57 protein-coding genes and 1 pseudogene (2 of these 58 cut by a window edge) are annotated in these 54,860 nt (G+C 65.7%); 29 read left to right on the top strand and 29 right to left on the bottom strand.

Annotated elements, in window-relative coordinates; translation table 11 throughout:
* From MLGJGCBP_RS35705 to MLGJGCBP_RS35715, 3 genes are all read left to right on the top strand, one after another.
* Positions 1-56, top strand: the 3' end of a protein-coding gene (locus MLGJGCBP_RS35705) for an Ig-like domain-containing protein (protein ID WP_160101726.1). Its footprint begins 3,730 nt before the window's first position; 56 of the gene's 3,786 nt are visible here — the last part of the coding sequence; its start codon lies beyond the left edge, outside the window; its stop codon occupies positions 54-56.
* 99 nt (positions 57-155) lie between these two features.
* Positions 156-359 (top strand): hypothetical protein, encoded by a 204-nt coding sequence (locus tag MLGJGCBP_RS35710; RefSeq protein WP_160101728.1) that lies wholly within the window; start codon positions 156-158, stop codon positions 357-359.
* A 349-nt stretch (positions 360-708) separates the two neighbouring features.
* Positions 709-1,119 carry a secondary thiamine-phosphate synthase enzyme YjbQ gene (locus MLGJGCBP_RS35715; RefSeq protein WP_160101730.1) on the top strand — a complete coding sequence of 137 codons (411 nt, stop codon included), beginning with the start codon at positions 709-711 and terminating at the stop codon, positions 1,117-1,119.
* A gap of 35 nt (positions 1,120-1,154) precedes the next feature.
* On the opposite strand, the gene MLGJGCBP_RS35720 is transcribed toward MLGJGCBP_RS35715, so the two are convergent.
* Positions 1,155-1,790, bottom strand: coding sequence for a TetR family transcriptional regulator (locus MLGJGCBP_RS35720; RefSeq protein ID WP_160101732.1), 636 nt, complete (start codon positions 1,788-1,790; stop codon positions 1,155-1,157).
* 159 nt (positions 1,791-1,949) lie between these two features.
* Between MLGJGCBP_RS35720 and MLGJGCBP_RS35725 the strand changes: the two genes are divergently transcribed.
* Positions 1,950-2,414: a CarD family transcriptional regulator gene (locus MLGJGCBP_RS35725; RefSeq protein WP_236581555.1), complete on the top strand. Its 465-nt coding sequence runs from the start codon at positions 1,950-1,952 to the stop codon at positions 2,412-2,414.
* Positions 2,415-2,514: 100 nt separating this feature from the next.
* Here the strand turns inward: MLGJGCBP_RS35725 and MLGJGCBP_RS35730 are convergent, their stop codons facing one another.
* Complete coding sequence (locus MLGJGCBP_RS35730; protein ID WP_236581556.1) at positions 2,515-3,396, bottom strand: glycine-rich protein; 882 nt, start codon at positions 3,394-3,396, stop codon at positions 2,515-2,517.
* Positions 3,397-3,628: 232 nt separating this feature from the next.
* Here MLGJGCBP_RS35730 and MLGJGCBP_RS35735 point away from each other — a divergent pair, with 232 nt between their 5' ends.
* A complete protein-coding gene (locus MLGJGCBP_RS35735) occupies positions 3,629-4,627 on the top strand; it encodes an MBL fold metallo-hydrolase (protein WP_160101736.1) in 999 nt (332 codons plus the stop codon).
* Between the two features lie 58 nt (positions 4,628-4,685).
* On the opposite strand, the gene MLGJGCBP_RS52285 is transcribed toward MLGJGCBP_RS35735, so the two are convergent.
* Positions 4,686-5,228 carry a hypothetical protein gene (locus MLGJGCBP_RS52285; protein ID WP_236581557.1) on the bottom strand — a complete coding sequence of 181 codons (543 nt, stop codon included), beginning with the start codon at positions 5,226-5,228 and terminating at the stop codon, positions 4,686-4,688.
* A gap of 100 nt (positions 5,229-5,328) precedes the next feature.
* Between MLGJGCBP_RS52285 and MLGJGCBP_RS35745 the strand changes: the two genes are divergently transcribed.
* From MLGJGCBP_RS35745 to MLGJGCBP_RS35760, 4 genes are all read left to right on the top strand, one after another.
* Positions 5,329-5,646: a type VII secretion target gene (locus tag MLGJGCBP_RS35745; RefSeq protein WP_160101738.1), complete on the top strand. Its 318-nt coding sequence runs from the start codon at positions 5,329-5,331 to the stop codon at positions 5,644-5,646.
* Entirely contained in the window at positions 5,646-6,368 is a 723-nt protein-coding gene (locus MLGJGCBP_RS35750; RefSeq protein ID WP_160101740.1) for a hypothetical protein, read from the top strand. Before MLGJGCBP_RS35745 ends, MLGJGCBP_RS35750 begins: the two co-directional genes overlap by 1 nt.
* Positions 6,368-6,769 carry a hypothetical protein gene (locus MLGJGCBP_RS35755; RefSeq protein ID WP_236581559.1) on the top strand — a complete coding sequence of 134 codons (402 nt, stop codon included), beginning with the start codon at positions 6,368-6,370 and terminating at the stop codon, positions 6,767-6,769. Before MLGJGCBP_RS35750 ends, MLGJGCBP_RS35755 begins: the two co-directional genes overlap by 1 nt.
* 182 nt (positions 6,770-6,951) lie before the next feature.
* On the top strand, positions 6,952-8,256 hold the full coding sequence (locus tag MLGJGCBP_RS35760; RefSeq protein WP_236581560.1) for a DUF6884 domain-containing protein: 1,305 nt from the start codon (positions 6,952-6,954) through the stop codon (positions 8,254-8,256).
* A gap of 14 nt (positions 8,257-8,270) precedes the next feature.
* Here MLGJGCBP_RS35760 and MLGJGCBP_RS35765 read toward each other — a convergent pair whose 3' ends face one another.
* On the bottom strand, positions 8,271-9,329 hold the full coding sequence (locus MLGJGCBP_RS35765; protein WP_160101744.1) for a DNA polymerase IV: 1,059 nt from the start codon (positions 9,327-9,329) through the stop codon (positions 8,271-8,273).
* Between the two features lie 752 nt (positions 9,330-10,081).
* On the opposite strand from MLGJGCBP_RS35765, the gene MLGJGCBP_RS35770 reads away from it, so the two are divergent.
* From MLGJGCBP_RS35770 to MLGJGCBP_RS35780, 3 genes are all read left to right on the top strand, one after another.
* The gene (locus MLGJGCBP_RS35770) at positions 10,082-10,444 is read left to right on the top strand and encodes a hypothetical protein (protein ID WP_160101746.1); all 363 of its coding nucleotides are present in this window, start codon (positions 10,082-10,084) and stop codon (positions 10,442-10,444) included.
* Between the two features lie 314 nt (positions 10,445-10,758).
* Entirely contained in the window at positions 10,759-11,361 is a 603-nt protein-coding gene (locus MLGJGCBP_RS35775; RefSeq protein WP_160101748.1) for a hypothetical protein, read from the top strand.
* A gap of 269 nt (positions 11,362-11,630) precedes the next feature.
* Positions 11,631-12,659, top strand: coding sequence for a hypothetical protein (locus MLGJGCBP_RS35780; RefSeq protein ID WP_236581561.1), 1,029 nt, complete (start codon positions 11,631-11,633; stop codon positions 12,657-12,659).
* A 348-nt stretch (positions 12,660-13,007) separates the two neighbouring features.
* On the opposite strand, the gene MLGJGCBP_RS35785 is transcribed toward MLGJGCBP_RS35780, so the two are convergent.
* From MLGJGCBP_RS35785 to MLGJGCBP_RS35795, 3 genes are all read right to left on the bottom strand, one after another.
* Positions 13,008-13,196: a hypothetical protein gene (locus MLGJGCBP_RS35785; protein ID WP_160101754.1), complete on the bottom strand. Its 189-nt coding sequence runs from the start codon at positions 13,194-13,196 to the stop codon at positions 13,008-13,010.
* A gap of 37 nt (positions 13,197-13,233) precedes the next feature.
* Positions 13,234-13,686 carry a hypothetical protein gene (locus tag MLGJGCBP_RS35790; RefSeq protein ID WP_160101925.1) on the bottom strand — a complete coding sequence of 151 codons (453 nt, stop codon included), beginning with the start codon at positions 13,684-13,686 and terminating at the stop codon, positions 13,234-13,236.
* Between the two features lie 221 nt (positions 13,687-13,907).
* Positions 13,908-15,305: a plasmid pRiA4b ORF-3 family protein gene (locus MLGJGCBP_RS35795; RefSeq protein WP_160101756.1), complete on the bottom strand. Its 1,398-nt coding sequence runs from the start codon at positions 15,303-15,305 to the stop codon at positions 13,908-13,910.
* A gap of 61 nt (positions 15,306-15,366) precedes the next feature.
* On the opposite strand from MLGJGCBP_RS35795, the gene MLGJGCBP_RS35800 reads away from it, so the two are divergent.
* Positions 15,367-16,542 carry a serine/threonine-protein kinase gene (locus MLGJGCBP_RS35800; RefSeq protein WP_160101759.1) on the top strand — a complete coding sequence of 392 codons (1,176 nt, stop codon included), beginning with the start codon at positions 15,367-15,369 and terminating at the stop codon, positions 16,540-16,542.
* A gap of 37 nt (positions 16,543-16,579) precedes the next feature.
* Here MLGJGCBP_RS35800 and MLGJGCBP_RS35805 read toward each other — a convergent pair whose 3' ends face one another.
* The gene (locus tag MLGJGCBP_RS35805; RefSeq protein WP_160101927.1) at positions 16,580-17,476 is read right to left on the bottom strand and encodes an LLM class flavin-dependent oxidoreductase; all 897 of its coding nucleotides are present in this window, start codon (positions 17,474-17,476) and stop codon (positions 16,580-16,582) included.
* Positions 17,477-17,571: 95 nt separating this feature from the next.
* Between MLGJGCBP_RS35805 and MLGJGCBP_RS35810 the strand changes: the two genes are divergently transcribed.
* Positions 17,572-17,919, top strand: a complete 348-nt coding sequence (locus tag MLGJGCBP_RS35810) for a GNAT family N-acetyltransferase (RefSeq protein WP_160101762.1) — start codon at positions 17,572-17,574, stop codon at positions 17,917-17,919.
* Here the strand turns inward: MLGJGCBP_RS35810 and nhaA are convergent, their stop codons facing one another.
* The gene (nhaA, locus tag MLGJGCBP_RS35815; protein ID WP_160101764.1) at positions 17,920-19,788 is read right to left on the bottom strand and encodes a Na+/H+ antiporter NhaA; all 1,869 of its coding nucleotides are present in this window, start codon (positions 19,786-19,788) and stop codon (positions 17,920-17,922) included.
* Between the two features lie 195 nt (positions 19,789-19,983).
* Between nhaA and MLGJGCBP_RS35820 the strand changes: the two genes are divergently transcribed.
* Positions 19,984-21,651, top strand: a complete 1,668-nt coding sequence (locus tag MLGJGCBP_RS35820) for a plasmid pRiA4b ORF-3 family protein (protein ID WP_236581562.1) — start codon at positions 19,984-19,986, stop codon at positions 21,649-21,651.
* 48 nt (positions 21,652-21,699) lie between these two features.
* Here the strand turns inward: MLGJGCBP_RS35820 and MLGJGCBP_RS35825 are convergent, their stop codons facing one another.
* From MLGJGCBP_RS35825 to MLGJGCBP_RS35835, 3 genes are all read right to left on the bottom strand, one after another.
* Positions 21,700-22,140 (bottom strand): SRPBCC family protein, encoded by a 441-nt coding sequence (locus MLGJGCBP_RS35825; RefSeq protein WP_160101770.1) that lies wholly within the window; start codon positions 22,138-22,140, stop codon positions 21,700-21,702.
* 81 nt (positions 22,141-22,221) lie between these two features.
* Positions 22,222-22,923 carry an alpha/beta fold hydrolase gene (locus MLGJGCBP_RS35830; RefSeq protein ID WP_160101773.1) on the bottom strand — a complete coding sequence of 234 codons (702 nt, stop codon included), beginning with the start codon at positions 22,921-22,923 and terminating at the stop codon, positions 22,222-22,224.
* 356 nt (positions 22,924-23,279) lie between these two features.
* Positions 23,280-24,236, bottom strand: a complete 957-nt coding sequence (locus tag MLGJGCBP_RS35835) for an ADP-ribosylglycohydrolase family protein (RefSeq protein ID WP_160101776.1) — start codon at positions 24,234-24,236, stop codon at positions 23,280-23,282.
* Positions 24,237-24,356: 120 nt separating this feature from the next.
* Here MLGJGCBP_RS35835 and MLGJGCBP_RS35840 point away from each other — a divergent pair, with 120 nt between their 5' ends.
* On the top strand, positions 24,357-24,719 hold the full coding sequence (locus MLGJGCBP_RS35840; RefSeq protein ID WP_087557963.1) for a VOC family protein: 363 nt from the start codon (positions 24,357-24,359) through the stop codon (positions 24,717-24,719).
* 221 nt (positions 24,720-24,940) lie between these two features.
* On the opposite strand, the gene MLGJGCBP_RS35845 is transcribed toward MLGJGCBP_RS35840, so the two are convergent.
* From MLGJGCBP_RS35845 to MLGJGCBP_RS35865, 5 genes are all read right to left on the bottom strand, one after another.
* Positions 24,941-25,264 carry a hypothetical protein gene (locus MLGJGCBP_RS35845; protein WP_087558093.1) on the bottom strand — a complete coding sequence of 108 codons (324 nt, stop codon included), beginning with the start codon at positions 25,262-25,264 and terminating at the stop codon, positions 24,941-24,943.
* A gap of 97 nt (positions 25,265-25,361) precedes the next feature.
* Positions 25,362-25,841 carry a MaoC/PaaZ C-terminal domain-containing protein gene (locus MLGJGCBP_RS35850; protein WP_087557964.1) on the bottom strand — a complete coding sequence of 160 codons (480 nt, stop codon included), beginning with the start codon at positions 25,839-25,841 and terminating at the stop codon, positions 25,362-25,364.
* Between the two features lie 96 nt (positions 25,842-25,937).
* Positions 25,938-26,681: a hypothetical protein gene (locus tag MLGJGCBP_RS35855; protein ID WP_160101779.1), complete on the bottom strand. Its 744-nt coding sequence runs from the start codon at positions 26,679-26,681 to the stop codon at positions 25,938-25,940.
* Positions 26,678-29,026, bottom strand: a complete 2,349-nt coding sequence (locus MLGJGCBP_RS35860; RefSeq protein WP_160101781.1) for a TPR repeat region-containing protein — start codon at positions 29,024-29,026, stop codon at positions 26,678-26,680. Before MLGJGCBP_RS35860 ends, MLGJGCBP_RS35855 begins: the two co-directional genes overlap by 4 nt.
* A complete protein-coding gene (locus MLGJGCBP_RS35865; protein WP_160101929.1) occupies positions 29,023-29,427 on the bottom strand; it encodes a hypothetical protein in 405 nt (134 codons plus the stop codon). Before MLGJGCBP_RS35865 ends, MLGJGCBP_RS35860 begins: the two co-directional genes overlap by 4 nt.
* Positions 29,428-29,619: 192 nt before the next feature.
* On the opposite strand from MLGJGCBP_RS35865, the gene MLGJGCBP_RS35870 reads away from it, so the two are divergent.
* Entirely contained in the window at positions 29,620-30,840 is a 1,221-nt protein-coding gene (locus MLGJGCBP_RS35870) for a fatty acid desaturase family protein (protein ID WP_160101784.1), read from the top strand.
* A gap of 799 nt (positions 30,841-31,639) precedes the next feature.
* Positions 31,640-32,254 carry a cytochrome P450 gene (locus MLGJGCBP_RS35875; protein WP_268960802.1) on the top strand — a complete coding sequence of 205 codons (615 nt, stop codon included), beginning with the start codon at positions 31,640-31,642 and terminating at the stop codon, positions 32,252-32,254.
* Positions 32,255-32,275: 21 nt separating this feature from the next.
* Here MLGJGCBP_RS35875 and MLGJGCBP_RS52290 read toward each other — a convergent pair whose 3' ends face one another.
* Positions 32,276-32,449, bottom strand: coding sequence for a hypothetical protein (locus MLGJGCBP_RS52290; protein ID WP_236581566.1), 174 nt, complete (start codon positions 32,447-32,449; stop codon positions 32,276-32,278).
* Between MLGJGCBP_RS52290 and MLGJGCBP_RS35880 the strand changes: the two genes are divergently transcribed.
* The gene (locus MLGJGCBP_RS35880) at positions 32,372-32,539 is read left to right on the top strand and encodes a ferredoxin (protein ID WP_236581565.1); all 168 of its coding nucleotides are present in this window, start codon (positions 32,372-32,374) and stop codon (positions 32,537-32,539) included. The genes MLGJGCBP_RS52290 and MLGJGCBP_RS35880 overlap by 78 nt on opposite strands.
* Before the next feature lie 66 nt (positions 32,540-32,605).
* The gene (locus MLGJGCBP_RS35885; protein ID WP_201453298.1) at positions 32,606-33,544 is read left to right on the top strand and encodes a PDR/VanB family oxidoreductase; all 939 of its coding nucleotides are present in this window, start codon (positions 32,606-32,608) and stop codon (positions 33,542-33,544) included.
* Between the two features lie 65 nt (positions 33,545-33,609).
* Here MLGJGCBP_RS35885 and MLGJGCBP_RS35890 read toward each other — a convergent pair whose 3' ends face one another.
* Together MLGJGCBP_RS35890 and MLGJGCBP_RS35895 are read right to left on the bottom strand one after the other, a co-directional pair.
* Positions 33,610-34,374: an SDR family NAD(P)-dependent oxidoreductase gene (locus MLGJGCBP_RS35890; protein ID WP_160101793.1), complete on the bottom strand. Its 765-nt coding sequence runs from the start codon at positions 34,372-34,374 to the stop codon at positions 33,610-33,612.
* 24 nt (positions 34,375-34,398) lie between these two features.
* Positions 34,399-35,550, bottom strand: a complete 1,152-nt coding sequence (locus tag MLGJGCBP_RS35895; protein WP_160101796.1) for an ABC transporter substrate-binding protein — start codon at positions 35,548-35,550, stop codon at positions 34,399-34,401.
* A gap of 378 nt (positions 35,551-35,928) precedes the next feature.
* Here MLGJGCBP_RS35895 and MLGJGCBP_RS35900 point away from each other — a divergent pair, with 378 nt between their 5' ends.
* The 4 genes from MLGJGCBP_RS35900 to MLGJGCBP_RS35915 all read left to right on the top strand — a co-directional run bounded on the left by MLGJGCBP_RS35900 (position 35,929) and on the right by MLGJGCBP_RS35915 (position 39,705).
* Complete coding sequence (locus MLGJGCBP_RS35900) at positions 35,929-36,759, top strand: SDR family NAD(P)-dependent oxidoreductase (RefSeq protein WP_160101799.1); 831 nt, start codon at positions 35,929-35,931, stop codon at positions 36,757-36,759.
* Between the two features lie 68 nt (positions 36,760-36,827).
* Positions 36,828-37,952 (top strand): NAD(P) transhydrogenase subunit alpha, encoded by a 1,125-nt coding sequence (locus MLGJGCBP_RS35905; protein WP_160101802.1) that lies wholly within the window; start codon positions 36,828-36,830, stop codon positions 37,950-37,952.
* Positions 37,952-38,275: an NAD(P) transhydrogenase subunit alpha gene (locus MLGJGCBP_RS35910; RefSeq protein ID WP_160101805.1), complete on the top strand. Its 324-nt coding sequence runs from the start codon at positions 37,952-37,954 to the stop codon at positions 38,273-38,275. The genes MLGJGCBP_RS35905 and MLGJGCBP_RS35910 overlap by 1 nt, the downstream gene beginning before the upstream one ends.
* Complete coding sequence (locus MLGJGCBP_RS35915; RefSeq protein ID WP_160101807.1) at positions 38,275-39,705, top strand: NAD(P)(+) transhydrogenase (Re/Si-specific) subunit beta; 1,431 nt, start codon at positions 38,275-38,277, stop codon at positions 39,703-39,705. The genes MLGJGCBP_RS35910 and MLGJGCBP_RS35915 overlap by 1 nt, the downstream gene beginning before the upstream one ends.
* 8 nt (positions 39,706-39,713) lie before the next feature.
* On the opposite strand, the gene MLGJGCBP_RS35920 is transcribed toward MLGJGCBP_RS35915, so the two are convergent.
* Both MLGJGCBP_RS35920 and MLGJGCBP_RS35925 read right to left on the bottom strand, forming a co-directional pair.
* Positions 39,714-41,018: a glutamine synthetase family protein gene (locus MLGJGCBP_RS35920; RefSeq protein WP_160101933.1), complete on the bottom strand. Its 1,305-nt coding sequence runs from the start codon at positions 41,016-41,018 to the stop codon at positions 39,714-39,716.
* An 80-nt stretch (positions 41,019-41,098) separates the two neighbouring features.
* The gene (locus MLGJGCBP_RS35925; RefSeq protein ID WP_087557978.1) at positions 41,099-41,788 is read right to left on the bottom strand and encodes a DUF2848 domain-containing protein; all 690 of its coding nucleotides are present in this window, start codon (positions 41,786-41,788) and stop codon (positions 41,099-41,101) included.
* Between the two features lie 201 nt (positions 41,789-41,989).
* Between MLGJGCBP_RS35925 and MLGJGCBP_RS35930 the strand changes: the two genes are divergently transcribed.
* Positions 41,990-43,360 (top strand): MFS transporter, encoded by a 1,371-nt coding sequence (locus MLGJGCBP_RS35930; protein ID WP_160101809.1) that lies wholly within the window; start codon positions 41,990-41,992, stop codon positions 43,358-43,360.
* On the opposite strand, the gene MLGJGCBP_RS35935 is transcribed toward MLGJGCBP_RS35930, so the two are convergent.
* A complete protein-coding gene (locus MLGJGCBP_RS35935; RefSeq protein WP_160101812.1) occupies positions 43,332-44,003 on the bottom strand; it encodes a GntR family transcriptional regulator in 672 nt (223 codons plus the stop codon). The two genes, MLGJGCBP_RS35930 and MLGJGCBP_RS35935, sit on opposite strands and share 29 nt — an antisense overlap.
* Positions 44,004-44,046: 43 nt before the next feature.
* Between MLGJGCBP_RS35935 and MLGJGCBP_RS35940 the strand changes: the two genes are divergently transcribed.
* Complete coding sequence (locus tag MLGJGCBP_RS35940) at positions 44,047-44,844, top strand: carbon-nitrogen hydrolase family protein (RefSeq protein ID WP_160101815.1); 798 nt, start codon at positions 44,047-44,049, stop codon at positions 44,842-44,844.
* Positions 44,845-44,871: 27 nt separating this feature from the next.
* Here MLGJGCBP_RS35940 and MLGJGCBP_RS35945 read toward each other — a convergent pair whose 3' ends face one another.
* A complete protein-coding gene (locus tag MLGJGCBP_RS35945; protein WP_087557982.1) occupies positions 44,872-46,053 on the bottom strand; it encodes a PucR family transcriptional regulator in 1,182 nt (393 codons plus the stop codon).
* A 187-nt stretch (positions 46,054-46,240) separates the two neighbouring features.
* Between MLGJGCBP_RS35945 and MLGJGCBP_RS35950 the strand changes: the two genes are divergently transcribed.
* Both MLGJGCBP_RS35950 and MLGJGCBP_RS35955 read left to right on the top strand, forming a co-directional pair.
* Positions 46,241-47,965, top strand: coding sequence for an aldehyde dehydrogenase family protein (locus tag MLGJGCBP_RS35950; RefSeq protein WP_160101818.1), 1,725 nt, complete (start codon positions 46,241-46,243; stop codon positions 47,963-47,965).
* A gap of 48 nt (positions 47,966-48,013) precedes the next feature.
* The gene (locus tag MLGJGCBP_RS35955) at positions 48,014-49,603 is read left to right on the top strand and encodes a GMC family oxidoreductase (RefSeq protein ID WP_160101821.1); all 1,590 of its coding nucleotides are present in this window, start codon (positions 48,014-48,016) and stop codon (positions 49,601-49,603) included.
* Between the two features lie 70 nt (positions 49,604-49,673).
* On the opposite strand, the gene MLGJGCBP_RS35960 is transcribed toward MLGJGCBP_RS35955, so the two are convergent.
* The gene (locus MLGJGCBP_RS35960) at positions 49,674-50,267 is read right to left on the bottom strand and encodes a C40 family peptidase (protein WP_087557984.1); all 594 of its coding nucleotides are present in this window, start codon (positions 50,265-50,267) and stop codon (positions 49,674-49,676) included.
* 244 nt (positions 50,268-50,511) lie between these two features.
* Between MLGJGCBP_RS35960 and MLGJGCBP_RS35965 the strand changes: the two genes are divergently transcribed.
* On the top strand, positions 50,512-51,339 hold the full coding sequence (locus MLGJGCBP_RS35965) for an alpha/beta fold hydrolase (RefSeq protein WP_179220223.1): 828 nt from the start codon (positions 50,512-50,514) through the stop codon (positions 51,337-51,339).
* A 51-nt stretch (positions 51,340-51,390) separates the two neighbouring features.
* On the opposite strand, the gene MLGJGCBP_RS35970 is transcribed toward MLGJGCBP_RS35965, so the two are convergent.
* The 4 genes and pseudogenes from MLGJGCBP_RS35970 to MLGJGCBP_RS35985 form a co-directional block, all read right to left on the bottom strand.
* Positions 51,391-52,497: an ABC transporter substrate-binding protein gene (locus MLGJGCBP_RS35970; RefSeq protein WP_160101824.1), complete on the bottom strand. Its 1,107-nt coding sequence runs from the start codon at positions 52,495-52,497 to the stop codon at positions 51,391-51,393.
* A gap of 14 nt (positions 52,498-52,511) precedes the next feature.
* Positions 52,512-53,215, bottom strand: a pseudogene (locus MLGJGCBP_RS35975) (TauD/TfdA dioxygenase family protein).
* A 77-nt stretch (positions 53,216-53,292) separates the two neighbouring features.
* Positions 53,293-54,249 (bottom strand): TauD/TfdA dioxygenase family protein, encoded by a 957-nt coding sequence (locus tag MLGJGCBP_RS35980; RefSeq protein WP_160101827.1) that lies wholly within the window; start codon positions 54,247-54,249, stop codon positions 53,293-53,295.
* A gap of 114 nt (positions 54,250-54,363) precedes the next feature.
* On the bottom strand, positions 54,364-54,860 hold the 3' portion of the coding sequence (locus MLGJGCBP_RS35985) for an IclR family transcriptional regulator (RefSeq protein ID WP_160101830.1). Its footprint extends 235 nt past the window's final position; the window shows 497 of its 732 coding nt (coding positions 236-732); the start codon falls outside the window, past its right edge; the stop codon is at positions 54,364-54,366.

Genomic DNA, 54,860 nt, shown 5'->3' on the forward strand with positions numbered 1-54,860 from the left:
CCGTGTATGCAGTCACCGGCGCACCGGGCGCCGCGTCAGTAGCGATGTCATCCTGACCGCCGCGGCCGCCGCAATCGTTGACCCGGTTGCACTACAGACCAATTCGTGAAACACGAAGTCACGAAACCATCCCGACCCGAAAGTGGGTGATCGGCATGACGGTGCTCAGCATCGCCGCAGCCGTGCTGGCCGCGGTCGTGATTCTCGGCCTCATCGGTGACGGCTCGATGGACTTCTACGCGGTGGCGGAACGAGAGGCCGCCAACCAACGCGACAAGGCCGCACGGCCCCGCTCTCACGACCGAATGCGGGACCGTTCGGCTGTGGGGTGGAGCGCCCGCCGGTCACCTGCAATGTGAGCACGAACGTGGGAGGACCGGGAACCGTTACGTTCGATGTCACCGTGGCTTGTTTCGTTGTGGCTACGCGGCGGCGAGGGGGATGGTGGGCAGGTCGGGGGCGTGGCGGATGTCGTTGCGGGTCAGGGTCGCCGGATGGTCGGACAGACAGCGGGAGGAGCGAACCGGCTCGCCGATCGGGTCGGCGCGGTGGGAGGGCTTTGGCCTGCACTAGGTCACATAGCGGACGCAGCAGTCGGGTAGCCATGCAGCCACCGGCGCAGACCAGCGACTGACACCGCCGTGACGTCTGCGGACGCCGCACACTTTCCGCTCGAATGTCACACACCCGCGCGCTAACGTCGGAACCATGTTCAGTACCGAGATCGAGGTTCGCACCGGCGCTGAGCCGGTGGTGCACGACCTGACCCGTGAGATCGAGAAGTTCCTCGCCTCAGCCGGCGCCGGCGATGGCCTGCTGCATGTCTGGGTGCCGCACGCCACGGCAGGACTCGTCGTCATCGAGACCGGAGCCGGGAGCGACGACGACCTGCTGCGTGCGATCGATGAACTGCTTCCCCGCGACGACCGGTGGCGGCACCGCCACGGCAGCCACGGACACGGCCGCGACCACGTGCTGCCGGCATTCCTTCCGCCCTACGCGTCCGTGCCCGTCTTCGACGGTGCCCTCGCGACGGGCACCTGGCAGTCCGTGTGCCTCGTCGACACCAATGTCGACAACCCGGTGCGGCACGTCCGATTCAGCTTCCTCGCGGGTTGAGGCGGGTTGTGTCAGCGCCGGCGGGACACGTCCGATCACGCGCGCGCGAGTCCCCTTGCCGAGGAATAGATCTCGGGGAGGCTCGCTGTCTCGTCGGTGGAGGATCGATCCACCCACGTCTCCAACGCCGCACGGAGGACGGCGACCGACACATCGACTGCCAGTCGAATCTGCAGGTCAGAGCAGTCGAATCTCGTCGACACTACGTCGACCAGGACCGAGGTCCGTCGCACACTCTCGCGCGCCAGCACAGCACGCAGAGCCGGTTCCTTCTTGATGAGCCTGTTCACCCGCAGCAATCGCCGGCAGGGCGTCGACGAACTGTCCGCGTACGTCACCAATGCGTCCGCGAAGGACGTCTCCAATGCGAGCCTCGGGGAGAGGGCCGAGTCGAGTTGGTCGAGCCGTGATGCCACGACCGCCTCGAAGGCCCAGTGGTCCCGGAGCGCGGCCTCTTCCTTGGTGGCGAAGTATCGGAAAAACGTGCGCTGAGACACGCCCGCTGCTTGCGCGATCTCCCCGACGGTTGTGGCCTCGACACCCTTGCGCTCAAACAGTGTGAGGGCGGTCTCACTGATCTCCACGTTCGTCTGTTCACGTCGCCGCTCCCGTAGCCCCAACGGGCCAACGGGCAGGTCAGACGGCACGGGGAACACTTCGAGTCTGGTCATCAACGGCCTTTGTTATCGGTAGGAGAACCCCACGGGTCGATCGTTCACACCCAGGCATCCGTTGTCAACATGGCAGCGTGTGTCATAATGTACGCGAAGGGTAGGTAATCAATGAATCTCAATATCGGTGATATTTTCCTGTACCCGCACCATGGGTCCGTGACGGTCACAAAGCTCACGACCCGGATGTTCAAGGATCTACCCACTGATTACGTGCAATTCGAAGTCGCTCAGAACGGGCTGTCCATCGAGATCCCGGTCGCGAAAGCCGAGGCCATCGGCGTTCGGAACGCGATCAACAACGATGAAGTCGGTCGAGTCTTCGACATCTTGCGCGGGCCGACTGTCGACGACCCGTCCAACTGGTCGCGTCGGTTCAAGGCCAATCAGGAAAAGCTGACCGTGGGCGGAATCTTCACGGTGAGCGAAGTCATCCGCGATCTGATGACTCGTTCACAGGAAAAGCCCCTGTCGGCCGGCGAGAAGCGGCAGCTCGAGCATGCGATGCAGCTCGTCATTTCCGAACTCGTCCTCGCAATGAAGTCCGACCCGGACGAGACTCGGCGCCGCATCGAAGCTATCTACGAATCCGCCGACTCCACCGCGGCGGTCGCTGCAGTCTGACGACACGAGAATCGGCGGCAGCCGGGACGAGAGTTCCGGGCTGCCGCCGATGTCGTTGAGTCAGCTGCGATCTACCACGTCTCCAATACAGGAGTCGAGATCAGCTGCTGCCGAACAGGTTCCCGAGTGACCCGGTTCCTGAATCCTGCCCGTAGGTGATGATCACAGTGGGTGCCGCGTCTGCCGCAGCGGCGGCGAAGGTCCCGCCGGGTGCGTACGACGATCCGCCGCCGCCACCGCCGCCACCGTAGTTAACGGCGCCGCCTCCGCCACCGAACCAGCCGCCGCCACCGCCACCGCTCGCACCTGCAGCGGCGCCACCGACGCCCGCTTCACCCGGCGAACCATGGGGGTCGCTGCCCCCGTTGCCTCCGACACCACCAGTGGCGCCGGTCGCACCGCCGCCGCCCCCTCCGCCGCCGCCCGCTTGGCCGTCGGGGCCGGTCGGGGTCAGGTTCCCTACGCCACCGATGTAGGTGTCGCCCGCACCGCCGCCGCCTGCCGCGACGATCTGGCGATCCGCTAGCTCGCCCGAACCGGTGCGAACGTCGGAGGCCCCGCCTCCACCACCGGCACCGGCGCCACCGGCTCCGCCGCCGTTGTATCCGGCCAGCCCGGTGTCGTCACCGCCGTTCCCGCCGACCTGGATGTACAGCGCGTCACCTGCGGCGACGGTCAACCGCCCGGTTGCAACTGCCGCGGCGCCGCCGAGGATCTGACCACCGTTTCCACCACGTCCGCCCGTTGCCGTCACCGCCAAGCTGGTAATGCCTTCGGGAACGGTGAACGACTGCGCACTGCCGGTCGAGGTGAATGTGCAGGTCACCTCGGTGCCGGCACCCTGCACGCAGCCGGCAGGCAGGGCGGCCGGCGCGGCAACCGCCACGCTGGGCGCGATCATCCCCGAGGCGCCGACTACGGCGAGTCCACACATTCCGGTCGTGTACCACCGGCGGCGTGATCGAACGAGGTTTGTGGTCAAAGCAGTCTCCTGTCGCAACGCGAGCATGTGAAAGCTGGTCCGAGTGGAGCATCCCACAGCGTCCCGCTTCCAGCGGGTCTTCCGACCTCCGAGCCGACAACTTCGCCGAAAACCCCAGTTCACAGCCTGTGCCGTACCGCTAATCGGGACCCGCGGTATCGCAATCCGCGTCGAAAGGTCAGTATGAAGGTAAGTAGAACTAATTTGTTCACCTAGGCAACGAGGTATGCACATGAGCGACGCTGCGCCCATCGGTGATGGGATCTTCCAGATTCCGGTCCCGATCACCGACAATCCCCTTGGTCACACGCTCGTGTACGCGATGGAATCCCCCGGCGGGCTGATCCTCGTCGACGCCGGCTGGGACGACGACAACGCCTGGGCCGGCCTCACCTCTGGGCTCGAGGCCATCGGGCACTCAGTCAAAGATGTGGAGGGCGTCGTCCTCACCCACTTCCACCCGGACCACACGGGTCTGTGCGGGCGTGTGCGGGAGGCGTCCGGCGCGTGGATCGCGATGCACGAATCCGACCACGAAATGTTCGAGCACATGTCGACCGGGCACGGCCCGGAGTGGCTGGAGTACCAGAAGGCCAATATGACGCGGGCCGGCGCCGCCCCGGCGGACCTCGAGGCGTTCGAGAAGTCCGCAGCAGGGAAACCGCCGACCGGTCCCGATTCGGCCCCCGACCGTGTCCTCGTCGACGACGAACTCATCGCGCTCGCCGGTCGCGGCCTGCGCGCCGTCTACACCCCGGGTCACACCCCCGGCCACATCTGCTTCTACCTGGAAGACGCCGACGTGATGTTCACCGGCGACCACGTACTGCAGAAGACGACACCGCACGTCGGCAACTTCGTCTATCCGCTCGAGGAACGCGACGCCCTCGCAGAGTTCATGGACTCGCTGCGCCGCGTCCAGACCATGAACATCACCCGGGGTCTCGGCGCGCACGGCATCCCCATCGACGACGTCGCGGGCCGTGCCGGTGAACTGATCCAACACCACGAAGAGCGACTCGACCACCTGTACAAGGCTTTCGGTGACGACCGCATCACCGTGTGGCAGGTCGCCGAGCGAATGAAGTGGTACAAGCCGTGGGCCGACATCTCCCCCATGGGCAAGGGCATGGCACTGTCCGAGGCCGCGGCTCACCTTCGGCACCTCGTCGCCCGCGACCTCGTCGCCCAAGTACCCGACAGCGAACCCGCCGTCTTCGCCCGCCGCTGACACGTGAGCGGCAAAGCGTCCTCGGGCACGCTTTGCCGCTCACGTGGGTGGGGACTGTCTACACCTGACGCGCGAACTCTAAATGCGCCTGTGCCACAAGGACCGCGGTCCCATCGACCTTCAGTGTCGCGCCTGTGAACTGAGTTGCACGCTGGTTGAGCTTGGCCGCACCAAACAACAGTCCGAACGCGGCGAAAAAGGTGAGAGACAGCACTGCTTCGTTCCTCTCGGCCGATTGGGCAGCGATCAAGAGGAAGACGACCGCAACGACAAACACCATGAGGGTCGCCAGTGCCGCCTTGCTCCATCGCCTCTGGCGATCGATGCAGTGCGCACACATGGGCCACTCCACGGAGAGTGTGTAGCGTCCCGCCGACCCGACATCCCAGTCTGCCAGCGGCTGCGACCTCTTGCTGGACAACAGCGTCGTCTCCCTACGATCCACCTCCGGCTCACCATGTCGGGCACACACCTGCGGAACGGGTCGCTCCAACTCAAGCAGGTGGTCAGCCCACTTCGCGGTCAACGGGCCCGCCCCGTCCATGTCGGCGTCGACTGGCCTCACCCCTAGCAGCACGTCAACCCTCCCCGATTTGTTCATGCGCGAATTATGGCAGCCGGCCGATTCCCCCGACCGGCTGGAGTGAACGGATCGTATGTTGTAATTCTGGCGCACATCGACGAATCGTTCGGGGGGAACAATGTCTAAGGAGTTATGGGTCGATCCGGCCGATCTGGACGGACTCGCGCGCAGTCTGAGAGAACTGTCGGTGCAAACTGCACCGGCACGGACCTACCTAGATAGGTGGTTGAGCCTTTCGACCGCGAGTGGTCGAGCATTCTTCGAGGTCACGAAGTCAATTGCGGAGGTTCGTAATCGACTCGACGAGAACTATGCGACGCTGGGGAGCCTCTCCGATCGCTCCGCGACTGAGCTGGAAACGACCGCGAACATGTACCGGACAACCGACCACGATTACGCGGCAAAGCTCGATCGCACCTATGTCGGTGAGAAGTGATGAGTAGCAATCCCGTCGATGCACTGACCGAACCTGACGGCTCCGACCCTGTACCCGACATGCTCGAGAACGCTGTGGGGCTGTCGTTCCTGAGTCCGTCGTTCTACATCCAGCAGTTCTGCACCTCGGTGATCAAGTCCAATCCCTGGGACTGGGCGGCAGAACAGCTCTCCGGCGACTGGGACGGTGTGAAGCGCGCGGGAAACAGCGTTCAGAATCTGGCCAACTATAACGCCAGCTTCTCGGCGGCCGTCCACGAGAGTCTCCGCGGCATCGACCTGTGGCGAGGTACCGCAGCCGATAACGCACGCACGTACTTTCAGAAGTTCGGTGACGCTGTCGGTAGCCAGGCCTCGCCGCTTCGCTCCATTGCAGAACAAATCGACCAAATCTCCCTGGCCATGTACGAGCTGTCGAAGGCTGTAGGGGACGCTCTGTCTGCCATAACCGACATGGCAATCATCGCTCTTATCGAGATTGCCGCCGCGGAGGCGCTGGCACTCACCGGTGTAGGCGTCATCGGTTCGGGCGCAGCGATGGGCGCGGCCACACTGCAGGTTCTGATGATCCTCGAAAAATGGGGTGACGTCCTCCAGTACTGGACCACAACGTGGTCCGTTGTCCAGGCCCTGATGAGTGGCATCACTGGATCGCTCGCCAGTAGCGAGTTCATTGATCTGCCCACACTTCCCGAATCTTCCTACGACCATCCGGGGGCGTGATGGATCAGCCAGAACGCACATTCGACGTGGCACGGGGCGACCTTGGGGTGTCGCGCCACCTCAGTCAGTCGTTGACCGTCCTCGCAGCGAAGTCCCCCGATCCGGAGTTCCGCCGCCTCGCGGCCGAAGTCCTGTCCGGAGCGTTGAGTGTGCGCGAATTCGCAGGATCCGAGGCGTTTAATTCCACGCTCGACAGGGTGATCCCGTCGGCGCTGGCCGACCTCGATTCGCTGTCGGACGAGGAGCGCGAACATCTTGCCGCAGACGCACGCGAGAGAATGAACGCTCTTGTCGATCCCACTCGGTCTCCGAACACAGGAGTGGCGTCGGCGGGCAATGCGGACGATCCTCCCGACGAGGACTGGAATCAGCAAGGCGGGATTCTGCGTTCCGAGTGGTGACCTCATCGGTGAGCCGAGAGGCATGCACACACGACCGAGTCTGATCATCTGCCGTCAATCTCCCTCGACGCCGGTGCGGAATCTGGCGTCAGGCCACGACGATTCCGGGCGAGAAGACAAGCCTGAGCGCGTCCACTGCCGACGGCATGATGAATACTGCTTCTGTGGCGCAATGGAGCAGCTTGACAGAGAAGCTAGGCGAGGTCGGCACCTCGATCCACTTGACATGGGACGAACTCGAGGGTGTGGTCGGTGAACTTCCACCGTCGGCATCGAATCATCGTGCGTGGTGGTCGGGAGATCGCCCGCATGTTCGTGAGTGGCAGTCGGCTGGATTCTCAGTCGCGAACGTTCAGCTGGGTGCGAGAGTCACATTCGTCCGCGCAACCGACGACGGCGTGCGTGCAGACCACGTCGAGGACGTCAGGCGGTCCGCGATTACGCCGAATCTCACAACTCAGCCCGACAGCTACTTGGAACTGCCAGACCTTCTTCTCGTCACGTGTGTCAAGACGAAGCTCGACGTCCCAGCAGCCGCCAAGGACTTGTACATCTCGCAGCTTTTCAAGAAGCAACGCGCCTATGCGGAGGGCCGCAGCGTCCCATGGTTCATTCTGTCTGCCGAGTATGGGCTGGTAGCACCGGACGACTGGCTCGCACCCTACGAGCGCTACCTTCCTGACACCCCGGCCGCGTATCGCGCAGCCTGGGGCGCATGGGCGGTTGAGCGACTCGAGTTGCTGGCAGGGCCCCTCGACGGCAAGGTCGTCGAGATTCACGCCGGCGCTCCTTACATCAGTGCGATCGCAGACCACCTGATCGGTAAAGGGGCCACAGTGGTCAATCGACTCGAGGGGCTGACTATGGGCGCGCGACTGCAGTGGTACGCCTCAAATCACACAGTCGATTCTGACGCCGATACCGTTCCGACCGGCGAGCGAGTCCATGAAGCCGCCGACTCATTTGTCGCAATGTTGACCGATGAGTCCCGTGCAGTTCCAGCGACCGACTTCCTCGAACGCGGGAGCGAGGGTTTGAGACTCCCGGGTCTCTACAGTTGGTGGGTCGACGATTCAGGCGCTTCGGACCTGGCAACCGGGCTCGATGCCCCGATTGCACGTGGACTGATCTACGCAGGACTGGCCGGAGCGACCCGATGGCCGAGCGGGAAGCGTTCAACCAACACGCTGTGGTTGCGAATCACAGGCATGCACCTCGGCGGACGTCACGAATTCTCCACTTTCAGGCTGACTCTCGGATCGATTCTCGCCAGCGCCACCGGGTATTCCACCATCGACGAAGAAGCACTCACAGCGTGGATGAAGCAACATCTCAAGGTTCTGGCCGTCCCATATGACGATGCGGACACGCTCGGAAGGCTCGAGGACGACGTGCTGACGAAAATCGACCCTCCGCTGAATCTAAAAGGAATGGATCCGACTCCGATTCGCAAGAGACTGACAGAACTCCGACGCAACCATCGGTGAACTCTCTCTTCATGCTATCCGCCTTGTGTGGACGGCGGTGGCGTCATCTCCAACCGCACGCCGAGGAGCCGGACTTCCCGCTCATGGTCGAGCCGGTCGACCAATGCTGCTGCAGCATCGGCGATCACGTCCGGATCGAACGTCGGCTCGGGCAGTGACTTGCTTGTCGTGTGGGTGTCGAACGGGGCGTAGCGCACCTTCAACGCCACTCGCACCGCCTTGCGGTTCTCCGCAAGGATGTCCTCCCGGACCCGGGCGGCGAGGCGTCGGATCTCCTCGGTGAAGGCCTCCCGGCCGGCGAGGTTCTGCTGAAACGTCGTCTCCCGGCTGTGCGACCGCGCGACCCACGGTTCCGCGGACACCGGGGAGAGGTCGATTCCTCGTCCGATCCTGGCGTACCACGGACCCATGTTCGGACCGAGGGTCGCAGCCAATTCCTGATCCGAGGCGTCGGCCAGTTCCTGCACGGTGTTGATGCCGAGCGCGGCAAGCTTTTTCGAGGTCTTCTTGCCAATCCCCCACAACGCGTCGGTAGGGCGCTCCCCCATGACGGCGAACCAGTTCTCCTCGGTGAGCCGATAGATGCCCTGAGGTTTGCCGAAGTCCGTCGCAATCTTGGCACGTAACTTGTTGTCGCCGATGCCGACCGAGCAGTGCAGCCCGGTCGCTTCGAGGACGGCGTCGTGGATGGTTCGCGCGAAGGCCTCCGGATCGTCCGTCTCGACACCGACAAACGCTTCGTCCCAGCCCATCACCTCGACGACGACATCCAGCTTCCGCAGGGTGTCCATCACGACACCCGATACCTCCATGTACGCGTCGGCGTCGACGGGCAGGAACACGGCGTCGGGAATCTTTCGTGCCGCGATCCGCATCGGCATCCCTGACCCCACACCGAATTCCCGCGCCTCGTACGACGCCGTCGACACCACTGCACGCTCGGTGGGATCCCCACGACCGCCCACGACGACGGGACGTCCCCGCAGCTCAGGGTGGCGCAGCACCTCGACCGCGGCGATGAACTGGTCGAGATCCACATGCATCACCCACCGGCGACGCGGCGGAGTACTCATGAGACCAGTGTGCCCGACCCATCCGTCCGAGAACCCCGGAATCTGCGGAGTTGCCGCCTTCGGCCCGGATGGCGCCCATGAAGGTCCTTCCGCCCGCAGCGTACACATGCCCGGATTCGATACCACCGGCGCCTGGGTCGGCAAACCCGTCAACGGCCCCGTCGGTCGCAGCAAGAAAGCGAACCGCGGATCGGACTTACCAAATACACCGGACGACGCTGCCCCACCCCCACAGGAAAGTGGTAACCATGAGCCGGCACACCACGAAACGTGCCGTCAGCCTGCTCGCGGCCCTCACCGGAGCACTTGTCCTCGGGACGGACCCCGCAGGTTGCCGCGGAACCGATCCTGGCACCGACCATCACCCCCGATGCGGACAGGCTAGTCGTCCGTGCCACCGTCACCAACCCGAACCCCGGTCCGCTGACATACCCGGGAATCAAATGCTTCCCGCAACTGACCGACCACCAGAGATGGCCGCGAGATTGACGCAGGCGCGCAGCACCCCCGATATGCATTAACGTGCACTCAGCAGTGAAGGTTCCCAATACTCCCGTTAGGAATTCTACGCCCGGCAACATATTAGCGTCGCCGGATCCGACGTCGACGCCCCAATGCCGACCGCTCCCCACGCGCAGGCCAGCGATTGTATGCCGGATGAATGACATTGAAGAGGTGAAGCATTCGCCGATCAACGAGCGATGAACGGAATCTGATAAGAGTACGTAGCACACATTCACTGAGGAGATCCAATGAAGACCCCGGTCACGCTCGTACTCGCACTGTTCGCGGCCACACTGCTGCTGTTCCAGCCCTCAGCAACACCATCAGCCATTGCACAGCCTCACATCAACGGGCTCACGTCGACGGAGCAGAGCGCCGACAGTTCCGCTGCAACCGTGTCCGCACTACCTGCAACAGATGCAGCTCTGCCACCCGGCGACACTGTTGAGCTCCGAACCGGTGTCGGCGCAGCGATCGGCGGTGTTATTGGTGGAATCGCTGGGCTACCCTTCTTCGTCATCGGCGCTGTTCCCGGCGCGATCATCGGCGCTGTCATCGGAGGCGCGATCGGATACGCGTCGCACGGAATCGCAACGTCCTACATGGGTTAATACCGGATCCGCCCGCGCCTACCCTCGACACTCGTCGTCTCGATTCAGCCACCTACGCCAGTGTTTCAAAGCCATCAGACGCGGAGGGCGGTCGAGCTCGGCGGTACCGAGGTCGTGCGGTCGGAATAACGGCCCGACGGGTGTACGTTCGGGGTTGGCGACAGGCAGAGATGCAGACCGCCCGCCTAATTTCCTGAACACCTCGGTGAGCACCGTCCAGACTCTGCGATCTACCCATTCTCTCGCGTCGACCTCGCCGGGCGCTTCAGCCATCACGATCAATGACGTTGTCATATGGAACCATCAGGAGCACAGTGCGCACCACCGGTAAGCAATATCCTTCGGCCTCCGAGAAGAACTTCCGCGAACTCGAGTCCCTTCGTGAACACAACGATGCCTTGGCGATACTGCGCGGGTACCTCGACACCGCCATCCCGAACGCCGCGGCGACCCAAAAGGAAGGGTGGGCTGTCAGCTGCCTGCCTACCACAAACAGGACCGCAGAGGAGCGTCGGCTGTTCACCGTCAACGTCGGCGCTATTGAGACCTGCTATCTGCGTCGTTTGGCGGCGAATGATGGATCGCTCCTCAGCGACACCGTATTCGTCACGCAATCGATCCTGGAACAGGCCGCCGGGCGCCCAGTTGCATTGTTGCAGGACCAGTACGACGTCCTGGACTTCGCGACGCCGGTCCACCGAGCAGCCGGCGGTGATGCCGTCGCAGTCAGTTGGTTTGACTACGACATCAGCCTCGACCAGTTCACTGAACTCCCGCTGGGGGCCGCGGCGCGAGACCTCGTGAACCGGCTTACCGCAGCAGGACCGTGCAACTACGCCCGCTACCACAATCCGTGGCTGGCACAGGCGGCGCTGTCCCTCACTCCGGACCTCGCGTCACAACCCAACCCAGCCTGAAGATCCTGTCGTCTCAGGCGACCACCACGAGAAGGTGCACTACCCATTGTGGGATGTGCATCGCGTGAATGACACAGGTACACCGCCCTTCTCGACTGCCCATGCCCGGACGGCGTGTCACCGCATCCAGCGTGGGGCCGACAAAGTAGCGTCACGCTGGATCCGCGCCGACGATGGGACGGGCGAGCCACTCAAGGGGCCTCATGACGGCGAATCGATACGTGACTCGGCACGGCGCTACGCGATCGCTCTTACACACGGTCGCGTGCATGACGGTCGCCGCCACCGCGACCGTTCTCTGTGCGCCCGTAGTCTCGTCGGCTCCTACCGACACCTACGCGGTCACGGCGACGATCCCGGTCACCGGTACGGCGGAAGGCATCGCGATCTCCCCAGACGGCGCCCGTGCCTACGTCACACACGGCGACGAGGGCGCTGGGCAACTGTCGGTCATCGACACCACCACCAAATCGGTGGTCAGCACCATCCCCGTCGGAGACTTCCCCGTCGGCGTGTCTGTCTCCCCCGACGGCGGGACCGTGTATGCCGGCAGCAACGGCGACGACACCGTCTCCGTCATCAACACCGCCACGAACAACGTTGCTGCGGTCATCCCCGTCGGCGACGGCCCGCTCGGCGTCACCGTCACCCCGGACGGTGCGAAGGTCCTCGTCGCCAGCCAGTTTGACGGCCATCTCACGATCATCGACACCGTCACCAACACGCTCGCATTGGGTGGCACGACGATGTTCCTTGCCGTCTCCCCTGACGGACGGACGGCCTACGTCACGGACAGCTCCAGCAACTCGATCGCCACCGTCGACATCGCCACCGCCGCGTTGACCGGCAGGATCCCCACGCTCGCGTCCCCACTCGCCGTCGACATCACCGACGACGGTCGCACCCTGTATGTCACCGAAACCAACGGCTTCACCGCAGGACAGGTATCGATCATCGATGCCACATCCCACACCGTCACCGCCACCATTCCGGTCGCGGAAGCCGCTGGCGGCATCGACATCGCACCCGACGGACACACCGCCTACATCGCCCATAGCACCCCCACCAACGCGGTCACCGTCCTCGACACCGCCACCCGGACCGTCACCGCAACAGTTCCCATCACCGAGAACGGGCAACTCATCGCAGTCACACCCAACAGCGCTGACGCCTACGTCACCAGTCAATACGACACCGTCTCGGTCGTCTCCAATACATCCACGCACACCGAGCCTCCGACCACCACCCCACCGATCCCGCCCGCCACGGGGTCTCTGGGGACGATCTTCGGGAGCTGAACAACAGTGGTGCCGCCTGGATGTGGAATCGTCCGGTCCGGTGGTGGTCGCGGCCACGCCCCGAGCAATTTCGGACATTTGCCGAATGTCCTGGAACTCACCAGGCAGGCCTCGCCCCACCAGCGCTGCCTCGCCCCGAGATCGACTGAGTCGATCTTCGGACGGCGCCCAACTTCGCATCGGTCCGACGGTGCAGTGCGCTCAGCCAGTCCAAGAGACCGAAAGCCAAGCGAACCCGAATAATTCACTAGGGAACCGGCGACGCGGCGGAGTACTCATGAGACAAGTGTGCCCGACCCATCCGTCCAGGAACCCCGGAATCTGCGGAGTTCCCGGACCGGGCCACGGTCACCGTTCGTTGCGTTCCCACAGGTCGTCGGCGTAATCACCGAGGTCGCGGCGGTTGAGCCTGCGTGACTTGCCGAGCTTGCGAAGTGTCGGAATGGTCTCGCGGGCTGCGACACCGACGCCGCGACGCTTGCGCGGAGAGCAGAGCGCGCAACCGCGGTAAGTACGTGAGGGGTGGTGGGTAGGCATACCGCCTCCGATGGTGACTCCGCGCGAAGCGAAGGTTTCAGAATACATCGGTGCCGTCGGTCGGCGGTAGCAATTCGTCGGGGAACCGATACGAGCATCCGAGTTCACTGGTGGAGCGGGTGCCCCAATTGTCCCGGAACCAGGCCACACACGTGTTCGCGATCAGGTTTACGTCGCGGCTGAAGAGATAGCCGTCGGTACAGTCTTCGAAGTGGTCGTCGAACTGCCAGATGTCGAGTGGCAGGTTCTCGGTGGAATAGTCGGCAAGTAGCAGGTGCCCGAGTTCGACGCGTGATCGACGAAGCATCAAGACACCGTCGGCCAGCACCTGAATCTGCGCGCAGACGACTTCTTGGTCGTCGTCTTCACCGACGTAACTGTTCGGGCCGATCTCGACGATGAGCGCGACCGGTTGATCGACCAGCGAGCCTGTCAACCACTCGACCATCCCCGCCCACGAAACCTCGGGCAACTCGGTGGAATCGACCAACATCTTCACCTTCCCTTGCTCGCGACCGAACCGGGGATCTTCGGGAGCCTCCCCCTGTGTCGTATCAAAGCAGAAGGTTGCGACACGTGTGGCGCGAAATCGTTCAACGCCGATTCGTGTCGTTCACGCAACCGACTCACCGCGAGAGCAGCCGAAATCACCGAGCGAGTCGAATGCGGATGTCCCGCTGCATGTTCGGCTCATGCGTGCCGATCGCCCACCTACATCGACAGCACCATCTGAGCGAAGTGGCGACCCCAGACTGGGTCCATCGGCTGGTCGCGCTGGACCCAGCCCTCGACCATTGCGCCGGTGAGTTCGAGGAACGAGATCGTGGGGCGGGCGATCCAGAAGAGCTCCTCTCGGCCGACGATGGTCCCGTCGCTCGTCCGCCAGCCGAGGGCGGCGAGTCCTTCGGCGATCACGTCCCGTCGTTCGTCCGACGTGGTGCCGGCGGCGAGGGTGAGGAGCACGAGGTATCCGGCCTCCCGCTCGATGGGCTCGTCCGCCAGTGGCAGCCGGTCGAGAAGGTGTCTCCACAGCCGACGCGCATCGCTCGCTGTCGCGGAGCCGAGCTTGGTGCGAATCAGTTTGCCCTTGTACTTGCGCACCAGTCCGAGGGTCTTGGCGTATTCCCGGAGCAGGTGGACCGGCCGCTGATCCGACTCGCGGTTGCTGGTGGCGGGCCAGTCGTCGAAGCCCGGTAGTTCCTGTCGCATCTCCGCCACCACGGCCGGTGGAAGGTAGCCCGCCTGGGTCAGTGTGATGCCGTCGGGACCGATGCGGTTCAGGAACCACCGCAGGTGAAACGTCGCCGCTTCCTGCGTCTCGTGGATGTCGCCCAGCCGGTCGGTGAGGTGGGCACGCTCGAGAAGCGAAAAGACTTGCGGGGCAGCTTGATGGGGGATCCGGCGCAGCAGTGCGGCGAACTTCGAATCCGACACCGGCGGGTGGTCACGAATGACGGCTTCGAGCCGCAGGCCACGGTTCACGGTGTCGACGCCGAACGATTCGGGTGCGAAGCCCGGCCCGACCCACGCTCCGGCGTCGTGATGACCGGGGTGCGACGGCGTCGCCAGGACCTTCAGCAGGTCGTCGTATCCGCCCGGTCCGCCGCAATCCTCGGGCGGGCACGCGCGGGCGCCGGCGAGGCAGGTGACGGTCGGCTCCGAGTTCTCGGCGTCGATCCGTTCGAGCACGATCGTGTGCTCCCAGCCGTCGCCGAAGTCGTACAGATAGGACAGCTGCTCCCCCGGTTCGGCCAGAACCTGATCGAGCCGCACAGCGTCTTCGCACAACTCGTCGTCCTCGTCGGCGAAACCCTCGTCGATGCCCTCGCGCATGTCGTAACGCTCCGACGCGGGCGGCTCACCGCCGACCCACGAATGCAGGTGGCTGTCCTGCCAGCCCATGATCGTCTGCACGATCGGGTGCAGTTCGTGCAGCCGCAGGTTCGACGGCACCACGAACTGGCGCCAGATCGGCGGCGACACGTCGTCGAGTTCGATGCGCAGGTGGTAGCCCGCGACGCGGCGGCGGCCCCGCCGTTCGGACGGTCGAACGATCACCGGCACGTCAGGAACGACGGACAGGTGTCGGCGTTTACCCGAAGCGGTCATGGCGTCATGGTAAGCGGGAGGCAGAAGTGTCCGGCACAAGTGGTGACGATAGCGTGAACGCATGTCTGTGTCCGCACTTCTCGCAGGTCGGTACCAGCTGAGGGGAGTGCTGGGCCGAGGCGGGATGGCCGACGTCCACGACGGGTGGGACCTGCGCCTCGAGCGCCCGGTCGCGGTCAAGGTGCTGCGTCCCGAACTCGCGTCCGTCCCCGACACCCGCCGGCGGTTCGAGGCCGAGGCCCGGCTGGCCGCCACGTTGAACCACCCGAACGTGGTCGCGGTCCACGACTGCGGTGAGGACGCCGGAGTGGCGTACATCGTGATGGAACGGCTGCCCGGGCGGACCCTCGCCGACGAGATCGCCGCCGGACCCCTACCCGAGGCCCGGGTACGGTCGATCCTCGCCGACGTGCTCGCCGCCGTCGGCGCCGCTCACGGAGCCGGGATCCTGCACCGCGACATCAAACCGGGAAACGTGCTGTTCACCGACGTGGGCACGGTGAAGGTCGCCGACTTCGGCATCGCGAAGAGCGCGGCGTCCGACCACACCGCGACGGGACAGGTGCTGGGCACCGTGGCCTATCTCAGTCCGGATCGCATCCTCGGCACACCCGCCACCACCGCCGACGACGTCTACGCTGTCGGCGTCGTCGGCTACGAGGCCCTCGCCGGGCACCGTCCGTTCACCGGCGACAACATCCTGTCGCTCGCCCGGGCCATCACCGACGGGGCGGCCCGACCCCTCCACGCGGTGCGTCCGGACGCCGACCCGAACCTCGTGCACACGATCGAACGGGCGATGGCCCGCGATCCACGGCAGCGGCCCGCCGACGCCCCGTCGATGCGGGCCGCCGTCCTCGGAACGCCCGGTCCCCCGACGCGGGCATTCACATACACCACATCCGTTCCCCCGCCGGCACCCCAGCCTCGGGGATCACGGCGGACCGGCGTGATCATCGCCGCCGTCGTCGCACTGCTGGTGGCCGCCGCCGTGGCAGCACTGGCCATCGCGTCGCAGAATCAGGACGGCACCGTCGGTCCCGGCGCAAGCACCACCACCGCCGTCGCTCCGCCGCCGGTGCCCGTGCCTCCCCCGAGCAGCACCGTCGACGTCAAACCCGTCGCACCGGCCCCGCCGACCAACGCCCCGAAGACGGGTCCGGGAAGTGGCAACGGCAACAACGGGAATGGGAACGGGAACGGCAAGACCAAGGACAAGGACAAAGACGGCAACTGACCTGATCGGGCTGCGGCGGTCGGGTCGGGCGCACCCATCAGGAGCCGCGGCGGGCCTCCACCGCAGCCCGGACCGCGGGTGCGACGCCGGTTGCAAACTTCCTGATCTGGTCGAGGTCGTCGCCGTCGGTGCCGAAGACGAACGTGTCCATGCCGGTCTCCACCACGAGGTCCGTCAGTTGGCTCACCCACTGCTCGGTGGTGCCGTGGAACAGCGTGTCCGACCGGCTGTCGCTCACCCGGCCGAACACGTTGTAGACGCGGACGATCGAACCCGGATCGCGGCCGGCGTCCGCCGCGCCCGCGTCGATCTTCGCGTGCATGCCCGGCAGGACCTCCGGCGGGAAGTAGGAACTCGACGGCACCCACCCGTCGGCGGAGCGTCCCAGCGCACGCAGCATCCGTGGGCCGCCGACGCCGAGCCAGATCCCCATCGGATGCACCGGGACCGGCCCGGGATGCACGCCGTCGAGGCGATAGTGGGTGCCCTCCGATCGGACGGCCCGCTCACCCGACCACATCAGGCGGATGACCTGAACGGCCTCCTCCAACGCGGTCGCGGCCTGCCCGGGCGTGCGGACGTCACCACCCATCGCCCCGATCGCCTCCCAGAACGCGCCCGCACCCAACGCCAGTTCGAACCGGCCTCCCGACATCACGTCGAGGCTGGCCGCGGCCTTCGCCATCACCGCCGGCGGGCGAAGCGGCAGGCACGCGACGTCGGGAAACACCCGCACCCGTTCGGTCCGCGCCAGCAGCATGCCCATCAGCGACCAGCAGTCGAGGAATTTCGCCTGGTACGGGTGATCCTGGACGCCGATCAGGTCGAGTCCGGTCTCGTCGGCGAGGGTGGCGAGTTCGAACGTGTTGTTCAGCAACTCCACCGTCGGGGTGACGAACACCCCGAACTGCGGGGTCCTGCCGTAGTCGGTCATGGCCGCGTCCCTTCTCGGATCGCTGAACTCCCCCTCGATCATCCAACACCGTGGCCGCCGGGAACACCCGGTTCGTCGCGCGGCATAGTGGGTTCATGACAGACGACACGAAAGACGCTCCCGCACCCGACGTCCGGGATGCGCCCGAACACCATCGCTTCGAAATCCGTGTCGACGACGAGCTGGCCGGGTTCACCGAGTACCTGGACCGCGAGAATCAGCGGATCTTCTTCCACACCGAGATCGGCGAGCAGTTCGCGGGCCGCGGCCTGGCCAGCACGCTGATCCGCCGCGCGCTGACGGAGACCGTCGGCGGTGGCAAGCGGATCGTGCCGATCTGCCCGTTCGTCGCCCGCTACCTCGAGAAGCACGACGACTTCGCCGACGACGTCGACGCCGTCACCCCGGACGCGATCGAGGCGGTGCGGCACCGGCAGCGCTGATCAGGGTGCGCCGTCGGCGCCGCGAGCCTCTTCGAGCTGCCGGATGAGGGTCGCGGCGTCGTACGGTCCGGTGTGCCGGGTGAGGTCGGTGCCCGTCGCACCGAGGTAGAACGTGGGGGTCCCCCGGAAATCGCTCGACTCGGCGTCGAGTTCGTCGTCGTCGATGCGGTGGCTGTACGTGCCTTTGCGGATGTCTTCCTCGAACCGGTCCATGTCGAGCCCCAACTCGGCGGCGTAACCGAAGATCTCGTCCTCGGCGAGGGCGTCGCTGTTGGCGAACAGGTGGTCGTGCATCTCCCAGAACCGACCCTGGGCGGCCGCCGCCTCGCTCGCCTGGGCGGCGAACCGGGCGTGCGGATGGACGGCGTCGAGCGGGAGATGCCGAAAGACGTAGCGGAGTTCGTCCCCGAACTGCGCTCGCACGTCCCGGATGCTGCCGGTGGCCTTGCTGCAGAACGGGCATTCGAAGTCGCCGTACTCGACGAGGGTGAGCGGCGCATCCACCGGCCCTCGCACGTGATCGCGGCGGGGATCGACGGGCCGGAGCAGGGTGAGTCCGACGACCTCCGTCTGCGGGTGCACCCAGTCCGAGATCCGGAACAGGGCCCACCCGAGGACGGTGGCGATGACGGCCGCCGTCAGGACGCCGACCCGGGCGTCGTTGGCGAGTTCGGGCGAGTCGATGGCCAGGTCGACGATGAACAGCGAGATCGTGAAGCCGATGCCGGCCAGCGCGCTGCCCCCGGCGATCTGCGACAGACTCAGCCCGGGTGGCAGGCTTCCTGGCCGCAGCTTCGAGAACAACGCGGTGGCCACGGTGATGCCGACGAGTTTGCCGACCACCAGGCCGAGCACGATGCCCCACGCCAGCGGAGACCGGGCCGCGTCCGCGAGCGTCTGTCCCGTGATGACCACGCCGGCGTTGGCGAGCGCGAAGATCGGGACGACGAGGAACGCGGTGTAGGGCTGGTAGAAGCGCAGGAGCCGCTCGTTGACGGACACTGCACGCAGCACCCCGAGCTGGGCGGCGCGGGCGTAGTCGGAGTTCGGTGACTGCCGGAACGCGCGCGTGAGCTCACCTGCCCGCTCCACCTCGCTGCGCCGCGGCGGATACACCGGCAGGATCAGCGCGATGAGCACGCCGACCAGGGTCGGGTGGACGCCGGACTCGTAGAACGCGACCCACGTGCCCGCAGCGACGACGAAGTAGGCGACGCCTCGCCACACCTCGAGCTTGCGCAACTGGACGATCAGCAGCAGCCCGACGCACCCGAGAAGCAACGGTCCGAGCCGCAGGTTGTCGGTGTAGAAGAAGGCGATGATGGCGAGGGCGCCGATGTCGTCGGCGACGGCCAGGGTCAGGATGAACACGCGCAGCCGGGCGGGGCACCGGGGTCCGACAAGGGCGAGTGCGCCGAGCACGAACGCCGTGTCGGTGGAGACGACGACGCCCCACGCACTGGCCTCGTCCCCGGTGGGGTTGAGGAGCAGGAACAGGACGGCGGGCAACGCGAGCCCCGCGATCGCGGCGAGCAGCGGCACGGCGGCGCGGGCGCGGTCGGTGAGCTCGCCGATCGTCAGCTCACGTTTCACCTCCAGCCCGACGACGAAGAAGAACAGCGTCATCAACCCGTCGTTGACCCAGTGCTTCAGGTCGAGGCCGATGCTGAAGTCGCCGATCTGAATGGTCACCGGGGTGTGCCAGAACGACTCGTATGAATCACCGATGTTGGCCCACACCAACGCGAGGATCGTGGCGACGAGGAGGAAGCCGGCCGACAACTTGTCGTCGTCGGTGTCGTCGCGAATCAGGGCTAACCGCGCCGACAGTCGTCGAAGTGTGGTGGGGCTGCTCTGCTCGACCGTCATCTGGTCCTCACTCACATTCTCGGCCGCTGGTCAGCCTAACGCCGCTCGGCTCGCGCCGCCCGGCCGTCCGATCAAACTCGGATCCGGCCGCGATATCATCCCGCCATGGGATCGAAGCGGGGTAAGAATCCGGGCCAGAAACGTGCGGCAAAACAGCAGGCACGCCAACGAAGGAACCGCTCCAATGTTGTGCCGATGTTTCCCACTCCCGCCGTCGACCCGGCGCTCATCGACGACTTCGTTCAGTGGCTACGCACGCGCGATTTCCCCGTGGACGCGGATCTCTTCCCGCACCTCGTCGAGTCGACACTCACCAATCTCGCACGCGGCCGCCGCGGTTTCCGCGCCACCGGCTGGCTCCCCGCGGACGCTCATGTCCTGCTCGATGTCGCCGATGAAGTGGCCGCAGAGCCTTCCGAGGACGTGGAGGACGTCGCAATGGCGATCGTCGCCTCGGCACTGACTTTCCTCAACTATCTCGACGAAAACCGTCTGTGGACCGGGACCGAGGAGAACCTCATCCATTGCATCGAGGACCTCGTACAGTTCCTCGAGCCGCAATCACCCATCCTCCTTCCGGAAGACATCGCGCTTCCCGCCGTGAATGAAGAAGACGAAGTTCGCGCACTCGTCTCGCTCCCGGTGATCACGACCCTCGCCGCACTCGTCGAGTGGGTCGGCGCGGGTGTGCCCGTCACCTCCACCAAGGTGCCCAAACCCGTCTCGCTTCCCGATCTCGCTCAGGCACTGGGTATCGATCTCGCCGTCGACTCGGAGGGATTTCCGCGTGCGCGGAAGATCCGCTCGATGCGCGACGTACCCGAAATGTTGGAGTATTGGGAAACCGCGGAAGAGATCGGTCTCATCACCGTCAACTCCACGCGGGCGGTCCCCGGACCGAACGCGGAGCTGATCACCGACCGCACGACCCCCGCGCTGCCGCTGATCCGTGCAGCTGTCACCGAATACGTCCGCAGGCAACTCGTATCGGGGCAACGTCATCCACTCGACCCCACACACATGACCGATATCGTGGTGATTCAGGTGATCTTGGCGGGGATGACAGAGGAGCCCACTGCCAGTTCGGAGGACGAGCGGTTCGACGACGAGCAATCGCTGATGGATGGCTTCGTCTACGACCGGTTGGACACGCTGGTGGAACAAAAGTTGCTGACCATGGATGACGCATACCGAGTTCCTGCCGCGCTCCGGTCTGCCGTCCTTCGTGCCGTCGAACTCGCGAGCCCGGTAAACGAGTTTGTGTCTTCCGAAGTGGTAGATGCACACATCACCTTGCGGATCTCACTGGAAGGCACTCACATTCCAATCTGGCGTCGCATTCGACTCGACGCCACGCTTCCGCTCGCCGCTCTCCATGACATCATCCAGTCCGCGTTCGGGTGGGAAGATTCTCATCTCCACGAGTTCTCCGTCGGACCCGCGTACTCGGGCGGCAAAGTCTTCATCCCCGCCGAAGACATCGCGCACCGCGACGTCGTGGGTACTGCCGCCCCGGAGGAGGAGGTCGCGGTCGGGTTGTTGCTCGGCTCGGTCGGCGACCGTCTCACCTACCTGTACGACTTCGGTGACGACTGGATCCACCACATCGAGGTCGAGTCGGTCGACGACCCCGCCCCCGACTCCCCTGCCGCGCTCTGCCTCGATGGACGCAACATGGCGCCCTTTGAAGATTCCGGCGGACCGTGGGGCTGGGCGAACAAGATCGAGGCCAGCGCTGACCCGCATCACGAGGAACACGCCGAGATCCGGGAGTGGCTCGACCTCCTCCCAGGTCAGCAACTCGATCCGACAACGTTCGATCGGGACCGGGTCAACGAGGCCTTCGAGACGTTGTTCGCGTAGAGAGCGTCTGAGTCGGTGTCCGCGCGTGATGCGCGGACACCAACCAACTCAGACGTAGTTCTCGAGAACGAACTGGGTGAACCCCTTTCGGATCAGGCGCACGGCCTGCTTCTGCCCCTGACGCAGCACGGACTTCGGCACCCACACCTTCGGCTCGACCGCCATCGTGAGCTGAACCGACGTCCCGCGCGAGGTGGGGATCAGTCGGTACTCCCCTTCCTGGCATTTCTGCTTCTCGCTCTCGAGGAGCGTCCACGACATCTGCTCGTCGTCGATCCACTTGTGCTCGGCGAGCTGAGTGTCCGAGACGCCGAGAACGGCGAGCGTCATCCGCACGGTGCGGGGGCGTCCGTCGTCGAACCGGGATTCGACGACCACCTTCTTGTGCACCACCGACCACTCGGGGATGCGTTCGACGTCCACCAGCGCGGCCATGACCTGTTCGGGGCTCGCCTCGATCTCGAACTCGCCTGATACCGACAACGCCATCTAGTGTTTCTCCTCTTCATTTCCCGGTGTGCCCACGTGAGCGGCATCGCGTCCTCCAGCACGCTTTGCCACTCACCTGGCCTACAGTTCGGACGCGTAGCGCTCCAGCATGGCAGCAAGTTCGCCCGGGCGCGCGAGTGCCGCGAGATGGCCCGCGTCGATGACCTCCGGCACGATGCCCAGCCGCTCCCGGACGATCCGCTGCATGAAGTCGAGCGGGAACAGCCGATCACGGCTACCTGCGACGACCCGCGTCTTCACGAACGGCCACGCCTCCGCCTGCCACACCGTCCCGAACGGGGTGTCCGACATGACCGGCTCGTCGTGGCTGAACGCCTCCTCGGTGACCTCGTCGGGCACGTCGTGGAAGAACAGCGCCCGCAGGTCGTCGGGTGCGTCCGGGTCGCGGCCCTCCAGCAGGTCGAACGCCCGCTTCGCCTCCGGCTGACCGGTGGTCTCCCACCACCGCCCGGGTGCTTCCCCCGGCGCGGGCAGCATCGGCGCCACCAGCACCAGCAGGTCGACGTCGACCTCGCCGCGCTGACAGACGATCGCCGCGGTGAACGCGGACATGGACTGCGCGACCAGCACGATCGCCCCCTCGACATCCTCGACCGCATCGACGACGACGTCGGCGAACTCGTACTGGCCCGCGTCATCGTCCCCGTATGGGAGGTCGACGGCGATCACCGCGTGCCCGCTCCCCTCCAGGATCGGTGCGACGCGGTGCCAGTACCACGAGTCGGAGCCAGCGCCGGGTAGCAGAACGAAGGTTGCGGGCATCTCGACTCATCTCCTGTTCCGGGACACGATCGGTCGAGATGAGCCTAAGCGCTACGTGAGCGGGAATGCGCGTCCGAGGACACTTTGCCACTCACCTGTGGGATGTGAAACGGCAGCGCCGCCGGGGGCGATACACACCATAGATCGGACAAGTCGCTCCGATCGTGCCGGGAACGACCACACACGACGAGAACCGAGCTGACATGTTTACCAACCATCTCTTCGGCGGAATGACCGAACAGGAAATCGATATCGAGATCGCCGACGAGTTGGCGGCCTGACCCAGTTCTCCCGTACGTGAGTGGCGCTGCGCTCCCCGGCACACCGCGCCGCTCACGTACGAATCGCGTTCATGCTCAGCGCCGGTCGGCCGGTTCACCCTTCCGCACGGCAGCCATCGCCAGCCGCTCGAGGTCGTCCGCGGAGTATCCCGGCCAGCCGTGCAGGATCCGGCGCCACCGGTCCGGGACCGCCGACGCACCCCACCGGGCACCGAGCAACCCACCCGCGATCGCCGCGGTGGTGTCGGTGTCGTTGCCCGCCCGGACGGCCCGCTCGAGGGCCAGCCGAAGGTGATGCGGCCCCGATCCGTCGGCACCGCTGATCGCCCACCACGCCGTTTGCAGGGCGTGAACCACCCAGCCGTTCTTCGGGAAGTCGGCGGGTGTTCTGCGTTCGGCCTGGTCGAGCAGCGGTCCCCAGTACTCGCCGACCTCGGCCGGCGCCACCTGCAGGTATCCCCGCACCCCGTCGAACGTCCCGAACAGCACCGCGTGCCGGATCGCATGTGACCACATCCGGCACGCCTCTCCGGCGCGCTGATCGTCGTGGGTGAGGGCGCCGATCTGGTACGCGGCCTCGGCGCACGCGTCGGCGTCGTCGAGATATGCCAGCGCGACCGGGGCGGTCCGCATCAGCGAACCGTTGCCACCCTTCCTCCCGGTGATGCTGCGTGCCCGCCGCTGCATGGCCACGGCCGAGCCGTCGCGGGCCGACAGCACGGCGCGCGTCTGATTGCCGACGTCGGGCGGGTTGGAATCGATCCACCGAACGAACTGTGCAGCAACGGCATCCAGTCCGTCACCCCGGCCGATGTCCATTCCGGACGCTGCCACCTCCGCGATGGCGACGGCCATCGACGTGTCGTCGGTCCACTCCCCCGGCGCCCAGTCGAACATGCCGCCCCCGACCATGTCGATCACCGCATCGGCAGCCGGGACGGTGAACTCGTATCCCGCGCCGAGGGCGTCACCCGCAGCGGTGGCGATCAATACGCCTGCGGCCCGGTCGGTCTGACGTTCGGTCAACTCCACAAATCCCCCTTGAATCGAATTCGCTCCAAGGTTAGAGCACTATCGATCTAACGCGCAAGGCTTCTACGTGTCGGCAGGTCGGCGTAGCGTCACGTAAACACTGTCGACGGAGGAGTGCTCATGTCGGGCGAACTGTCGTTCTTCGAACTGGGTGTGGCCAACACGGAGCAGGGCCGAAAGTTCTACTCGGCGTTGTTCGGCTGGGAATTCGAATCCGGACCCGGCGGATCGGGCTATTCGATCACCACCCCGAACGTGCCGGGCGGGATCCACGGCGGCGACGAGGGCGCCGGCCCCTACGTCTTCTTCCGGGTGCCGGACCTCGACGCCGCGGTCGAGCACGTGCTGGCACTCGGCGGCACCATCGACGCGGTGGATCTCGGCGAGGATCCGGAGTCGGCGGCGAAATTCGGGCGATTCAAGCTGTGCCACGACGACCAGGGGTCCGCCTTCGGTCTGCACGAGCCACCCTCCGGCAGCTGAATCAGCGCGCCCGGAACGGAGATTCCCGGGCGCGCTGATTCGGGTCGATCGGTTACGGCTCGTTCGGCGAGCCGCCCCCGCTCTTGTCACCGCTGTACGTGACCGGACGCGGCGGTCCGTCCTCGGGGCCGCCGCACGCGCGCACCGGTACGGCTGTAGCCAGAATTTCACGACCGAGCTACACGACGGCTCACTGCCTCGTGTGAACGATCACCGCCGAATCAGGGATTGACCGTCCGGCCTTGGTCGTCATTGACCGGCGGCTGCTGCGCAGAAAGACCGTCGTCGGGGCCGTCGCACCAGTTGTCGAACTGGTTGTACGGATCGGTGCCCCACGCCGGGACGTTGTTCTCGTACGGTTCCGCCCAGTCGTCGCATCCGACCGGACCGTTCTGCGGGAACCCGGGCGGCATCGGCTGAATAACATCCGGCCTGCGTACCGGCACCGCCGAGTCGAGACTGCCGCCCCAGGCGACGCCGGACGCTCCCAATCCGATCGAAGCCGCGAACACTGCAACCGCGGCCATCCTCCTACCCATTCTCATGATTGCCTCCGTTGGTTTCATGGCCTCCCAGGGTTCGATACCCAGAAACCCGGAGAACAATCCTCGACGAGGGTGTTTCGTCCAGAAAATTCGACGATCAGTCGGTTTCGGGGCGGCAGCGCACGTACATCTCGGTCACCGACGTCAGCACCTGCTTGCCCGACCCGTTGAGAATCTCCGCCGCGACGGTCACCAACGCCCGTCCACGATCGTCCCGCTTCACGTCCTCGATCACCAGGTTCCCGGTCAGCACGTCCCCCGGCCGCACCGGCCGCAGGAAGTTGACGTCACGCATCCGGCTCCCGGCGATGACGCTCCAGCGTGCGTAAAGAGTGGTCGCCGACAGCCGCTGGCACACCGCGATCGTGTGCACACCACTCGCGATCAGCCCACCGAAATAGCCCTCATCTGCGGATTCACGGTCGGTGTGGAACGACTGCGGATCCCACTGCCCCGCGAACTCGAGCACCTCCTCCTCGGTCACCGTGTACGAGCCCAGCTCGAACTTCTCGCCGACCCCGAGGTCGTCCGCATAAACGACGTCACACTTGCTGTCCACCACAAACCGTCCGATCATTCGCTCGCGCCTCCACGAACACGGAGACTCCGTCGAGGATATGACCGCGCGACGGCTGCGGCGACAGCACCCTTCCGCCGGCCGCTGAAAAGCGCATCAGTTCTCGTCGTACCGCGGCCAGCCCGGATACGGAGCAAGCGTCGGGTACGGGGCGTCGTGTGGGAGGTCCCACTTCGTGGGCCGATTCGACGGCTCGTCCGGCATCCGATTCCGGCATTCGCGGAACGCATCTTGATTTCGTGCGCTCTGTACGTGGTCGATGACTCTCGCCTCACCGAATACATCGGCGATCGGAGCACGTTCAGGACCTTCTGACGGTCGGATGCCAGTGCTCGAGTCCTTCATCGAAATCTCCACCGTTTCCGCCACAATATTTGTCGTCCCGACGTTGAAGAATCTTCCGTCGTCACCCTCGCGCATTACCGAATAGTCGCCTGTACACACAGTCGCAAACCAGCCGTCTTCGGTCGGTGTCATCCAGAGCAGATGTTGAAACTGCGTGCCGACAAAGTTTCGCTTCGCCAGGTCGTTGGAGTTGCCGTAGTCCGTCCGGAGATTCTCGTCCACAGCTTTCGAGAACCCCGGATACCCGGCCTCCGAGGTAAGGGCCCTGACCGTGAGGTAGTACGACTCCACGTACGCTCTGACAACTGCCGTTGCAGGAGTGAGCAAGTCGATGCCGGGATCCGCCGACCAACGGTAGTTGTAGTTGATGTTGTCGGGAATGGAATACGGTGCAGAGTCAGCTGCCGCCGACCGGCCTGGTTCTTGTGTCGGCTCAGATCCGCACGCCGACAACAAGAGAATTGCAGCGATCGTATGGATGCCCAGCCGCCTCACTGCCCGTACCTCATGTCCTTCACCTGATCACGGCCCGCGTTCAATGCGTCGATGAAGTTGCCAAGTCCCGTGATGCCAGAGTCCGTCATGTATCCAACTAGTCCCGACTGAAGCAGAGGGAGTCTCTGGTAAGGATTTTCAGAGCCGATCTCGTCGTATGAAAGCAGTGGGCCATTTTCGCCATCGCGAAACAGATCGAGCCCCTCGTACGGTTCCAGGGCCCCACCGTTCGCCGCCTGCAAACCCAATGCAATCTGGTAGTACTGGTTTGCCAGCAGTGCGTTGTCGGCGAAGTCAGTGTTCGTCTGAAGTGTGCTGTCCGGTATGGATCCCATGACCGCGCTCTTAAATGTCGGGTCGGCGAGATCGATTCCACTCGAAATCAGAGGGCCAGCGACGGGAATGAATTCGACGCCCTTGCTGATCACTGTTCTGATGGTGTCGTAGGCAACGCCCTTACTCTCGAAACCGGCAGCGTTCTGGGAGGTTTCGTCACCCAAGCGGTCGGCGAACTCGAGATCGAATCCCTTGTCCACCACGCCCTGAAGATTGCCCGCCCATGCCCCGTACTCGTAGTGGGGATTCTGATGTGTCTGGCCGTCGACAGCCCATGCCTGTTCGAGTTGCGCCGACACGCCCAAGGCCTGTGCGTTGAAGTAGCCCGCCGCGTCGGCGTTGGAGTCGATCACCGAAAACAGGCGGGGCGCATTTTCGAGCCCGAACTCTCCGCCGGTCGGGCTGGCGAAGCCGGATGTGCCTGCGAAGTCTCCGGGCACCCCCACCATATTGCCGATGTAGGGTGCGAGTGATGTGCCCAGAGCCTGGGTGATTTCGGGGTTCACCTCGCCGATGGCCTGGCCTTTCATTCCGGGGATGTCGAGCAGTTCGGCGTCTTTGGCCGCGAGGATCTGTGCCAGCCCGAAGGCCGATTCGCCTGCTTGTTGCGACCGGTAGAGCTCTCCGGGGTCCGACGGGTCCGAGGGTCTGGCGTCGTCGGCGATCCAGTCGAACATCCCGGCGACGTTCTGTTCGCCGCCCTCGGCCCAATCGCGCTGGAGCAGAGGCATGACGACGTCGTCGCGGTTGAAACCGGTCGGCATGCCTTCGCCGGACAGGATGTTGTGGACGGCGGCATGGTCGCGGCCACCGACCCCGACCATGTCCTGCAGGAGTGCGTCGACGCCGTCGCGGCGCAGAACGTTGTGGTCGAAGGAGTCTCCGATCAGCAGACTCTTGTCGTTGGTGGCCGACGCGATCTCGCCGGCACGGGACAGGAGATTCTCGCTCAGCTCACTGCCCTGCTGGACAGCAGGGTCTGCGAGTCCGAACGCCTTGGTGAATCGCGCCAGGTCGTGGCCGTTGTTAACGACCATCGACTGCTGCGGGGAGTCGTTCGCACCCTTCGAGAGGTTGCCGGTCGACGTCACCGGCCCCTCGAACAGCCCACGAAGACTTTCCGGGATATGACTCTGTCCGCCGACGTCACCGGCCGCACTGCCGACGTTGTAGTTCGACACGACGGCGAGGCCGTTGGACAGCGCACTCGCGGCCTCCGTGCGTCCGTTCTCGCTGTACTGCTCGGACAATGCGAGGAAGCCGTCCTTGCCGGCCGCCGTGTAAAACTGCTGGAGGAAGTCCATCGTTCCCTGCGGAACGTCGGTGACCTTGCCGCCGTCGGCCAGCGTCTTCACTTGCTCGGGGGTCAGCCCCGCGGCCGCGACCTCCCGGGCAACGCGGTCACGGACGTCCTGCGGAATGTCGGCACCGCCTCGCGCGACCTGCTCGCCCAGCGCGGTGCCCTCGTGCCCCGACAGGCCCGCCGACGCGGGGGCGCTCGCCGCGACCGCCCCGAGGGCGTCCCGGATCGCCGTCGCCATGTCCCGATCGGCATTGTCGAGTTCCGTCAGCGCACCATCGAGTTGACTGCGCCAATATTCCATCAGGTCGTCCTGCTCGGCAGCTTCGGTCTCACTCATCGTCCTCGGCTGACTGACGATCTGCCATTCGTCGGAGACAGTGAATCCGTCGGTCGCCGCCTTGTCGATGACGGTGGCGACGTAGTCCCGCGCATGACCTAGGCGGTCGGCCCCGCCCACGAGCGCGGTCGACAGATCCTCCAGATCGTCTGCGAGCCGACGGATTTCCGTCCGCTCGGTGTTCGCCCGCTGCTCGGCGGCCGTCTGCGACGGACCGCGCCAGTCGTCGTGGAGGCCCAGATCCGCAACGACCCGATAGACGTCCTCGGCCCGGATTCGCGTGTCTTCGGCGGTCCGACCGATCTCCTCGCCCGCCAACGTCAGGTCCCGTGGGTTCCAGACGTGCAGTTGCGACCTACGCGGAATCACAGCTCTCCCATCGCCGACAGCTGCGAAGCGAACGTCGTGTCGACGACGTCGTAGTTCTCGGCCCCGTCGCCCGCGATGAACGCCATCTCGTCGATGCGACTGGCTGCGACTCCGAGCGCGGACGCGAGGATGCCGCCGGCGTCCCGGCACGCAGCGGCCGTGTCTGACCCCTCGACGGCGCGGCCCGCGTCGTCGAAGCTGCGCCGGCCGCCCAGCGCCTCGACCTCACGGGCGATGGCGCCGAGCGAACCGGACATCGCACGAAGCATGTCGGGGTCGCCCTTGACAACCGTGACGTCCGGTCCGCCGAGCACCGGCGGCAATCCTGGAACGCTCGCCAGCGGAGGTCGCGGAACACCGGTCTCGTCCAGTGAACCGATGACACTGTCCGGCCACGTCATATCGCCCTCTGACATCGACTTTCCCCCTGTTTCTGCATCGAGGCCCACCCCTGGACCCGGGCCACCGAGACGCTCGGCGACCGTGGAGAGAATAGCGGACACCTCGACACGGACGGATGACCACAACACGGTTGTGCATCGGTTGGGCGGACACGCGGATTGGGAATGGCACGAACCGGGTATCGAGACGAGATGGCCATCACCGATATCAAGGAGTACAGCCACCTCACCGAGGCGGACGTGGAGGCGCTGGGCGCGGAACTCGATGCGATCCGGGCCGACATCGAGGAGTCCCGCGGCGCCCGCGACGCGCGGTACATCGACCGGGCGATCAAGCTGCAGCGGGGGCTGGCGATTGCGGGCAGGGTCGTCCTGTTCGGCAGCCGGAAGAGACCGGCGTGGCTCCTGGGTACCGCCCTGATGGGTGCGGCGAAGATCATCGAGAACATGGAACTCGGCCACAATGTCATTCACGGCCAGTGGGATTGGATGAACGATCCCGAGATCCACTCGTCGAACTGGGAGTGGGACAACACGTGCCCGTCCTCGGGGTGGAAGCACTCGCACAACTACGTGCACCACAAGTTCACCAACATCGTGGGACTCGACAGCGACGTCGGCTACGGGATTCTGCGGATGACCCGCGACCAGAAGTGGTCGCCGGTGTACCTGGCGCAGCCGTTCTACAACGTGCTGCTCGCGTTGCTGTTCGAGTGGGGTGTCGCGCTGCACCACCTGGACGTGGAGAGTATCCGGCGCGGCGACTACGACCGCGCCGAAACCCTCCGCAACGCGAAGGAGGTGGGACGGAAGATCGCGCGGCAGGTCGGCAAGGACTACGTGGTGTTCCCCGCGCTGACCGGCCCGGCATGGAAGAGCACGCTGACGGCGAACATCACCGCCAACGTGATCCGGAATCTGTGGGCCTACGGTGTCATTTTCTGCGGCCACTTCCCGGACGGTGCCGAAAAGTTCACCAAGGAGGAGTTCGACCAGGAGACCAAGGCCGAGTGGTATCTGCGCCAGATGCTGGGCTCGGCGAACTTCCACGCAGGCCCGGTGCTCGCGTTCATGAGCGGCAACCTCTGCTACCAGATCGAGCACCACGCGTTCCCCGATCTCCCCAGCAACCGCTACGCCGAGATCGGCGTGAAGATGCGGGCACTGTGCGACAAGTACGACCTCCCGTACACGACGGGTTCCCTCCCCCACCAGTACGGACTCACCCTGCGCACCATCTTCAAGCTCGCCCTGCCCAACCGCTTCCTGTCGGCGTCCGCCGACGACGCACCGGAGACGGCGTCGGAACTGCGCTTCCGCATCCGGGGTGGGATGAAGGAAGTGTTCGGGGTCGACCCTGCGACCGGTAAGCGGCGCGGGCTGCGCACGGCGCTGGCCATGATCCGCAACTGACCACGACGTCCACGCGGACCGAAAGGGCTACGCGGGACCTTATCGAACAGGATCATTTGGGCGGCAGCGGTTCCCACCGCCGCCGCGCAAGCAAGAAACGGCTATCGCGGCGATAGCCGCTGGGCCGGAGAAGTTCCTTGACGCTGCCAGGCGCCGACACCAGGATCAGTGAGACCGTCGTCACAAACCCCTGATCTGTGGAGGTAACCCATGGCGTCACCTGTTCCTACTCCCGACTTTCCGATGCGCAGGACTTGCCCGTTCTCCGCGCCGGCCGAGTACCGCGAACTGCGAGATACCCAACCGGTTGCGCCGGTGAGCCTTTGGGATGGCCGTTCCGCCTGGTTATTGACGCGCTACGACGACATCCGTTCGATCCTACGATCGTCCTCGATCAGTTCGCAGACGAGAAGACCCAACTTTCCCTTCCTGTCCGCGTCCGATCAGGCAGCCAAATTGCAGGACGAATCCCTGCAACGGATGGACGGACCGGAGCACAGCCGACGGCGCCGACTCCTGATCCCCTTCTTCACCGTTCATCGGATCGAGGCGCTGCGGCCGACGGTGACGAAGTTGGTACGGGAACTCCTGGAGAACCTGGTCACCAAGACTCCGCCAGTCGACTTCTTCGCCGAGTTCTCCCTGGTCGTGCCGTCGACAGTCGCATGCGAAACTACTTGGCGTCCCCTACCAGGATCACGAATTCTTCCAGGAGAAGAGTGCGGTACGGATCTCACGCACCGCAACCCCCACCGAAATCACGGCGGCGACCGACCAACTGCTCGACTACCTCGGCGGACTGCTCGACGCGCGCACGGTCGACCCCCGCGACGACGTCATGACCTTCTTGGCGGACCATGTGACCAACGGTGATCTGACCCGCGAAGATGCGCTGATGGACGCGAATCTCCTCCTTCTCGGCGGCCATGAAACCACCGCCAACGTGATCACCCTGGGAACGATGGCACTCCTCGAGAATCCGGACCAGCTGGCGCGAATCACCTCCGGAGAGGTCACCGTCACCAACGCCATCGAGGAACTTCTCCGCATCACGTCGGTCACGCACAGCAATGCGATGCGCCTGGCGCTCGAAGACATCGAGGTCGGCGGTCGAACAATTCCCGCGGGCGACGGCTTCATTGCGGCGGTGTCCGCGGCGAACTGGGACGAGTCCATCTTCCCCAATCCTGAAGTACTCGATGTCGGTCGGCCGGAAGCCCGCCAGCACATGGCCTTCGGGTACGGGGTTCATCAGTGCCTCGGACAGGCACTCGCGCGCATGGAACTGGAAGTTGTGCTCGAGGCCGTGTTCGACGTCATTCCCGGTCTCCGGTCGGCTCAGCCGATCGAACAGCTCAGATTCAAGGACGATTCAGCGTTCTACGGGGTCCACGAATTCCCGGTGACCTGGTAACGAGCGAACCAAACAGACAACTCATGATGCGGGCTTCACCTGCCGGGTGAAGCCCGTGAGGAAGTTCGATGGCAAGGAGCGGTTGTGATTCGGGTGTCGGTAGACAACACGAAGTGTATTGCGGCGGGACTCTGCGTCGGGCGTGAGCCGGGCATCTTCGATCAGAACGACGACGACGGTTTGGTATTCGTTCATCGGGAGAATGTCCTCCCCGGCGAGCACGAGGGGGTGATCGAATCGGAACGCATCTGCCCCTCTGGAGCCATTGGGGTGCACACGGATTGATCACGGTGCCCGGTCGATTCGCGGAAAGCAGGTTTCACAGTGCGCAATTCGTTCAACGAAACCGAGGTGAGACTCGTGGTCGAACGACGGACAGTCCTCACCGAGGAAGTCATCCAACTCGAGTTACGAAACGAAGACGGCTCGGATCTTCCAGCGTGGGACCCCGGTTCGCACATCGAGTTGATCCTGTCGGAATCCATGGTTCGCCAGTATTCGCTGTGCGGAGATCCCGCCGACCGTGGTTGTTGGAAAATCGCGGTGCTCCGGGACGTCTCGGGCCGGGGCGGATCGCAGCGAATTCACGATGAACTGCAGGAGAAGTCACTCGTGACGGCACGGGGACCACGCAACCTGTTCCCACTCCGGCCGTCACGTAACTACCTCTTCATTGCGGGCGGGATCGGTATCACACCGATGCTGCCGATGATTTCCGCTGCGGCGAAATCGGGCGACCGATGGGCGATTCACTACGGTGGCCGCTCACGCCAGTCGATGGCCTTCGTCGATCAACTGTTGGAATTCGACCACGCCGGCGTCCATCTCTACCCGCAGGATGAGGTCGGGTTCATCGATCTCGGTTCAGCACTGGCAGATCTCGATCCCGAGACCTTGGTCTACTGTTGCGGACCCGAACCGCTTCTCGCCGCGGTCGAGGACCGATGCGGGTCGACCTGGCCTTCGGATTCTCTGTGTATGGAACGCTTCTCCCCGCGGGCCATCGACGAGCACGCAGCCGAGACTGCGTTCGAAGTAGAACTGGTGCAGAGTGGGAGGACCATCACCGTGAATCCCGGTCAGAGCATTCTCGACGCCGTCGAACAATCGGGTGTTCCGGTCCTCTCGTCGTGCATGGAAGGTACGTGTGCATCATGTGAGGTCGCGGTTCTGGACGGCGTCCCGGACCATCGGGATTCCGTTCTCAGCCAGCATGAACGCGAGGCCGGCAAGACGATGATGATCTGCGTCTCGCGTGCAATGAGTACGCGTCTCGCCATCGACCTCTGACCGACCACAGAGCCTTGCCCCCAACAGGGGCAAGGGCTCTGGTTTTCCGGCCAGGTCACGACGAGCTACAACGCTCTCCGCGCCAGGCTGAAGACCTGTCCGGTGGGACCGCCGATGCGCTGTCGGGCCAGCCACCCGACCAGTTCTGCGACTTCGTGCGGCAACTTCACACGCTCACTCGGCAAACCTTCAGGGGCTTCACCCACTGCGACAAGACCGCGAGTGAGCTGGGTGGCTACGGGCCCGGGAATCACTTCGTTCACGTCGATACCGTGCTCCCAGACTTCTTCGGCCAAGGTCTTCGTGAGATGACTGACCCCCGCCTTGGACGCACCATAGGCCGAGAATCCGGCCGTCGTCGAATGTCCGTGACCCGACCCGATCAGGATGATCCGGCCACCGCCCGCCTCGATCATGAAGGGGAGAACAGCTCGCGCAATATTGAACGTGCCTGTCAAGTTCAGTGTGACCACACGGGCCCAGTCGGCGGGATCGGCGTCGATCACCGCGCAGGGAGCCCCCGCACCGGCACTGTTGACGAGAACATCGACGTCACCGAACACATCGACTGCTTGACGGACCACGGCATCGCACGCGTCGAAGTCGGAGACATCGCACGGTGCGACCAGCGCCTTCGCGCCGAGCGCCTCCACCTCACTTGCGACAGCGTCCAGCTCCGTTCCGGTTCGAGAAGCCAGGACGACGTTGGCACCCGCGCCGGCGAGGTGGAGCGCGCACGCACGGCCGATCCCTCGTCCTGCCCCGGTCACGACCGCGAGCTTGTTCGTCAAGTCGAAGGCGTCACTCTTATTTGCTATCTGACTGATCATGTGGGAATCCCTCTGCTATCTGTATCAGACGCGCGCGAATGGCGGGACGATGTCTTCGTAGTGCACCGTGCCCTTCTCGAGCATGCCCAGCCGATCCATGACCTCGGCAGCATGCTCGATCCCGCTACGAGTGACCTTCCAACTCGGGCTGACCTTCGGGAAGACACGATCGACCATGAAATCGATTGTCTTGGCCGCGTCGTCCGGTGCCTCGTTGTTGAAGGTTCCCTCGTTGAGAAGTTGTGCCGCAGCAGCACGATTGTCGGTGATCCACGTATTGGCCTCCCATTGGGCAGCAAGCCACGCGTCGGCAGTGTCCTGACTCGCGTCGACCTTGTCTTCACGCATGACCAGGGGACACACCTGCAGATCACTCAGCAGCTGCGGTGTACCGGCGGCACTGAAATCGATCAGCATCCGGCCGCCGGCTTGCGTGGCAACGGACAGACCCGCGCCGTACGTGAATCCCACATAGGCGTCGAGCCGGTCGTTCTTCATCTGGGCGATTGCGGCCGACAGCTGCCCCACCCCGAGGACCGTGATGTCATCGCGCTTCATCCCTGCCGCCTCGAGCGCCAGATTCAACATGTTGTCGGTACCTGCACCGATCGCGGTGACACCGATCGTCTTCCCCTTCAGGGAGGCCATCTTTTCGGCGAAAGTGGCGTTCTCACCGGGCCAGTCACCAGGTCCCACGATCAGGTTGTAGGTGTTGACGGGCATGCGCATGCCGACGATCACCGGCCGTTTGCCGGTCTGGCTCTTGGCGAAGGCGAGCATCGCGCCCATCGTGTCCATCGCAGCGCCATCGATCGCGCCCGCACTGACCATCTGCAAACCTTGTACGCCGCTCTGGGGGTAGATGAGCTTCGGAACTTCCAGGTTGAAGAGGGAGAACTGGTTTTGGGCGACATTGATCGCATCGATCAGGAAGTTGTCACCGGAGGACGATCCCACGACGAACGGAGTCGGCCTGGCGAGCGCACCAGCGGCTTTCGGTCCCTGCGTGCCGGCTGCTCCGCCGCCTCCCCCGCATGCGGCGAGGAGGGAACCGACACCGACGGCCAGCGCTCCAGCGCCGGCGAACTTGAACACATTGCGCCGGCTGATTGCAGACCCGGGCGCCGCGCCGCGAATTCGCCCGGCGGATTCGACGCGGTTGAGATCCTTGCTCATCGCTCTCCCTAAGCTCACAACATCAGGGCAGGCAAAAACGATCGTTTCGCCTGAAAGTGGACAGCCGATCCCGAATCGTGCAAGCCAGAAAAGTTCCCGCACGCGATATCACAGGACGTTCACTCACCCAAATCGGCTGGCCATCAGTGGACCAGCAGCGCACCGAGGTGTCAAGGTCGATCGACATACCCGGGAACTATCACCCCGATAGACATTTTCGGTTGCTCGCATACCCCCGAGGTGCGATTGTCACCCCATGAGAGATTCTGTGTTGCAACGGCATCCAGCTCAACTTTTCACGCGCCGTCCTCGATGAATCCGACAGTCCGCGCACCGTTGCCTCCGCTCCCCCGAACTGATCCGTAAAGGAACTGACAAATGCACCATGCACTGAGATCCAATGTGCCTGTCGCCGCGGCCGATGTCGAGTACGGCCGACTTCTCCGGTTGGACGGACAACGGATCGTCGTACTCGGGGCAGGCAGCGGCATCGGGGAACACACAAGCCGCATGTTGGCTTCCATGGGCGCCGAATTGGTCTGCGTCGACGTCGACCCCGCGGGCGCGGAGTCGATCAGCCGAACCCTGAACTGCCCTTCGCTCTGCGTCGACGTGACGTCCGAGTCCGGCGTCGCGGAACTCGTGAAATTCATCGAAGACGAGGTCGGGGAGATTCACGGGTTTGTCGACGTCGTCGGCAGGACGACACCGAAGCCGTTGACGGAGTTCACCTTGGCGGACTGGGAGGACGACTTCCGTGTCAATACCCGGCACGCGTTCCTTCTCGGGCAAGCGCTGTGTCCGCTGATTGCCCGTAGCGGCGGTGGTTCCATCGTCTTCGTCTCCAGCTCGTGGTCCCAGTACGCCAGCCCGTCCGCTCCCGGTTACGGTCCCGCAAAAGCGGCGCTGAACACGTGGATCAAGCAACTCGCGGCCGCATACGGTCCGGCCGGCGTGCGAGTCAACGGCGTCACCCCGGGGTTCTTCCTAACCGCCCGCATGGTCGAGACGCTCGACCGGATCGGCGGGACCGCAGCAGAATCGATCTTCAAGCAGGCTCTGCTCGAGCGCTTGGGGCAGGCGTACGAGGTGGCAGGCACCATCGGATTCCTGCTGTCACCGGCGGCCGGCTACATCACCGGCAGCCTGATCCCGGTCGAGGGCGGCGCGACATCCCGAGACCCGCTCGGGTTCGCTCGGCGCGGGTGAACTCGACAGCAGCACAACCGCTCACCCGGTTTTCCCAGCCCGTCTTCCAGATATTTCGAGGTGTAGATGTGAACTCGAGTCAAGTTTCGAGCGGCAGTAGTCGGAGGTGTCTGGTCGGTGTTCCTCGAGAATCGATTGACGGTGAGCGCCGGGTGGCTCTGGTGCCGAAAATTGTGTCCGCTCTGATCGGCAAGGGCGTCGATGTGGTAGTCGAGTCCGGGGCCGGTCTGGGGGCGCTGATTCCCGACGACCTGTACACCGCGGCCGGGGCGAAGATCGGCGATCCGTGGACTGCCGACGTGGTGGTGAAGGTGGCCCCTCCGTCGACGGAGGAGATCAGCCGGATCAGCGCGGGGACGAGGCTGATCGGCTTCTTGAATCCGCGCAGTGCGGACAATCGGATTGCCGAGCTCGAGGCTGCCGGAATCGAGGGATACGCCATGGAGGCGATTCCACGTATTTCGCGCGCCCAGGTGATGGATGCGCTGTCGTCGCAGGCGAACGTGACCGGATACAAGGCTGTTTTGTTGGCGGCGTCGGAGTCGACCAGGTTCTTTCCGATGCTCACCACGGCCGCGGGCACGGGCACGGTGAAGCCTGCGACGGTGCTGGTGCTCGGTGTCGGTGTCGCAGGCCTGCAGGCGTTGGCGACGGCGAAGCGTCTCGGTGGCCGCGCAACCGGATACGACGTGCGCCCCGAGGTCGCGGACCAGGTGCGATCGGTGGGCGCGCAGTGGCTCGACCTCGGAATCGACGCGGCCGGCGAGGGTGGGTACGCCCGCGAGCTGACCAACGACGAGCGCGCGAAGCAGCAACTTGCTCTCGAGGATGCGATCAAAGGCTTCGACGTCGTGATCACCACGGCGTTGGTGCCGGGTCGTCCCGCCCCCCGTCTGGTGACCGCGTCCGCTGTCGAAGAAATGAAGCCAGGCAGTGTCGTCGTCGATCTCGCGGGTGAAACCGGTGGCAACTGCGAGCTCACCGAGCCGGGCCAGACCGTCGTCAAGCACGGCGTGACGATCTGCTCGCCGTTGAACTTGCCGGCGTCGATGCCTGAGCACGGGTCGGAGTTGTACGCGAAGAACATTTCCGCGCTGATCGAATTGATGCTCGTAGACGGTGCTCTCGCGCCCGATTTCTCCGACGAGGTTCTGGCCGGCGCGTGCGTCACCCGTGAAGCGAAGGGCGCCTGATGTACACATCGCTTCTGGCGAACATCGCGATCCTGGTGCTGTCCGGGTTCGTCGGTTTCGCTGTGATCTCCAAGGTTCCGAACACCCTGCACACTCCGTTGATGTCGGGTACGAATGCCATCCACGGCATCGTCGTGCTGGGTGCGTTGGTGGTCCTGGGCAAGGTGCACGCGCCGTCGCTCGGGTTGCAGATCATCTTGTTCGTCGCGCTTGTCTTCGGAACCGTGAACGTGGTCGGTGGCTTCGTGGTCACCGACCGCATGTTGGCGATGTTCAAGGCCAAGCCGGCCGCCGCGTCTGTGTCGAAGGATGGTGACCGGTAATGGAATACCTGGTCAATGGTTTGTACATCGTCGCGTTCGCGATGTTCATCTACGGTCTCATGGGTCTGACGGGCCCGAAGACCGCGGTGCGCGGAAACCAGATCGCCGCCGTCGGCATGATTGTCGCCGTCGTCGCGACGCTGATCTCCATTCGCGGCGCGCAGATGGGGAACTGGATCCTGATCGCCTCCGGCCTCGTGATCGGTGTCGCGTTGGGTGTTCCGCCGGCGCTGCGCACGAAGATGACGGCAATGCCGCAGTTGGTCGCGCTGTTCAACGGTGTCGGCGGCGGCACGGTCGCGTTGATCGCGTACGCGGAGTTCCTTGACTCGGACGGGTTCACCGCATTCCAGCACGGCGAATCGCCGACGGTCCACATCGTCGTCGCCTCGCTCTTCGCCGCGGTGATCGGCTCGATCTCGTTCTGGGGCAGTGTGATCGCGTTCCTGAAGTTGCAGGAGACCCTGCCCGGTCGTCCGATCGGAATCGGTAAGCTCCAGCAGCCGCTCAATGCTCTGCTGCTCATCTCCGCGGTCGCGTTCTCGGTGGTCATCGGCATCAGGGCGATCTCGCCGGAAGGTCCGACCGGCTCGCTGTGGATCGTGGGGGTTCTGGTGCTGTCGGGCGTCCTCGGCCTGATGGTCGTCCTGCCCATCGGCGGCGCCGACATGCCCGTCGTCATCTCACTGCTCAATGCTCTGACCGGGTTGTCGGCCGCTGCCGCAGGCCTGGCGCTGAACAACCAGGCGATGATCGTCGCGGGCATGATCGTCGGCGCTTCGGGCACCATCCTGACCAACCTCATGGCCAAGGCCATGAACCGGTCCATCCCGGCCATCGTCGCCGGTGGATTCGGTGGCGGCGGCGGTGACGTAGCAGCATCGGACGGCGTCGTGCGCACGGCCAAGGCGACGTCGGCCGCTGACGCCGCAATCCAGATGGCCTACGCCAACCAGGTCATCGTCGTACCCGGATACGGATTGGCCGTCGCGCAGGCCCAGCACGCCGTCAAGGACATGGCGAAGTTGCTCGAGACGAGGGGCGTCGAGGTCAAATACGCCATTCACCCCGTCGCCGGCCGGATGCCCGGTCACATGAACGTTCTTCTTGCCGAGGCGGATGTCTCCTACGACGCGATGAAGGAAATGGACGACATCAACGACGAATTCGCTCGCACCGATGTCACCCTCGTGATCGGCGCGAACGACGTCACCAACCCGGCGGCGCGCAACGATCCGAGTTCACCGATTCACGGGATGCCGATCCTCAACGTCGACCAGTCGAAGTCCGTCGTCGTGCTCAAGCGTTCGATGAACTCCGGTTTCGCCGGTATCGAGAACCCGCTGTTCTTCGCCGAGGGCACCTCGATGCTCTTCGGTGATGCCAAGAAGTCGGTCGCCGAGGTCACCGAGGAACTCAAGGCGCTGTAGCGCTCGAGCTAGGACGTCCACGCGTACCGGAAGCGTCGCGCGACCTCGTCGACCGGTTTGTCCCGGTATTCGGTGTGCTCGTAGCGCTTGACCGCGGTCAGCGCTTCCACGATCAGCGGACCGAACAGGTCCCGCGCCAACGCCGAGGACTCGAATGCCCCCAGCACGTCGGACGGCAGGGTTGGGAGGAGGTCGACGGCGCGGGCGCCGGCGAGGTCCGCCGGGTCGACCGACACCTCGTCGGGGAGCGGACACGCGCCGGCGATGCCGTCGTGGGCGGCGCCGAGAATGGCGGCGCTGCCCAGGTACGGGTTCGCGGACGGGTCGACGGGTTTGATCTCGAGGTTCGCGCCGTGCGGGTTCCCGGCGGTGTCCGTGCACAGGCGGACCGCGGCCTCGCGGTTCTCGAGCCCCCAGCAGCGCGACACCCCCGACCACATCCCCGGACGCAACCGCAGATGCGACAGCGCCGACCCGGCGAGAACCGCCGTGAACTCGGGTAGCGCCCGCAGGATCCCGGCGACCGCGGCGCCACCGGCAACCGTCAGCCCATGTGGGCCCGGACCTCCGGACAGGATCGGCCGGTCGTCCTCGGCGAACGACACGTGCTGGTGGGCGCCGTTTCCCGCACCGCCCGCGACGGGCATGGGTGAGAACGACGCCCGCAGCCCCTGAGCCCGCGCGGTCCGGCTGATCAGTGCGCGGGCCAGCACAGCGTCGTCGGCCGCCGTGACGGGATCGGCGGGGGCGAGCGACACCTCGAACTGGTTGAGCCCGGCCTCGGCGTGGACCTGTTCGATCGGCAGCTCGGCCGTCGCCGCCGCGGCGAGCAGTCGTTCGAAAAATTCATCGTGTGCGAGAACGGCGTTCAGTCCGTACGCGGACCATTCCTCGGCCGTCGCCGCGTCGAACAGGGTGAACTCGAGCTCATGGCCGGTCCGCGCGCTCAGCCCGGACTCCGCCAGCCGCGTCGTCACCCGCCGCAGCGCATCGCGGGTGCACGCGAGCGACGGCGTCCCGTCCTGCTCGGTGAGGCACGCCGGCGCCCAGTACGTGCCGTCGCCCAGATTCCTCACGTCGCCGGCCTCGATCCGCAGCCGCAGGTCGCCCACCACGGACAACGACGGCGTGAACGCGAGGTGGTCGTCGACGCAGAACACACTCCAGCTCGGGGAGGCGCCCGCACCGGCGTCGACGAACGTGGACAGCCTCGAGGCGGGCAGCACCTTCGCCCGGGAGATTCCGGCCATGTCGACGATCGAGCCGACGATGCGGTCGGTGGGGCCGAAATCGTTCCCTACGACGAACTCCATGGCACTGCCCCCTGCTCGAGTCACCATATTGTCGGTCCTCGGGCGAGCCCGGCGTGCCGATTCCCGAAGGTCGGCGCGGATCAGCCGATCGGCGCAGGCATCCGCACCGTGCGGTAACTGCAGGTCAGCGCGTCCCCGGTGGACGGGTCCCGCATTTCGACCTTCCATGCGTCGGCGAATTGATCCACACCGTGCCGCATCGAGATCGTCCCCGACACGAGGACGGTGCCCGCCTTGTGCAAGCCCCGCTCGCGAAGGACGTCGAGCCAGTACTTCGGGGCGAGCAGATCGGCCAGCGTTCCGCTCTGGATGAGGGTGGACGGTTCGCCGTCGCCCTGACCGACCCATGCCGAGAGGGTGATGTCGTCGAGGCGGTCGGCGATCTCGGACAGCCGCCACGCACGTGACCCGAGAACGTCGGGTGCCGCATTCTTGCTCCACGCCACGCTGTGCACCTCGAGGTCGCGGTCGGTGTGGTCGCATGCGACGGTCAGCAGCACGTCGTCGTCCGTGATGACCAGCGCCCACTCAGCTTCGCCCGAGGTTCGTCCGTGTTGAACGGACACCGTCGTCGCCTGCTGGGCAAGGTAGGGCGAGATGGGGTACAACGCTGGGATCGTGGTCGGTGCCGGTACGCCCAGTTCTGCGAGCTCGGCGATATGGGATGCGACCTCCTCCTGGTTCCGTCCGGCATAACCGGCGTTGAGGAGGGTGGTGACCGCGACGTTTTCGACAGTGCCGTCCGGCAGGGTGAACGTGAGCTGCGACATGGGAGGAAACTCCTGTATTCCGGGCCCTGATTCAGTCTGACGATCAGGGCAGATTGTTACTTTCTCGTTTTTTCTGCGCCTCAGGGGTTGCGCATACGTCTTGTATACAGCAAGTATATGTTGTGTACAACGGCGACGGTGACCTGGAACACGGGACATCCGCGCCGCGCGGGACAAGAATTCAACCCACAAGGAGTTGCCATGATCGGAGAGTCCACCTCCGTCGATGCCGACAGATCCGCACCCGTCGACAAGAAGGGACTGGCGAAAGCGTTTGCCGCCAGCCTCACCGGCACCGCGCTGGAGTGGTACGACTTCGCGGTCTACTCGGCGGCGGCCGCACTGATCTTCCCGCAGATCTTCTTCCCGGACAGTGATCCCCTGACGGGAACCCTGCTCGCGTTCTCCACCTACGCGGTCGGCTACGTGGCGAGACCGATCGGCGGCTTCGTCTTCGGACGACTCGGGGACGTCATCGGACGCAAGCAACTGCTCGTCATCACCCTGCTCCTGATCGGCGTGACCACATTCGCCATCGGGTTGCTTCCCGGCTACGACCGCATCGGCGTCGCGGCGCCCGCCATTCTCGTCGTGCTCCGATTCGCACAGGGCGTGGCCGTCGGCGGCGAGTGGGGTGGTGCAGTGCTGCTGTCGAGCGAGTACGGCAACCCACGCCAACGTGGCTTCTGGTCCTCAGCGGCCCAGATCGGCCCTCCCGCAGGCAACTTGATGGCCAACGGCGTGCTCGCCCTCCTCACGATCTCGATGACCGAGGCCCAGTTCGAATCCTGGGGATGGCGTCTCGCGTTCCTGATGTCCGCCCTCCTGGTCGGCTTCGGCCTCTGGATTCGGCTGAAGCTCGAAGACACCCCCGTCTTCAAGGCGCTGCAGGAATCCGGCGAGCGCGCCGAGGCGCCCATCAGCGACGTGTTCAAGACGCAGGCCAGGCCGCTGATCGCCGCCATCCTGTCCCGCATCGCCCCGGACGTGATCTACGCCCTGTTCACCGTCTTCGCGATCACCTACGGCACCAGGAAACTCGGCTTCGACCGCGGGGAAGTTCTCGCGGCCATCCTGATCGGCTCGGCATTCCAACTCGGCCTGATCCCCCTCGCCGGCGCAATTTCGGATCGCATCAACCGGCGCCTGGTCTACGCAATCGCCGCCGTCGGCGGCGTCGCCTGGAGCGCCCTGTTCTTCGTCGTCATCGGCGGCAGCTCGTTTCCGCTGCTCATCCTCGGTGTCGTCGTCGGACTCGGATTCCATTCGTTCATGTACGGACCGCAGGCGGCATTCGTGACCGAACAGTTCACGGTCCCGTTGCGCTCGACCGGCAGCTCGCTCGCCTACACCATCGCCGGGGTGTTCGGCGGCGCCATGGCACCGCTGATCTTCACGTACCTGTTGAGCAAGACGGACAGCTGGGTGCCGATCGCGATCTACGTGCTGATCGTCGGAGCGCTGACCCTGCTCGGCCTCGCACTCGGACGCAACCCCGACCCCACCGAAGACGAGCACTACGCGTTGCTCTCGGCCGAGAACGCTAGGCGCGCAACAGGATCTGCAGAGTAACCTCGAGATGACTGTTGATCTTCTCGTGCACCAGGCCTTCGTCGCCGACCTCGAGTGCGTCGATGATCGCCTGGTGCTCGGCGCACACATTGTGCTGACGGTCCGAGGCACTGAACAGGGCCGTCAAACCGACTCGGAGCTGACGCGCACGCAGTCCGGCATAGGTGTTGGACAGCAGCTCACTGCCTGCCGAATCGATGAGGACCTGATGAAAACGGCCGTCCCAGTCGATGAACGCGCGAGCAGCGTCGACGCTCGCGCCGGTCGCGAAGGTTTCCTGCTCGGCGAGCGCGGCGCGCATCGATTCGAGGGGAACTCGTCCGGAGGTCAGTGCCCGACTCGCGGCATGTCGTTCGAGAACGCCGCGCAGCTCCATCAACTCGGTGATCTGGCGGCCGGACATCGCGGGTACGTGCGCGCCCCGCTTGGGCACCATCTCGACGAGGCCCTCGGCCTGCAGCATCAGCAGGGCTTCGCGGACCGGCGTACGGGAGACCCCGACCTTCGTCGCGAGATCCTGTTCGCTGAGGAACGAACCCGTAGCCGCCGGTGACGTCAGCACCTGGTCCCGGACATACAGGTACGCCTTCTCCCGACCCGACAACTCGGCAGTCGGACCGTCGACCCCATCCACTTGTTGCATACAGTATGTATACACCAATGTTCTCGCAGCTAGGAGAAATAATATGATGCTCCGTCTCAGCCTTGCCCAGATCACCAGTTCCATGGACCCCGCGGCCAACCTCGAATCCATGGAGAAGCAGGTGTCCGCGGCCGTCGACGCGGGCGCCCGGCTCGTCGTGTTCCCGGAGGCAACCATGCAGCGGTTCGGCGGACCGCTCGCGAGCGTCGCGCAACCACTCGACGGCCCGTGGGCCGACGCCGTCCGCGGGTGCGCTGCCCGGGCCGGAATCACCGTCGTCGCCGGGATGTTCACACCGTCCGGCGACGGGCGGGTGCGGAACACACTGCTCGTCACCGGAGGCGGCGTCGACACCCACTACGACAAGATCCACCTCTACGACGCCTTCGGCTTTGCCGAATCCGACACCGTGGCACCGGGCGCCGACCCGCTCGTGGTCTCCGTGGACGGAGTCGGCGTCGGCTTCGCCACCTGCTACGACATCCGATTCCCCGGCCTGTTCCAGACACTCGCCGACCGCGGCGCCGTGCTGACCGTGGTCGCCGCGTCCTGGGGCGCCGGGCAAGGCAAGATCGACCAGTGGACGCTCCTCGCCCGCGCAAGGGCCCTGGACTCGACCACCTTCGTCGCCGCCTGCGACCAGGCTGACCCCGCAGCGTCCGGCGAGAACGTCCAGGGAACCACGCCGCTCGGCGTCGGTCACAGCATCGTCAGCTCCCCCACGGGAGTCGTTCTCGGACAACTTGATTCCGGACCCGGACTACTGACGGTCGATATCGACACCACCCTGGTGACGCAGGTCCGCGAGACACTGCCGGTCCTCGCCAACCGGCAATTCTGATGTCCGCGCGCCGCAGACCGGCGGCTTCTACGAACCGAGCAGCTGGTGTGCCCGCAGTCCGACGTACAGTTCGGCGGCGTCGATGGGGTCGGAGAAATCGCGTCCCGTGAGGGTGTGAATTCGGCGCAGCCGGTACAGGACGGTGTTGCGGTGGTAGTGCAACTGGGTGGCCGCCGCCGTCGTGGAGCCGCGGCAGGAGAACCAGGCGTCGAGGGTGGCGAGGAGGCTTTCCTGTTCCTCCGCGGGCAGGGCCAGCACCGGTCCGAGGATCTGGTTCGACGCGAGCTTCCCGGCGTCGGGAACACTGACCAACAGCAGCGACACCGGCACCGACTCGTAGCGGGTGACGGTGCACCCGCCGTGACCCGCGCAGCGGCGGGCGATCCGCGCCTGCTCCACGGCCCGGCTCGTCCCACCCGGGCGTCCGAACGCCGAGCTGACCCCGATCCGTCCGTGACCGGTGCGGCCGAGTACGACCAGCGCCGAATCGAGGACCTCGGTGGTGGCGGCCCACAGCAGCCCGACCCGGCCGTCGACCTCCGAGTCCCACACCGAGTCGACCCCCGCACCGCGAAGGTCCGACTGGACGACGTCCGCGGCGGACGGGGACGCCGCCGCCTCGACGGACACCACGAGGAACGTGCTGTTCTCCGGAATCCGGAACGTGCGGAGTGCGTCGGCGGCGCCGGCCGGGTTGGCGGCATGGTCACCGAAGAGGGTGCGGATCAGCCGGCCCCGCGACTCGGCGTCCTCGCGGGCGCGCAGGTCGGCGGTCTCCCGGTAAGCCTCCGCGGCACTGTCCGAGTAGACGTCCACCAGCGCCCACACCTGGGCGGCCATGTCGAGCAGCGCGTTGGTGGCGCGGCCATCCGAGCGGTTCATCAGTTCGTCCCAGATCAGACGGCCACCGAGCCGGAACGCGTGGAGCAGCGCCGCGAGCGGCACCCCCTGTTCGGCCTTCAACTGTCCGGCCGCACGCGCCGCCTCCAGCCGGATCGGCGCACTGCCCGCGAGGTTGCCCAGCATCGCCGTGAGGTTGTCGACGCATGCCGCGTACAACTGCTCCGGGGTGAGGAGGGTCGCCTCGACGTAGCCGTGCTCGGCCGACAGGATGCGCGAGACGAGTTCCTCGGACAACTGGTCCACCGACTCCAGCATGGAGCCCAGAAGATCGGTGGGCGACGGCGCGACATCCGGGCTGACAGTCATCGGGCAAGACTATCCACCGGACGTAATCGGCGCCATCCCCTTTTTGTGCGACGGCATAGCCCCGGTGGGCACATTGACAGCCGCTGCCTATGGCGCGGCGCCCGGATCGGGGACGAGAATCGGTGTTCTACGCCACAGTTTTGTGGCGCGGTCCACCATGTACTCGACTCGAGCGGAGCTGTCCACCGTGAGCACTTCAGAACCCGAGGCCACCTCGCCGCACCCTGAGGTCGACGCTGCCCTCACCGACCTCGCCGAGGGCGAGAAGACCTGGGCCGACCTCTCCCTCACCGACCGCAGGACACTCCTCGACAAGGTGCACGACCTCACGGTGCAGCATGCCGCCGACTGGGTGGACGCCGCGGTCGCGATCAAGGGCCTGGACCCGAAGTCGCCGCTGGTCGGCGAGGAATGGATGTCCGGACCGTACCCGCTGGCCACCGGCACCGCGGCACTGTCCGCAAGCCTGGCGAAACTCGACGCCGGCACCAGCCCACTGGACGGCGCCACGTTCGGCACCGCGCCGGGCGGCCGCACCACCGTCAAGGCGCTGCCCCTGAACATCTTCGACAAGTTGCTGCTCAGCGGATTCAGCGCGGACGTGTGGCTGCAGCCGGGAATCGATCGTGCGACGGCACAGCGCGACGCCGGCCTCGCCCAGCGGGACCCGTCGCGGACGCAGGGCGTCGGCGTGGTCCTGGGCGCCGGCAATATCACCTCGATCGCCCCGCTCGACACCCTGTACGAACTGATCGCGCACAACCGCGTCGTCGCCCTCAAGCTCAACCCCGTCACCGACCGCCTGCTGCCCGTGCTGACGCGGGTCCTCGAACCGCTCATCTCGATCGGCGCGGTCCGGTTGCTGACCGGCGGCGCGGACGTCGGAACGTATCTGGTGCACCACGACCTCGTCGACCACGTGCACATGACGGGCAGCGCACTCACCCACGACGCGATCGTGTTCGGGACCGGCGAGGACGGTGCGCGGCGCAAGGCCGCGAACGACCCCCTCCTCGGCAAGGCCATCTCCAGCGAACTGGGCGGCGTGTCCCCCACCATCGTGCTGCCCGGCGAATGGAGCCGCGCCGACATCAAGTTCCAGGCCGAACACATTGCGACGCAACGACTGCACAACGGCGGCTACAACTGCGTCGCGTCGCAGGCGGTGGTCGTGTCATCCGAGTGGAAGCAGCGCGACGAGTTCGTGGCCGCCCTGAAGGAGGCGCTCGACACGGCGCCGGAACGCACCGCGTACTACCCCGGCAGCGACTCCCGGGTCGCCGACGCCATCGCGTCGTTCCCCACCGCGGCCCGCCTCGGCGTGAACGGCGGACGCGTCCTGGTCACCGATCTCGAGCCCGGCGCCTACACCCCGCTGCTGCAGACCGAGTACTTCGCCCCGGTGCTCGGCGTGATCGACCTTCCCCACGGCGGCGCCGAGTTCGCGGCCCACGCCGCCGACCTCGTCAACGCGGACTTCGTCGGCACCCTCGGCATCAACATCGTCGCGGCGCCGCAGACCATCCGCGAGATGGGCGCGGAGTTCGACTCCCTGCTCGAGAGCCTCCGCTACGGAACCATCGCCGTCAACGCGTGGACCGGCGTCGGCTACCTCACCGCCACCGCCACCTGGGGAGCCTTCCCCGGCCACACCCTGAACGACGTGCAGAGCGGCATCGGCGTGGTGCACAACGCGCTCCTCATCGACCGACCCGAACGCACCGTCGTCCGCGGCCCGTTCCGTCCGTCGCCGCGGTCCATCCTGAACCGCGAGATGTCCATCTCGCCCAAGCCCCCGTGGTTCGTCACCAACCGAACCGCCGCCACGACGGGCCGATTGCTGACAGGATTTGCCGGTGCACCCTCATGGACCCGGCTGCCGGCGATCTTCGCGTCCGCGCTGCGCGGGTGAGGGCTGCGTGTCCTCGTCCCGTCACCCCCGTCGAAGTGGAGATGAACGATGAATCAGGAACTGTCTGTGGCCGACTACGTGATCGTGGGGTCGGGTTCGGCAGGTGCGGTGCTCGCCGACCGGCTCAGCGCCGACTCCGGCAGCGAGGTCGTGGTCCTCGAGGCCGGCGGTGAGGACAAGGACAAGTTCGCGCACATCCCCGCCGCCTTCTCGAAACTGTTTCGCAGCGAACTGGACTGGGACTACCTGACGGAGCCGCAACCCGGGCTCGGCGGGCGCACGATCTACTGGCCGCGCGGCAAGATGCTCGGCGGCTCGTCGTCGATGAACGCGATGATGTGGGTGCGCGGATTCGCGGCCGACTACGACGAGTGGGCCGAACTCTCCGACGACACCTGGTCGTTCAGGGAAGTGGTCAAATACTTCCGCCGGATCGAGAACGTGCAGGACGCGTCGGACGCCGACAGCGGCATCGGCGGACCGATCGTCGTCTCGCACCAGCGGAGCCCCCGCGCCCTCACCGCGTCGTTCCTCGCAGCCGCCGAGGAGACCGGGTACCCCGTCGAACGGGCGAACACCACTCGGCCCGAGGGTTTCTCACAGACCATGGTCACGCAGAAGCGGGGCGCTCGGTGGAGCACGGCCGACGCCTACCTGCGGCCGGCGCTGAAGCGGAAGAACCTCACCGTCCTCACCGGCGCCCAGGCCACCCGGGTGCTGTTCGAGGGCTCCGCCGCCGTCGGCGTCGAATACGAGAAGGACGGGGTGCGGCGCACTGTCCGCGCCGCGAAGGAAGTGATCCTTGCCGGCGGGGCGATCAACTCCCCGCAACTCCTCATGCTGTCGGGCATCGGCGACGAGGCGCAATTGCGGGCGCACGGCATCGCGGTGCAGCAGCACCTGCCGGAGGTCGGGAAGAACCTGCTCGACCACCTGGTGTCGTTCCTCGGCTACAGCGTCGACTCGGACTCGCTGTTCGCTGCGGAGAAGATCCCGGAACTGCTCAACTACCTGACCCGCCGACGCGGCATGCTGACGTCGAATGTGGCCGAGGCGTACGGTTTCACGCGCAGCCGGGACGATCTGGCCCTGCCCGATCTCGAGATGATCTTCGGGCCGGCGCCGTTCTTCGACGAGGGCCTCATCCCGGCGACCGGGCACGCCGCGGTGATCGGCACCATCCTCGTCAAACCCGAGAGTCGCGGCGAGATCTCGCTGAAGTCGGCGGATCCCCTCGCCAAGCCGATCATCGATCCCCGCTATCTCAGCGACAGCGGCGGAGTCGACCGGCGGGCGATGCTCGAGGGACTGCGCCTGTGCGACGCCCTCGCGTCGGCGCCGGCGCTGAAGTCGCGGCTCGGCAATCTGATTCGCCCGGCCGTGGAGCCGAGCACCCCGATCGACGAGATCCTCGAGCGGGCACTGCAGGAGAACGCGCACACGCTCTACCACCCGGTCGGGACGTGCCGCATGGGCAACGACGACGCGAGTGTCGTCACACCCGACCTGCGGGTTCGCGGGATCGACAAACTGCGGGTCGCGGACGCGTCGATCATGCCCGCCATCATCCGCGGGCACACCCACGCACCGTCGGTCCTCATCGGCGAGCGGGCGTCGGATCTGATCCGGAACTCGTAGGGCGCTTCGCGCCCCGTGCGCCTTTTTGGTAGCTCTGACTACCAGAAAGGCGCACGGGCGGCGGAGCCGCCTAGTAGCGGCGCGCCGCGTAGAACGGCATCGAATCGAGCGGCGACTGCTTCACGGGCTGCCCGGCGGTGGGCGCGTGGACGACCGTGCCGTTGCCGGCGTAGAGCCCGACGTGCTCCGCCCCGTTGAACAGGACCAGATCACCCGGCTGCAGGTTGCCCTTGCCTACGGGCGACCCCCCGTTCAACTGGTCGTAGGTGGTACGGGGCACCGAGATGCCCGCCTGCTTGTACGCCCACTGCACGAGGCCGGAGCAGTCGAAGGAGTTCGGCCCGGTGGCGCCCCAGACGTACGGCGAGCCGATCTTCGACTCGGCGGCGGCGAGAGCCTGGCTGCCATGGGTGGACGGCATCGCCGGCGGGGCCGGGAGCGGTCCCGGCAGGGGCCCGGGGTTCGGAGCCGGAGCGGACGGAACCGGAGGTACGGGCGGTACACCCGGGACCTCGAACGTCCCGATTCCTGGGATGGTGATCGGCTCCGCTGCAGCGGGAGCGACGGGAAGCAAGAACGCTCCCACTCCCACACCGGCGGCGATCAGAAGACCGCCGGTCGAAAACTGCAGACGATTGCCCCGACGCAATCTATGCTTGGCCATTGAGCTGAGTCCTTCAATTTTTGAGGGTCCGGCGGCATCCGTGCCGTTCGGACGAGACGTTAGATAACATCCCGGTCACGGACTCAGCGGGCAACGGCCGAATGGCCCATACACATACCTGTTTTTGCAATACAGGTACATAACGATTCTATATCGAACCGACCGGTCCGGCACGAAACCCCGGAAACAGGTATGCGTTCGGGTAATTCAGCCCGTTACCGACGGCATCCCCGTCGTCCACGCTGTGTGCGTGTCACTGACCCAGAACTCTGAACCCGAGATCTTCGGGGAACCCGCACGTGCGGACGCCACGACCCTCACCGTCGTGGGTGCTGGCGCGCCCGTCGTCTTCCTGCACGGATGGGGACTCACCCCGCAGGTGTACGGCCGCAGCCTGGCGATGCTCGCCCAGCAGGGGCATCGCGTCGTCACGCCGACGCTCCCCGGCTTCGGCGGCACTCCCGACCATGCGCCCGAGGACCGCACCTTCGCCGGTTACGCGGCCTGGCTCGGACGGTTCCTCGACGACGCGGGAATCAGCGAACCGGTCACCCTGGTCGGCCACTCCTTCGGCGGCGGCGTCGCCATCCAGGCCGCCCACGACCTTCCGGAGCGGGTCGCGCGCCTGGTTCTGGTCAATTCGGTCGGCGGCGGCGCCTGGTCGTCCGACGGCTGGCACACCCGGCCCATCGGCGAGCGACCACTGTGGGACTGGGGCGCGTCGATGCTGGGCGAGGCGCTGTCGATCCGGTCGATCGCCCACACGACGGCATCGCTGGTCAACGGTTTCCTGCCCAACACGGTGCGGGATCCGGGTGCGGTCTGGCGCACCGCGCACCTGGCCAGGCGGGCGGACCTGCGCCGGGAACTCGGCGTCCTCGCCGACCGCGGCCTCCCGGTGTCCCTCGTCTGGGGCCGCGGCGACCGGATGATCCCGCTCGCCAGTTTCGAGTCGCTGCGGCACGCGCTGCGCAATCCACCGGTCCACACCGTCACCGGCGGCCACGGCTGGCTGATCCACGACCACGCCGCGTTCGCCGACGCCGTCCGCCGGGCACTCCACAGCCCGTGAGTGGCCGGCGAGTGTAGGGACTCGCTGACCACGCACGGGCGGCGGAGCCGCTCAGCCTGCGGCGACCACCGGGTTTCCGTCGGCGTCGCTGCCGGGCGGATACGTGCCGTTCGCGTACGGGTTGTACTCGTTGGTGAACAGGCCCTCCGCCGTCGTTCCGCCCGGTTTCAGCACCCCCAACCGCACCCCCTGGTCGATCCAGATCTGGAACTCCCCGGGATCGATCACTCCCCCGGCCGCGGGCACGCCGGCACTCTTCCACTGCCGAACGAATTCCGTGGACTCGTTCCGGCCACGACCCTCGACGATCTTCACGAAACGATCGACCACCTCCTCCTTCGGCACCGTCTGCGTCCACCGCACGGCGCGCGCGACGCCCTGCACGAAGTCGCGGACGGAGTCCTCGTTCTTCGAGATGAAGTCGTTCCGGAACACCACGGCTCCGATCCCCAGCGGGCCGGTGAGATCGACATCCGTGAACAGCGGCGTCAACCCACCCCGGCCGAGTGCGGCATCCTTGACGATCCCCCCGAGATTCCCCACGTCGATCTGCCCCGACCGCAGTGCCTGTTCCGTGTTGTTCGGCGGCACCACGGTCAGCTCGACCTGGTTGATCTCGTCGTTGGTCAGGCCGGCACGGAACAGCCATTCCTTGATGACGTACTCGTGGTAGGCGCCGAGGGTGTTGATGCCCACCTTCTTCCCGATCAGATCGCGGGCCGACCAGATGGGGCTGCCGTCGAGGACGTAGTAGCCGTTGAAGCTGTCGGCCTCGGTGTCGCCGTCCGAACCGTAGACCGACACGACCCCGGTCAGCGGTGCCCCGGCATCCACGAGTTTGGCGATGGCGCCGTTGAACGCCGCCCCGAAGTCGGTCTCCCCGGTGGCCGCGGACTGGATGCTCTGCGGACCACTCGTCGTGTCCCCCAGCCATTCCAGTTGCACCTTCTCGAAGTACCCGAGATCCTCCGCGAGCTCGGGGAAGGTGACACTGGCCGGGCTGCCTTCGTACCGCAGCACCGTCTTGCCGTCCGCTGTCGTTCCGCCGCCCGACGACGACCCACCACACGCCGCGACCACCAGCGCCACGGCCGCGACCAGCACCGCGGCGGCGAACGACCTGTTACGGCGCAACCCGATCGGCGACTCAGCCCTCATGTCGTCCCCCTGGCTCAGTCGGCGCCGTGGAATGCGCTGCCGGCCACCGACCGCGACGGCTGACCGTCGACGCCGACGGGAACATCACCCTCGACGGTGGTGCGGTACAGCACCCGCACGACGTCGAGGTGATCGAGATCCGCCGGTGCGAGGTGCGCGGTGATGCGGTTGTCCCACACCCCGATGCTGTTGTTCTGCCACCGAACTCGGACGGTATACGCCGGGTTGGTGACCTCCTCGAACAGCAGGTCGAGGATCCGGTCGCTCTGCGCCGGGGAGACACCGAGGATGCGGCTCGTGAAGCCGGGGGTGACGAACAGCCCCCGCTCACCGGTCTCGGGATGCACGCGGACCACCGGATGCTCCGTCACGATCGGCTTGGTGGTGACGTTCCGACCGCAGGAACGTGATCGCCGGCGGGTTCACCAGCGCCGACACGTCCGTGTGCCAGAAGTTCGCGTAGCTGTACTTGCGGGCCCCGCCGCGGGCGGCGTACTTGCGGCTGTCCACCTCCAGGATCTCGGGGTAGCCCTCGGGGGCGTTGTAGTCGTACGGACAGCACCTTGTGGTCGAGCAACGCCTGCCGCAGTCGTGCGGCGGTGGCCTCGTCCAGGTCATCCGCGAGATCCACACCGCTGACCTCGGCGCCGATATAGCCGGCGATGGGGGCGATCCGGAGTGCGGTGGCGACGCCGGGACGGTCGTCGATAACTGTCATTTCTTGTCTCCTGGATAGAGTCGTGCGCCTTTCTGGTAGCTGGAGCAACCAGAAAGACGCACGGGCGGCGGAGCCGCCTACTTCTCGCCGCGGAACGCGGCACCGGCGATGGACGAGGATTCCTTGCCGTCGGGGCCGACGGGAACGTCGCCCTCGAGGGTGGTGCGGTACAGGACCCGGGTGACGTCGAGGTGGTCGAGGTCGGTGGGTGCGAGGTGCGCGGTGGCGCGGTTGTCCCAGAACGCGAGGCTGCCCGGCGCCCACCGGAAGCGCACCGTGTAGGCGGGATTCGTCACCTCGGCGAACAGGAGGTCCAGCAGGCGGTCGCTCTGGGACGGCGACACTCCGACGATCCGGGCGGTGAACCCGGGCGTCACGAACAGGGCACGCTCCCCCGTCACCGGGTGAACCCGGACCACCGGGTGTTCGGTGACCAGCGGGTTCTCCCGCGTCTTCTGGGCGTAGCTGCTGTCCTCGGCCCACTGCGGGTGCCTGCCGCCGAACCGGTGCTCGGCGCGGAGGCCGTCGACGAGGCGCTTCAGCGACTCCGGCAGACCCTCGTAGGCGGCGACGAGGTTCGTCCACTGGGTGTCACCACCCTGCTCCGGGACGAGGTGCGCGCGCAGGATCGTGCCTGCCGGCGGGTTGATCAGCGCTGTGACGTCGGTGTGCCACTTGTTGTCGTAGCTGTACTTCTTGCGCCCGAACCGCTTCTCGTATTTGCGGCTGTCGACGGCGAGGATCTGCGGGAAGCCCTCGGGTGCTTCGTCGTCGTACGGGTGCGACGGCGTCACGTCACCGAACTTGCGGGAGAACGCGATCTGTTCGGCGTGCCCGATCTCCTGGTCGCGGAAGAACACGACCTTGTAGCGATGCAGGGCGTCGCGAATCTGCGTTACCTCGTTGTCGGCCAGTTCGTTCCGGAGGTCGAGCCCGGAGATCTCGGCGCCGATGTGCCCGGCGACGGGACGGACCTCGAGCGCGGTGTCGGCGGACCGATCCGAGTCGGCGGGCGCTGCGGTGGTGAGGGTCATGGGTACTCCTGAGTTTCGGGCTGAATCGATACGTCGCGATCATCATCGAATCCCGAACCACGTTGCTACAACGCTTTTTTCACAATGCGAAAAAGGTTCACCCTGAGTTTTTCCCTACCGGAACGCGGGAAATGCGGTTCCGGCGCCCGCACCGATCCGCACCGCGACGCCCCGCATCGGTGGCACGATCTCCCGCACCAGATCGTCGGTGAGTCGCCGGCGGAGCGCCTGGACCCCCAGCGCGCCGCGGGGCCGTCCGTCGGCGTCGAGAACGGGAACCGCGACGGCGAGCACGTCCCGGTTCTCGGCGGCGAAGGCTGCGGCGTACCCCCGCCGCCGGACTTGCTCGAGGCCCGAGGACGCCGGCACCGAACTGCCTCGCCGGGCCGACGCCGTGCCGAACGCCAGAATCGCCATCCCCATCGCGCTGGTCTGCAGCGGCTGACGCGCACCGGGCAGCTGATGCGTGCAGAACCGTTCCGGTGGGCGCGCGGAGAACACGGTGACCGCGACATCGTCCTTCGCGACCGAGAGGGAGGCGGTCAGTTTCACCCGCGCGGCGAGCGAATACAGGTGCGGGGCGAACGCTTCGGCGTCGTGCCGCCCCAGCG

The organism is Rhodococcus sp. T7, assembly GCF_009872365.1.
GTDB lineage: Bacteria > Actinomycetota > Actinomycetes > Mycobacteriales > Mycobacteriaceae > Rhodococcus_F.

Excerpts from the sequence above, each read along its gene's own strand:
- MLGJGCBP_RS35770 (WP_160101746.1), top strand. The coding sequence starts at position 10,082 with ATGAAGACCCCGGTCACGCTCGTACTCGCACTGTTCGCGGCCACACTG.
- MLGJGCBP_RS52290 (WP_236581566.1), bottom strand. The coding sequence starts at position 32,449 with ATGAACGAATACCAAACCGTCGTCGTCGTTCTGATCGAAGATGCCCGG.
- MLGJGCBP_RS35895 (WP_160101796.1), bottom strand. The coding sequence starts at position 35,550 with ATGAGCAAGGATCTCAACCGCGTCGAATCCGCCGGGCGAATTCGCGGC.
- MLGJGCBP_RS35720 (WP_160101732.1), bottom strand. The coding sequence starts at position 1,790 with ATGACCAGACTCGAAGTGTTCCCCGTGCCGTCTGACCTGCCCGTTGGC.
- MLGJGCBP_RS35925 (WP_087557978.1), bottom strand. The coding sequence starts at position 41,788 with ATGTCGCAGCTCACGTTCACCCTGCCGGACGGCACTGTCGAAAACGTC.
- MLGJGCBP_RS35845 (WP_087558093.1), bottom strand. The coding sequence starts at position 25,264 with ATGAGAATGGGTAGGAGGATGGCCGCGGTTGCAGTGTTCGCGGCTTCG.
- MLGJGCBP_RS35735 (WP_160101736.1), top strand. The coding sequence starts at position 3,629 with ATGAGCGACGCTGCGCCCATCGGTGATGGGATCTTCCAGATTCCGGTC.
- MLGJGCBP_RS52285 (WP_236581557.1), bottom strand. The coding sequence starts at position 5,228 with ATGAACAAATCGGGGAGGGTTGACGTGCTGCTAGGGGTGAGGCCAGTC.
- MLGJGCBP_RS35920 (WP_160101933.1), bottom strand. The coding sequence starts at position 41,018 with ATGGAGTTCGTCGTAGGGAACGATTTCGGCCCCACCGACCGCATCGTC.
- MLGJGCBP_RS35745 (WP_160101738.1), top strand. The coding sequence starts at position 5,329 with ATGTCTAAGGAGTTATGGGTCGATCCGGCCGATCTGGACGGACTCGCG.
- MLGJGCBP_RS35945 (WP_087557982.1), bottom strand. The coding sequence starts at position 46,053 with ATGACTGTCAGCCCGGATGTCGCGCCGTCGCCCACCGATCTTCTGGGC.
- MLGJGCBP_RS35805 (WP_160101927.1), bottom strand. The coding sequence starts at position 17,476 with ATGACCGACTACGGCAGGACCCCGCAGTTCGGGGTGTTCGTCACCCCG.
- MLGJGCBP_RS35750 (WP_160101740.1), top strand. The coding sequence starts at position 5,646 with ATGAGTAGCAATCCCGTCGATGCACTGACCGAACCTGACGGCTCCGAC.
- MLGJGCBP_RS35710 (WP_160101728.1), top strand. The coding sequence starts at position 156 with ATGACGGTGCTCAGCATCGCCGCAGCCGTGCTGGCCGCGGTCGTGATT.
- MLGJGCBP_RS35825 (WP_160101770.1), bottom strand. The coding sequence starts at position 22,140 with ATGGCGTTGTCGGTATCAGGCGAGTTCGAGATCGAGGCGAGCCCCGAA.
- MLGJGCBP_RS35955 (WP_160101821.1), top strand. The coding sequence starts at position 48,014 with ATGAATCAGGAACTGTCTGTGGCCGACTACGTGATCGTGGGGTCGGGT.
- MLGJGCBP_RS35915 (WP_160101807.1), top strand. The coding sequence starts at position 38,275 with ATGGAATACCTGGTCAATGGTTTGTACATCGTCGCGTTCGCGATGTTC.
- MLGJGCBP_RS35800 (WP_160101759.1), top strand. The coding sequence starts at position 15,367 with ATGTCTGTGTCCGCACTTCTCGCAGGTCGGTACCAGCTGAGGGGAGTG.
- MLGJGCBP_RS35930 (WP_160101809.1), top strand. The coding sequence starts at position 41,990 with ATGATCGGAGAGTCCACCTCCGTCGATGCCGACAGATCCGCACCCGTC.
- MLGJGCBP_RS35830 (WP_160101773.1), bottom strand. The coding sequence starts at position 22,923 with ATGCCCGCAACCTTCGTTCTGCTACCCGGCGCTGGCTCCGACTCGTGG.
- MLGJGCBP_RS35840 (WP_087557963.1), top strand. The coding sequence starts at position 24,357 with ATGTCGGGCGAACTGTCGTTCTTCGAACTGGGTGTGGCCAACACGGAG.
- MLGJGCBP_RS35850 (WP_087557964.1), bottom strand. The coding sequence starts at position 25,841 with ATGATCGGACGGTTTGTGGTGGACAGCAAGTGTGACGTCGTTTATGCG.
- MLGJGCBP_RS35795 (WP_160101756.1), bottom strand. The coding sequence starts at position 15,305 with ATGACCGCTTCGGGTAAACGCCGACACCTGTCCGTCGTTCCTGACGTG.
- MLGJGCBP_RS35865 (WP_160101929.1), bottom strand. The coding sequence starts at position 29,427 with ATGACGTGGCCGGACAGTGTCATCGGTTCACTGGACGAGACCGGTGTT.
- MLGJGCBP_RS35980 (WP_160101827.1), bottom strand. The coding sequence starts at position 54,249 with ATGACCCTCACCACCGCAGCGCCCGCCGACTCGGATCGGTCCGCCGAC.
- MLGJGCBP_RS35765 (WP_160101744.1), bottom strand. The coding sequence starts at position 9,329 with ATGAGTACTCCGCCGCGTCGCCGGTGGGTGATGCATGTGGATCTCGAC.
- MLGJGCBP_RS35715 (WP_160101730.1), top strand. The coding sequence starts at position 709 with ATGTTCAGTACCGAGATCGAGGTTCGCACCGGCGCTGAGCCGGTGGTG.
- MLGJGCBP_RS35810 (WP_160101762.1), top strand. The coding sequence starts at position 17,572 with ATGACAGACGACACGAAAGACGCTCCCGCACCCGACGTCCGGGATGCG.
- MLGJGCBP_RS35900 (WP_160101799.1), top strand. The coding sequence starts at position 35,929 with ATGCACCATGCACTGAGATCCAATGTGCCTGTCGCCGCGGCCGATGTC.
- nhaA (WP_160101764.1), bottom strand. The coding sequence starts at position 19,788 with ATGACGGTCGAGCAGAGCAGCCCCACCACACTTCGACGACTGTCGGCG.
- MLGJGCBP_RS35780 (WP_236581561.1), top strand. The coding sequence starts at position 11,631 with ATGACGGTCGCCGCCACCGCGACCGTTCTCTGTGCGCCCGTAGTCTCG.
- MLGJGCBP_RS35870 (WP_160101784.1), top strand. The coding sequence starts at position 29,620 with ATGGCCATCACCGATATCAAGGAGTACAGCCACCTCACCGAGGCGGAC.
- MLGJGCBP_RS35935 (WP_160101812.1), bottom strand. The coding sequence starts at position 44,003 with ATGCAACAAGTGGATGGGGTCGACGGTCCGACTGCCGAGTTGTCGGGT.
- MLGJGCBP_RS35785 (WP_160101754.1), bottom strand. The coding sequence starts at position 13,196 with ATGCCTACCCACCACCCCTCACGTACTTACCGCGGTTGCGCGCTCTGC.
- MLGJGCBP_RS35755 (WP_236581559.1), top strand. The coding sequence starts at position 6,368 with ATGGATCAGCCAGAACGCACATTCGACGTGGCACGGGGCGACCTTGGG.
- MLGJGCBP_RS35940 (WP_160101815.1), top strand. The coding sequence starts at position 44,047 with ATGATGCTCCGTCTCAGCCTTGCCCAGATCACCAGTTCCATGGACCCC.
- MLGJGCBP_RS35820 (WP_236581562.1), top strand. The coding sequence starts at position 19,984 with ATGTTTCCCACTCCCGCCGTCGACCCGGCGCTCATCGACGACTTCGTT.
- MLGJGCBP_RS35970 (WP_160101824.1), bottom strand. The coding sequence starts at position 52,497 with ATGAGGGCTGAGTCGCCGATCGGGTTGCGCCGTAACAGGTCGTTCGCC.
- MLGJGCBP_RS35960 (WP_087557984.1), bottom strand. The coding sequence starts at position 50,267 with ATGGCCAAGCATAGATTGCGTCGGGGCAATCGTCTGCAGTTTTCGACC.
- MLGJGCBP_RS35910 (WP_160101805.1), top strand. The coding sequence starts at position 37,952 with ATGTACACATCGCTTCTGGCGAACATCGCGATCCTGGTGCTGTCCGGG.
- MLGJGCBP_RS35890 (WP_160101793.1), bottom strand. The coding sequence starts at position 34,374 with ATGATCAGTCAGATAGCAAATAAGAGTGACGCCTTCGACTTGACGAAC.